The organism is Aquimarina sp. TRL1 (assembly GCF_013365535.1).
GTDB lineage: Bacteria > Bacteroidota > Bacteroidia > Flavobacteriales > Flavobacteriaceae > Aquimarina > Aquimarina hainanensis.
Genome location: NZ_CP053590.1, coordinates 3786759 through 3844429, shown reverse-complemented (window position 1 = coordinate 3844429; position 57671 = coordinate 3786759). Strand labels below are relative to the sequence as shown.

Annotated in this window: 39 protein-coding genes, 1 other RNA gene and 1 riboswitch (2 of these 41 cut by a window edge); of the genes, 23 read left to right on the top strand and 17 right to left on the bottom strand. The window is 36.3% G+C overall.

Going from position 1 to position 57671, the window contains the following annotated elements; all coding sequences use genetic code 11:
* The 3 genes from HN014_RS15775 to HN014_RS15765 form a co-directional block, all read left to right on the top strand.
* Positions 1 to 307: the end of a PQQ-binding-like beta-propeller repeat protein gene (locus HN014_RS15775; RefSeq protein WP_176029813.1), read on the top strand. Its footprint begins 1556 nt before the window's first position; 307 of the gene's 1863 nt are visible here — the last part of the coding sequence; its start codon lies off the left edge, out of view; the stop codon is at positions 305 to 307.
* 189 nt (positions 308 to 496) lie between these two features.
* Positions 497 to 1210, top strand: coding sequence for a hypothetical protein (locus HN014_RS15770; RefSeq protein ID WP_176029812.1), 714 nt, complete (start codon positions 497 to 499; stop codon positions 1208 to 1210).
* 21 nt (positions 1211 to 1231) lie between these two features.
* Positions 1232 to 1429, top strand: coding sequence for a hypothetical protein (locus HN014_RS15765; protein WP_176029811.1), 198 nt, complete (start codon positions 1232 to 1234; stop codon positions 1427 to 1429).
* 54 nt (positions 1430 to 1483) lie between these two features.
* On the opposite strand, the gene HN014_RS15760 is transcribed toward HN014_RS15765, so the two are convergent.
* Positions 1484 to 3106 carry an ABC-F family ATP-binding cassette domain-containing protein gene (locus HN014_RS15760; protein ID WP_176029810.1) on the bottom strand — a complete coding sequence of 541 codons (1623 nt, stop codon included), beginning with the start codon at positions 3104 to 3106 and terminating at the stop codon, positions 1484 to 1486.
* A gap of 159 nt (positions 3107 to 3265) precedes the next feature.
* On the opposite strand from HN014_RS15760, the gene HN014_RS15755 reads away from it, so the two are divergent.
* Positions 3266 to 4696 (top strand): hypothetical protein, encoded by a 1431-nt coding sequence (locus tag HN014_RS15755; protein ID WP_176029809.1) that lies wholly within the window; start codon positions 3266 to 3268, stop codon positions 4694 to 4696.
* A 187-nt stretch (positions 4697 to 4883) separates the two neighbouring features.
* Here the strand turns inward: HN014_RS15755 and fsa are convergent, their stop codons facing one another.
* From fsa to ffs, 3 genes are all read right to left on the bottom strand, one after another.
* Entirely contained in the window at positions 4884 to 5537 is a 654-nt protein-coding gene (gene fsa, locus HN014_RS15750; RefSeq protein WP_176029808.1) for a fructose-6-phosphate aldolase, read from the bottom strand.
* Between the two features lie 77 nt (positions 5538 to 5614).
* Entirely contained in the window at positions 5615 to 6436 is an 822-nt protein-coding gene (locus HN014_RS15745) for an SDR family oxidoreductase (protein ID WP_176029807.1), read from the bottom strand.
* Positions 6437 to 6548: 112 nt separating this feature from the next.
* An RNA gene (gene ffs / locus HN014_RS15740) (signal recognition particle sRNA small type) lies at positions 6549 to 6647 on the bottom strand.
* Between the two features lie 89 nt (positions 6648 to 6736).
* On the opposite strand from ffs, the gene HN014_RS15735 reads away from it, so the two are divergent.
* The 3 genes from HN014_RS15735 (at position 6737) to HN014_RS15725 (ending at position 10563) form a co-directional block, all read left to right on the top strand.
* Positions 6737 to 7786 carry a glutaminyl-peptide cyclotransferase gene (locus HN014_RS15735; RefSeq protein ID WP_176029806.1) on the top strand — a complete coding sequence of 350 codons (1050 nt, stop codon included), beginning with the start codon at positions 6737 to 6739 and terminating at the stop codon, positions 7784 to 7786.
* A gap of 106 nt (positions 7787 to 7892) precedes the next feature.
* Entirely contained in the window at positions 7893 to 9647 is a 1755-nt protein-coding gene (locus HN014_RS15730; RefSeq protein WP_176029805.1) for a DEAD/DEAH box helicase, read from the top strand.
* Between the two features lie 136 nt (positions 9648 to 9783).
* Positions 9784 to 10563 (top strand): carboxypeptidase-like regulatory domain-containing protein, encoded by a 780-nt coding sequence (locus HN014_RS15725; RefSeq protein WP_176029804.1) that lies wholly within the window; start codon positions 9784 to 9786, stop codon positions 10561 to 10563.
* Between the two features lie 237 nt (positions 10564 to 10800).
* Here the strand turns inward: HN014_RS15725 and HN014_RS15720 are convergent, their stop codons facing one another.
* The 8 genes from HN014_RS15720 to HN014_RS15685 form a co-directional block, all read right to left on the bottom strand.
* Positions 10801 to 11466 carry an RNA methyltransferase gene (locus HN014_RS15720; RefSeq protein WP_176029803.1) on the bottom strand — a complete coding sequence of 222 codons (666 nt, stop codon included), beginning with the start codon at positions 11464 to 11466 and terminating at the stop codon, positions 10801 to 10803.
* Positions 11467 to 11552: 86 nt separating this feature from the next.
* On the bottom strand, positions 11553 to 13517 hold the full coding sequence (locus HN014_RS15715; RefSeq protein WP_176029802.1) for an OmpA family protein: 1965 nt from the start codon (positions 13515 to 13517) through the stop codon (positions 11553 to 11555).
* Between the two features lie 11 nt (positions 13518 to 13528).
* The gene (locus tag HN014_RS15710) at positions 13529 to 14482 is read right to left on the bottom strand and encodes a type IX secretion system membrane protein PorP/SprF (protein ID WP_176029801.1); all 954 of its coding nucleotides are present in this window, start codon (positions 14480 to 14482) and stop codon (positions 13529 to 13531) included.
* A gap of 117 nt (positions 14483 to 14599) precedes the next feature.
* Entirely contained in the window at positions 14600 to 31258 is a 16659-nt protein-coding gene (locus HN014_RS15705) for a choice-of-anchor L domain-containing protein (protein ID WP_176029800.1), read from the bottom strand.
* A gap of 905 nt (positions 31259 to 32163) precedes the next feature.
* Positions 32164 to 32838, bottom strand: a complete 675-nt coding sequence (locus tag HN014_RS15700; RefSeq protein WP_176029799.1) for a response regulator — start codon at positions 32836 to 32838, stop codon at positions 32164 to 32166.
* 70 nt (positions 32839 to 32908) lie between these two features.
* A complete protein-coding gene (locus tag HN014_RS15695) occupies positions 32909 to 35017 on the bottom strand; it encodes a sensor histidine kinase (protein ID WP_176029798.1) in 2109 nt (702 codons plus the stop codon).
* A 34-nt stretch (positions 35018 to 35051) separates the two neighbouring features.
* Complete coding sequence (locus tag HN014_RS15690) at positions 35052 to 35225, bottom strand: hypothetical protein (protein WP_176029797.1); 174 nt, start codon at positions 35223 to 35225, stop codon at positions 35052 to 35054.
* A gap of 415 nt (positions 35226 to 35640) precedes the next feature.
* Positions 35641 to 36378: a LytTR family DNA-binding domain-containing protein gene (locus tag HN014_RS15685; RefSeq protein ID WP_176029796.1), complete on the bottom strand. Its 738-nt coding sequence runs from the start codon at positions 36376 to 36378 to the stop codon at positions 35641 to 35643.
* A gap of 723 nt (positions 36379 to 37101) precedes the next feature.
* On the opposite strand from HN014_RS15685, the gene HN014_RS15680 reads away from it, so the two are divergent.
* The 3 genes from HN014_RS15680 to purB all read left to right on the top strand — a co-directional run bounded on the left by HN014_RS15680 (position 37102) and on the right by purB (position 40005).
* The gene (locus tag HN014_RS15680) at positions 37102 to 37797 is read left to right on the top strand and encodes an NAD-dependent deacylase (RefSeq protein ID WP_176029795.1); all 696 of its coding nucleotides are present in this window, start codon (positions 37102 to 37104) and stop codon (positions 37795 to 37797) included.
* Between the two features lie 6 nt (positions 37798 to 37803).
* On the top strand, positions 37804 to 38358 hold the full coding sequence (locus HN014_RS15675) for an adenylosuccinate lyase (protein ID WP_176029794.1): 555 nt from the start codon (positions 37804 to 37806) through the stop codon (positions 38356 to 38358).
* 303 nt (positions 38359 to 38661) lie between these two features.
* Positions 38662 to 40005, top strand: coding sequence for an adenylosuccinate lyase (purB, locus tag HN014_RS15670; protein WP_176029793.1), 1344 nt, complete (start codon positions 38662 to 38664; stop codon positions 40003 to 40005).
* Positions 40006 to 40390: 385 nt separating this feature from the next.
* Here the strand turns inward: purB and HN014_RS15665 are convergent, their stop codons facing one another.
* The 4 genes from HN014_RS15665 to HN014_RS15650 all read right to left on the bottom strand — a co-directional run bounded on the left by HN014_RS15665 (position 40391) and on the right by HN014_RS15650 (position 42615).
* Positions 40391 to 40930 carry a DUF4252 domain-containing protein gene (locus HN014_RS15665; RefSeq protein WP_176029792.1) on the bottom strand — a complete coding sequence of 180 codons (540 nt, stop codon included), beginning with the start codon at positions 40928 to 40930 and terminating at the stop codon, positions 40391 to 40393.
* A 171-nt stretch (positions 40931 to 41101) separates the two neighbouring features.
* Positions 41102 to 41626, bottom strand: a complete 525-nt coding sequence (locus HN014_RS15660; RefSeq protein WP_176029791.1) for a DUF4252 domain-containing protein — start codon at positions 41624 to 41626, stop codon at positions 41102 to 41104.
* A gap of 43 nt (positions 41627 to 41669) precedes the next feature.
* Positions 41670 to 42119 (bottom strand): hypothetical protein, encoded by a 450-nt coding sequence (locus HN014_RS15655; protein WP_176029790.1) that lies wholly within the window; start codon positions 42117 to 42119, stop codon positions 41670 to 41672.
* Positions 42106 to 42615: an RNA polymerase sigma factor gene (locus tag HN014_RS15650; protein WP_176029789.1), complete on the bottom strand. Its 510-nt coding sequence runs from the start codon at positions 42613 to 42615 to the stop codon at positions 42106 to 42108. Before HN014_RS15650 ends, HN014_RS15655 begins: the two co-directional genes overlap by 14 nt.
* A 139-nt stretch (positions 42616 to 42754) precedes the next feature.
* Between HN014_RS15650 and HN014_RS15645 the strand changes: the two genes are divergently transcribed.
* Both HN014_RS15645 and HN014_RS15640 read left to right on the top strand, forming a co-directional pair.
* Entirely contained in the window at positions 42755 to 44146 is a 1392-nt protein-coding gene (locus HN014_RS15645) for a S41 family peptidase (RefSeq protein ID WP_176029788.1), read from the top strand.
* A gap of 57 nt (positions 44147 to 44203) precedes the next feature.
* Complete coding sequence (locus tag HN014_RS15640) at positions 44204 to 45676, top strand: S41 family peptidase (protein ID WP_176029787.1); 1473 nt, start codon at positions 44204 to 44206, stop codon at positions 45674 to 45676.
* Positions 45677 to 45773: 97 nt separating this feature from the next.
* Here HN014_RS15640 and HN014_RS15635 read toward each other — a convergent pair whose 3' ends face one another.
* Positions 45774 to 47741 (bottom strand): TonB-dependent siderophore receptor, encoded by a 1968-nt coding sequence (locus HN014_RS15635; protein WP_176029786.1) that lies wholly within the window; start codon positions 47739 to 47741, stop codon positions 45774 to 45776.
* Between the two features lie 70 nt (positions 47742 to 47811).
* A riboswitch (cobalamin riboswitch) is annotated at positions 47812 to 48061 on the bottom strand.
* Positions 48062 to 48180: 119 nt separating this feature from the next.
* On the opposite strand from HN014_RS15635, the gene HN014_RS15630 reads away from it, so the two are divergent.
* The 11 genes from HN014_RS15630 to HN014_RS15580 form a co-directional block, all read left to right on the top strand.
* On the top strand, positions 48181 to 48699 hold the full coding sequence (locus tag HN014_RS15630; RefSeq protein WP_176029785.1) for a bifunctional adenosylcobinamide kinase/adenosylcobinamide-phosphate guanylyltransferase: 519 nt from the start codon (positions 48181 to 48183) through the stop codon (positions 48697 to 48699).
* 64 nt (positions 48700 to 48763) lie between these two features.
* Positions 48764 to 49810 carry a nicotinate-nucleotide--dimethylbenzimidazole phosphoribosyltransferase gene (gene cobT / locus HN014_RS15625; RefSeq protein ID WP_176029784.1) on the top strand — a complete coding sequence of 349 codons (1047 nt, stop codon included), beginning with the start codon at positions 48764 to 48766 and terminating at the stop codon, positions 49808 to 49810.
* Positions 49811 to 49821: 11 nt separating this feature from the next.
* Positions 49822 to 50118 carry a hypothetical protein gene (locus tag HN014_RS15620; RefSeq protein ID WP_176029783.1) on the top strand — a complete coding sequence of 99 codons (297 nt, stop codon included), beginning with the start codon at positions 49822 to 49824 and terminating at the stop codon, positions 50116 to 50118.
* A 44-nt stretch (positions 50119 to 50162) separates the two neighbouring features.
* Positions 50163 to 50927, top strand: coding sequence for an adenosylcobinamide-GDP ribazoletransferase (locus HN014_RS15615; RefSeq protein WP_176029782.1), 765 nt, complete (start codon positions 50163 to 50165; stop codon positions 50925 to 50927).
* Positions 50912 to 51430: an alpha-ribazole phosphatase gene (cobC, locus tag HN014_RS15610; RefSeq protein WP_176029781.1), complete on the top strand. Its 519-nt coding sequence runs from the start codon at positions 50912 to 50914 to the stop codon at positions 51428 to 51430. Before HN014_RS15615 ends, cobC begins: the two co-directional genes overlap by 16 nt.
* On the top strand, positions 51408 to 52583 hold the full coding sequence (locus tag HN014_RS15605; RefSeq protein WP_176029780.1) for an ABC transporter substrate-binding protein: 1176 nt from the start codon (positions 51408 to 51410) through the stop codon (positions 52581 to 52583). Before cobC ends, HN014_RS15605 begins: the two co-directional genes overlap by 23 nt.
* Entirely contained in the window at positions 52580 to 53611 is a 1032-nt protein-coding gene (locus tag HN014_RS15600; RefSeq protein WP_176029779.1) for an iron ABC transporter permease, read from the top strand. The genes HN014_RS15605 and HN014_RS15600 overlap by 4 nt, the downstream gene beginning before the upstream one ends.
* Positions 53612 to 53622: 11 nt before the next feature.
* Positions 53623 to 54417 carry an ABC transporter ATP-binding protein gene (locus tag HN014_RS15595; protein ID WP_176029778.1) on the top strand — a complete coding sequence of 265 codons (795 nt, stop codon included), beginning with the start codon at positions 53623 to 53625 and terminating at the stop codon, positions 54415 to 54417.
* A gap of 160 nt (positions 54418 to 54577) precedes the next feature.
* The gene (locus HN014_RS15590) at positions 54578 to 55612 is read left to right on the top strand and encodes a hypothetical protein (protein WP_176029777.1); all 1035 of its coding nucleotides are present in this window, start codon (positions 54578 to 54580) and stop codon (positions 55610 to 55612) included.
* A gap of 114 nt (positions 55613 to 55726) precedes the next feature.
* Positions 55727 to 57124, top strand: coding sequence for a DNA recombination protein RmuC (gene rmuC / locus HN014_RS15585; RefSeq protein ID WP_176029776.1), 1398 nt, complete (start codon positions 55727 to 55729; stop codon positions 57122 to 57124).
* A 406-nt stretch (positions 57125 to 57530) separates the two neighbouring features.
* A protein-coding gene (locus tag HN014_RS15580) for a 6-phosphogluconate dehydrogenase (protein WP_176029775.1) crosses the window boundary here: on the top strand, positions 57531 to 57671 show its beginning. The gene runs 228 nt beyond the window's last position; 141 of the gene's 369 nt are visible here — the first part of the coding sequence; its start codon is at positions 57531 to 57533; its stop codon lies off the right edge, out of view.

The following is a 57671-nucleotide window of genomic DNA, read 5'->3' as shown; positions in this document are numbered from 1 at the left end:
AGAGGAATCCGTTGTTGCTGGATTATACACAGGTCCGGACAGTAGTAGTATGACCCCTGTTTTTGAAGTTACCAAAAAACGTTTTTTTAATTCTAAATCGATTCAGGGGCACAAATTTATCGTAGCAAAAATAAAATCAGAAAATGCCCCTACTAAACATCATATTTATATGATTAACAAAAAGACCGGAGCCATTGATACTCAAATAGAATTACTAGATAAAACTCCCAATTATTTTATTGATGAAATAGACAATGTTGTATTCATCAATGAGAAGAATCATTTGATATCTGCACATCAGTTTTAATATCAAACAGACAATCCAACAAACAAAAGCACTGTCTCTATAATGACAGTGCTTTTTTTAAACACTTATAGCTTCATTTCTTCTTAGCAAGAAGTTAACATTTCACCTCTTCTGGTTGTTAAAGCTTTCTTTACCCATTGATTTCCCCCTCAAAAATACGTACCTTAGTATACTATAAAGCTGCATCGTATGCTACTAAAAAGGACAAATATCCATGAAAAACTTACTCAGGTAAGAGCTCGTGAATTCAATGAAGACAGCTGGGAAGAGCAAGTAAAAGCTATTTTTGTTCGCGAAGCAAAAAGAGAAGACAGAATTGCGGCTACACTTGCTTCTACTGCCCGTGAAACCGTTTTTAACTTTGATTTACTGGATACTAATCGCATTTATCATATCGATCAAATAAAAAAAATATGCATTGACTATCGTCTTCGCTTTTTAGATACTAAATACTTTAAAGGAGCACTTCCTCCTGAAGCTATTCGTATTATAAAAACTCTAGAAAGAGAACATCAAACCACTATTGAAGGGTATAAAATTATAGCTCCTTCTAAAATGTTTAAATTAGAAAATGAAGATGATCCCCTACTGTTTACTCCTATAGGGAATGATTATTTCTACCTGATTCACAAATGGGGAAACGATCTTCATCCTGCGAGAAAACTTTTAGTATGGTCCTTCAAAAGCCTTGAGAATCTAGTATTGTTAATTTTTCTTTTAAGTGTTATAACTACTTATTTTATTCCTATAGGACTCTTTAGCAAGACTCCTTCTCATTCACAAACTGTTATCGTATTTCTATTTGTTTTTAAATGGATTGCAGCCATAGCTCTTTTTTATGGTTTTGCTCTAGGAAAAAATTTCAATCCCGCAATCTGGAATAGTAAATTCTATAATTCATAATTTGTTAGTATTTTCGTTCCTATGGAAGAAAACAATCAACAACCGAGAAAACACTGGGACTTATTAATTGGCTTTGCATTAGTCATTTTTGGAAGTTTCAGGCTGTATAACAGAATCAATAACGGAGGAGAATGGAATTTCAGAGCCTTTTTTACTGTTGCAGTAATTATCTATGGAGGGTATTCTATTGTCAAATACTTCTCTAATAAAAAACAATAAAAAAAGGCTACTGTATAAGTAGCCCTTTCATTTTCTTTCTTTTTAATTCAGGTATTACGAATACATTTTTTCTCGTAATTCTTTTACTTTGGCATCTCCCATATACTCATCAAAAGCCATGTAACGATCAATTACCCCCTTAGGTGTCAATTCAATAACACGATTTCCCACTGTCTGTGCAAATTCGTGGTCATGAGTAGTAAACAATACGGTTCCCTTAAATTTCTTTAACGCATTATTGAACGCTGTAATTGACTCTAAATCCAAGTGGTTTGTCGGTTCATCCAACATTACCACATTGGCACGGGTCATCATCATTTTTGACAGCATACAACGCACTTTTTCTCCTCCTGATAGCACATTACATTTTTTCAAAGCTTCTTCTCCGCTAAAAATCATCTTTCCTAAGAATCCCCGAATATATACTTCTTCTCTTTCTTCTTCTGTAGTTGCCCACTGACGTAACCAATCCACCAAAGAGAGATCACTTCCAAAATACTCACTGTTATCAGCCGGTAAGTATGATTGTGTAGTTGTTACTCCCCAGGCTACAGTTCCTGCATCAGCTTTTTGCTTATCATTTACAATCTGATAAAAAGCTGTTGTCGCTCTTGAGTCTTTTGAGAAAACAACTACCTTATCTCCTTTATTCAGGTTAACATCTACATCCTTAAACAACAATTCTCCATCTACACTTGCCTCCAATCCGCTAATATTCAGAATTTGATCTCCTGCTTCTCTATCTCTTTCAAAAATGATTGCTGGATATCTTCTGCTAGAAGGCTTGATATCTTCTATGTTTAATTTCTCTATCATTTTCTTACGAGAAGTCGCTTGCTTTGATTTTGCAACATTAGCACTAAAGCGTGCAATAAACTCCTGTAATTCTTTTTTCTTCTCTTCTGCTTTCTTGTTTTGCTGTGCTCGTTGTCTCGCTGCTAGCTGAGAAGACTCATACCAGAACGTGTAATTACCACTATAATGATTGATCTTTCCAAAATCAATATCTGAAATATGTGTACACACTGCATCAAGGAAATGACGGTCGTGAGACACCACAATTACCGTATTATCATAATTAGCCAAGAAGTTTTCTAACCAGGTGATCGTTTCATAATCAAGATCATTGGTAGGCTCATCCATAATCAATACATCTGGATTACCGAACAATGCCTGAGAAAGTAGAACCCGAACACGTTGTTTAGTGTCCAAATCCGCCATCTTGGTGTAGTGAAGATCTTCTTTAATCCCCAGATTGGATAACATTGATGCCGCATCACTATCTGCATTCCACCCATTCATTTCTTCGAACTGCACCTGAAGCACTCCCACTCGCTCCCCATCAGCATCACTAAAATCAGGTTTGGCATAGATCTCATCCATCTCCTTTTTGATTTTATACAACGGTTTATTACCCATGATCACCGCTTCTAATACTGTATACTCATCATATGCATAATGATCCTGTTCTAATACTGACATTCGTTTTCCCGGTTCCAGATGTACATGACCGGAAGTTGGTTCCACTTTCCCAGAAAGTATCTTTAAAAAAGTAGATTTTCCTGCTCCATTAGCACCAATAATACCATAGCAGTTACCCTGTGTAAAGGTAGTATTCACTTCATCAAACAAGACGCGTTTACCGAACTGAACAGAAAGATTAGAAACTGATAACATGTTGTATAAATTCTATTGAGTTTAATTTTTCGGCAAAAGTAGACAAATCAAACAAAACCCTAAAACATTCTGTACACAAATACAGAATTAACATATTATTAACTGCATACAATATGTATAGCTCTATTTTTGTAGGTTAGTGCACTAATTAACAAACAAATGCTCACCCTCAAAATAAGATTCTATATTTGTATATTATTTTCTCTGATACTTTATAGTTGTGGAACAGAAAAAGAAGAAATCAGAGAAAGCACCTATTTTGGAGGGGAAATTGTCAACCCTAATTCTCATTATATCATTCTTTACAGAGAATATGGAAAAGGAGATACTATATATCTGGATAAAAACAATCGATTCCTATACAAAATGGACAGCCTACAAGAAGGGGCATACCTTTTTTACCACAGCCCTGAGAATCAGATTGTACTTCTGGAAAAAGGAGATAGTACCTTGATACGTCTCAATACACTGGAGTTTGATGAATCTTTGGTCTTCACAGGAGATGGGGCAAAAAAAAATAATTTCCTGATAGACATGTTCCTTCAGAATGAAAAAGAACGAAAAAACCTAAACCGGTATTACTTTAATTTTTCCCCTGAGGATTTTCGCAAAAAACAACAATATCTACTAAAAGAGCGGTTAAACAAACACGATCAATTTGCTGCAAAAAATACACTTAGCGATCTGGCAAAAAAAATAACAAAAGCCAGCTTTACTTATGATTTTTATTCCAGGTACGAAATCTATTTCTACAAACATTACGGAATTACAAATCTGGATTCTATCACAGATTTACCCAAAGATTTCTTCAATTATCAAAAGGAAGTAGATTTTAACGATCTCGTATTATCCAATTTATATTCGTACAATCGTTTCTTAAGCAATTACCTGACTAATGCTGCCTATACCAAATATACCAAAGGAGGTCTGATAAACAGAAACTCTCTGGGAATAACCAAATATGAAATAAACCTGGTCGATAGCCTTATTGATCAACCCTATATAAAAGACAATCTACTCAGAGCCATTACCAAGCGTTTTATCTTAAATTCAGAAGATGATATTGCTTCTAATAAAGTTCTGAAGTACTTCCTGTCAAAAAGTAATAACAAAAACAACCAACGTGAGTTAAAAAAACTAGCAAAAGCCGCATACCGGTTAAGACCTAGAAGCAGTATTCCAGAACAGGACTTATTAACACATAAAGGAGAGATTATCCCGCTTACTTCCTTACTAAAAAAACCAGTTACTGTATTTTATTTTTGGTCGCTACAAGAACATAGAGACCTCTACCTAAAAGCTCATAAAAAAGCAGCTGCGTTAGAAAAACAGTTTCCTCATACTGAATTTATTGGGATCAATATTGATGAAGAATACAATAGTAACTGGAGAAGAACCATTCAGAGAAACCAATACGATCTCAATAAAGAATTTGCTTTCAGATTTCCTAAATGTTCTTCCGAAGACTTAATTATTTATTATAGAAACCAGGTCATACTTGTAGATCAGGATGGTAAAATCATTAACGCCCGATCTAACTTGTTCTCAACGCAATTAAAAGAAGAACTAAAACAACAAGGTAATTTGTAACAGTCTATCATTGATTCTTTATATCAATAAAAAAACAGCATTAAGAACAAATACAATCTTCTTCTAAAGCTTTTATCAATAAAAAACTTTTATTTGCCAATCATCACTGGATGTACAGGATCGTTTACAATATAAAAAACCTCCCTATTTCGGGAGGTTTTATTTATAATAAGAACCAGTATCTGGCTTAATTTCCTTTGTTATAATCTGCTAAAAACTTAGCCAAACCAATATCTGTCAATGGGTGTTTTAACAACCCTTCGATAGAAGATAACGGACCTGTCATAATATCTGCCCCAATTTTAGCACAGTCAATAACATGCATTGTATGACGTACTGAAGCTGCTAAAATTTGCGTATCAAAATTATAGTTATCATAAATCATTCGGATCTCAGCAATCAAATTAAGTCCATCTGTAGAGATATCATCCAAACGACCAATAAATGGCGATACATATGTAGCTCCTGCTTTAGCAGCCAATAAAGCTTGTCCTGCAGAAAATACCAATGTACAATTTGTTTTAATTCCTTTATCACTAAAATATTTAATTGCCTTTACTCCATCCTTTATCATAGGAACTTTAACAACGATCTTATCATCCAATTTTGCCAACTCTTCTCCTTCTCGAACCATTCCTTCAAAATCAGTAGAGATAACTTCTGCACTAACATCTCCGGTTACAATATCACATATTTTCTTATAGTGATTGATAATGTTTTCTTTTCCTGTAATCCCTTCTTTTGCCATTAAAGAAGGATTCGTCGTTACTCCATCTAGCACTCCTAAATCCTGTGCTTCTTTAATCTGGTCCAGATTCGCTGTATCAATAAAAAATTTCATGCTGTTGTGTTTAGATTTATAACTTTTTCTTAGACTCGGCGAATATATAAATAATCATTGTCGCACAGTCATTAAAATTACAATTTATAATGATTCATTATTAATTTTTCATATATCGTATCCGGTAATATCCGTTTAAGGACAATCGAAAACTTCTGCATAAACTCCCCTACCTTATAATGTACCCTGGGACTCGAACTATTTATAATCTTATACATTGCCTTTGCCATTTCCAGCGGATCTTTACCATTATCGACATGATCATCCATCAGTTTTAATGTATTTCCATATACTTCTTTATATGGAGAGCCATCTAATACCGGAGCGTGGTATCTTCCTGCTGCAATATTGGTCGCAAAATCTCCAGGAGCCACATTCGTCATTTGAATATTGAATTGTTTCAGCTCCATTCTCCATGCTTCGGTAGTTATTTCCAGAGCTGCTTTTGAAGCACTGTATACTCCCCTATACGGCAATCCCATATACCCGGCAATAGAGGTAACGTTTATAATCAATCCGGATCGTTGCTTCCTCATCTGGGGTAACACTGCCTTAATCACATTGACTGGCCCGAAATAGTTAGTAGTAAAATTCTTTATGATTTCTTCTTCAGGAATTTCTTCTATAGGTCCTGTAATTCCTGCTCCTGCATTATTGATCAGTACATCAACCCTCCCTTCTTGATCTACAACTGCTTTTACAGCCGATACAATGCTATCAACATCTGCCACATCCAGTCTAAGCAACTCAAAATTAGAAGTTTTCTTATAGTTATCAGGATTACGACTTGTTCCATAAACAATCATTCCTAAACTCGTAAGATAATCTCCTACCGATTTCCCTATTCCCGAAGATCCTCCGGTAATGAGTACTACTTTTTGCTTAGCCTTTTTATTCATGGCTACAAATATCAGACATTTTTTAATGCTTCTAAAGGAGAAATCAAAAGAAAATACGGGATACTAAAAAACAAGCACGAAAGAAAAGGAGATAGAAACTTTATTGCATAAAAAAAGGCAAGCTACCTACATCACACTGCTACAACCGTCTACCTTTGCTGCGTTCCCGCCCTGGAGGATTCAACAGGAGCTAGTTGTGTAGGACTTGCCGGGTGCAAATATACAACCTTTCCTATATTTTACAACCATTTTTTAAACTCAATTAAAATAAATATCTTGCTTTGCATAATATTAAACTCAATGAAAAAACGTAACCTATTAGCCCTCATAACATTAAATTTACTCCTGTTTTCTTGTGGAAGTAATCCGGACAAGAAAAAAAATTATTTTTCTTTGTCTTTAGCTCAAAAAAACTCAAAATTTAAGGCTGGAGAGACTATAAAAGGTAGTATTACGAACAAAAAAAATATTCAAATTGACTCTACCTCTTTCTTTTTAGGAGATACAAAAATAGAAAGTACCTCCAATACTTCTTTTTCTTTTAAAACTACAGATAGAAAATTAGGGAATCGTCAGTTAAAGGCGACTGTATATTTTGAAGGTACTCAACAAAGCATTACCAAAAATGTGATTATCCTAAACAAAACTGCTCCTAAATTATATTCTTATGAAATTGTAGCTACATATCCGCACGACAAAAATGCATTTGTACAAGGTTTGGAATTCTATAACGATACTTTATATGAGAGTACTGGACGCTACGGAAGCTCCTCACTCAGAAAAATAGCATATACTACTGGAGAGATCCTTGCTAAAAAAGATATCTCTAAAGAATATTTTGCCGAAGGAATTACGATTCTTAACAATAAAATCATTCAACTAACCTGGAAAAAAAGAGTTGGTTTTATCTACGACCTAGCCACACTAGAAAAAAAAGGAGATTTTGGATATAATCAAAGTAAAGAAGGTTGGGGATTATGCAATGATGGTACCCGAATCTACAAAAGTGACGGAACAGAAAAGATATGGATTCTCGATCCCGAAACACTTGCCGAAAAAGAATATATAGAAGTTACCACTAATAAAAGTGTCAAATCCAAATTCAATGAACTCGAGTGGATAGAAGGAAAAATATATGCCAATACCTGGCAGAAAGATGGAATTGCGGTGATCAATCCTTCTAATGGGGCATTGGAAGCGGTGATCGACTTATCTGGTTTACGTGCGAAGGTAAGCCAACACCCAGAGCTTGATGTACTAAACGGAATTGCCTACAATAAGAAGACCAAACAATTATTTGTAACTGGTAAAAATTGGGATAAACTATTTGAAATTAAGATTCTTAAATAGGCTTTTGAAGAAAAAGAGCCAATATTTTCATGCAACATCATAATTAATAGCTCGTTATTATTGTAGACAGAGAATAAAGCGTACCTTTGCAGCTTATTTATTTTATATGAACAAATTTGAAGCGTTAGGTCTGGATGAGTCTATTATAAAGGCTGTGAATGATATGGGGTTTGAATCTCCAAGTGAGGTACAGGAAAAGGCAATCCCTATCCTATTAGAAGAAGAGACCGATATTGTTGCCCTTGCTCAGACTGGAACAGGTAAAACTGCGGCTTTTGGTTTTCCATTAATCCAAAAGACAGACAGCAGTAGTCGAATTACTCAAGGGTTAATCTTATCTCCTACCAGAGAACTTTGTTTGCAAATAGCAAATGAATTAAAAAATTACTCTAAGTTTATTTCGGGATTACACACTGTTGCAATCTACGGTGGTGCCAGTATTACTGAACAAGCAAAGCAAATCAAACGTGGCGCACAAATTATTGTTGCTACTCCAGGGCGTATGCAGGATATGATCAACAGGAAGATGGTTGATATTTCTAATATCGGATACTGTGTATTGGATGAAGCTGACGAAATGCTTAATATGGGATTCTATGAAGATATCAACAGCATTTTATCACATACTCCACAGGATAAAAACACCTGGCTATTCTCTGCTACTATGCCTAGAGAGGTATCAACAATTGCTAAAAAATTCATGTCTAATCCGGTAGAAATTACCGTAGGTCATAAAAATACAGGGTCTAAAAATGTATCTCATGAGTATTATGTAGTAAACTCCAGAGATCGTTATAACGCCTTAAAAAGGTTAGCTGATGCCAATCCTGATATCTTTTCTGTTATTTTCTGCCGTACTAAAAGAGATACACAGAAAGTTGCAGAAAACTTAATTGAAGACGGATATAATGCAGCTGCATTACATGGAGACCTGAGTCAAAATCAGCGTGACCTTGTAATGAAAAGCTTTAGAAACAGACAAATACAAATGTTAGTAGCTACAGATGTTGCTGCTCGAGGGATTGATGTAGATGATGTAACCCACGTAATCAATTATCAGTTACCTGATGAAATAGAAACCTATACTCACAGAAGTGGTAGAACCGGAAGAGCTGGAAAAAGTGGGGTTTCTATGGTAATTGTTTCTAAAAGTGAAATACGAAAAATCAAATCCGTAGAGCGAATCATCAAAAAATCATTTGAAAAGAAAGAGATTCCCAGCGGAGAAGAAATATGTCAGGTTCAATTATTTCACCTGGCGAATGATATTAGTAAATCAGAGATCAATCATGAGATTGACAGTTACCTGCCTTCTATTAATGAAGTACTGGAAGCATTTAGTAAAGAAGAACTTATTAAAAAGTTTTTCTCTGTTGAATTTTCGCGTTTTCACAATTATTACAAAAACGCAAAAGATCTCAATACGGTTTCTGATCGCGATCATTATAATGACAGAGAGTCTTCTACCCGTTATTTTATCAACGTAGGTGAGAAAGACGGATTTGACTGGATGAAACTAAAAGATTTCCTCAAAGAAGCTTTAGATCTGGGTAGAGATGGGGTGAATCGTGTTGATGTTAAAGAAAGTTTCTCTTTCTTCAATACCGGCTCCGAATTACAGGATAAAGTATTGGAGGTTTTTGATAATTACACCTTAGAAGGAAGAAAGGTTAATGTAGAAATTTCTAAAGATTCCCGAAGAAACAGAGGAAAAAGAAGAAATGGCGGAGGGGAAGGAAAAAACTTTAAGGGTCGCAGAAGAAGTGAAGGTTTTAAAGGTCGGGACCGAAGGAGAAATGAGGATAAAAATAATGGTGGAGGTCGCAGAAGAGATCGCAGAAGACGTAATGATCGAAAGTAAGCTCTTATGAGATTACACAAGAAACGAGCTCAGGATTTGCTTATTGAGCTCCGATAAAATAACTATTGACTATTGGGAAAATCCAAAGTTACAACGTCTCACCTGGTGAGTACTTATTAAATTATTGAACAGCTGTATGAAAAAACTTTTTTACATCTTATTTCTTATATCTCATATTGGACTATATGCACAAGAGACTTCTACTGAAACTCCTGAGAATCATGAAATTCACGGAAAAGTTCTCAATGCTGCAAATGATGTAAAGTTGGAAAATGTACATATTGTCAATCTCAGCCAGGTTATTGGAACCATTACAGATGCTGATGGTGCTTTTACCATTCCCGCTAAGGTTAATGATACTTTATACTTTTCGTATATCGGATACAAACCCTTAAAAGTCAGAGTAACCAATGACTGGATTAAATTCGGAGATGTAAAAATAAAAATGACTGAACTGGGTATTGCTTTAGAAAAAGTAGTTGTTTCTAAAATACAATTAACTGGATATCTGGAGATTGACGCAAAAAAAATACCTGTATATAACAACTACCGCTATAGCATTTCCGGATTGAATTCTGGTTATGAAGGAGGTAGCAAACAACCCGGAGCGGTTAATAAAGTCCTGAGTGCCATTTTTAATCCTGCCGATTTTCTCTATAATATGTTTAGTAAACGTTCTAAAGAACTAAAGAAACTGAGAAAAATGAAAAAGGACGATGAAATTCGAAACTTATTAGAAAATAAGTTCGACAGAGAAATGCTACAGGCTTTACTACAAGTAGAACGGGTAGATATTGATGAGATCTTACGTAACTGTAATTACTCTGCGGATTTTATAAAGTTTGCCAATGACCTGCAAATTCTGGATGCTATTAGTGAGTGCTATGAAGAATACAAAACACTAAACCGGGAATAAACTGATTTCCTTAAGAAAAATAACTAAGATCGGTGCAGATTATTTAATCTGTGCCGATTTTTAATATAATGGAGTTCCTTTCCACTGTGTTTTGTAGAGATATAAAATTAACTTGACTAAAAATAAGATAATTCCAATTACTAGTCTAAATGTTTCCATGTTAGTTCCAGCACCTCTAATATTTAATTTGTTTTAAAATGACACATAATTACATATCAGGAAAGGAGTAACAACATTCTATTTCTTTTGATCTTCTTCAAATCGCTGAATAATTTGCTCATAGCTCTTGACCGTATTTTTAGCCCATTGCATTCTAAGACTACATTTTTCCTCTTCCGTTAATTGCCAGTTGATCTCTTTATTACTTCTCATTTCTCCGGATAGGTATTGTAAAATAATTGCTGCCGAAACAGAAATATTCAGGCTCTCCGTAAATCCATACATAGGGATATGCAGCATGGAGTCAGCTTTCTGGATTACTTCATCACTCAACCCTCTAAGTTCACTTCCAAAAAAAATAGCAGCGCGTTTTGTAACATCAAAATGTTGAATTGTTGCTGCATGTTCATGAGGAGTTGTCGCTACAATCTGATACCCTTGTTTTTTCAAGTTGGCAATACATTCTTTGACAGATGTATATCTATTAATATCAACCCATTTCTGAGCTCCCATAGCAATTTCTCTATCAATATTTTTCTTATTTACCTCCTCAACTACATGAATATTTTGAATCCCAAAAACATCACAGCTTCGTATTACTGCACTGGTATTATGTAACTGATATACATCTTCAACTGCTACTGTAAAATGATTTGTTCTTTTTTCTAATACTTCTTTATATAGTGCCAGCCTTCTCGGGGTTAGAAAAGATTCCAAATACTCCAGTAACTCATGATTTATCATATTACAGAATTTAAAAAAACGCCACTAATACTAGCGGCGTTATACATATATGTGTTTATTCTTCTAAATATTCACAAAAATAGGATTTATTTCTTTACAATAATAAATTCACTTCTTCTATTTAATTGATGTTTCTCTTTACTACACGGAGTTCCATTGGTACATGAATTAACTAATTCCGATTCCCCATACCCTCTACCTGTGACTCTCGATGGATCAATTCCTCCTTTTTTGATAATATAGGCGATGGTACTCTTAGCTCTTCTATTACTTAATGCCAGATTATAAGCATCATTCGCTCTACTATCCGTATGAGAACGAACATCTATTTTTAATTGAGGATATTCTTTTAGCGCTGCAATAATTTTTTGTAATTCTATCTCTGCATCTTTTCGGATTCTGGACTTATCCAAATCAAAATAAATTGGAGATAACACTAATAGTTTTGCTAAATCATCTCCTTCATTTACTTCTTTTACCTCTAATAGACTATCTCCTATTTCTAATGGTACATCGTATGAATACTCTAACACCTCTGTTGTTACCAAACTCTTTTCTGTAGGTTTATAATCTTCTTTTAAAGCTCTGACAATATAGGAAGAAGCACATTCTACATTAAACTTATATGCTCCAAATGTATCTGTTCTGGTTCTGTTTATTTCCTGGTTATTATTATCTAACAGCACCACTTCTGCATCTGCTACAATAGAACCATCTGATTTTTTTAATACTGTTCCTTTTACATATTGCTTACAACTGGTTATTAATTCATCTGTTTGTTTAAAACTATAAATATCGTCATTTCCTTTCCCTCCATTTCTATTACTGGCAAAATAGCCTATTTTCGTTTCTTCATTTAACACAAAAGAGAAATCATCTTCCGGTCCGTTAACTGGTCGACCAACATTATATGGCACAGAAAAAGCACCTTCTTCAGGAACTGATACAAAAACATCTAACCCTCCCAATCCAACATGACCATCACTGGCAAAATACAACCTACCTGAATCACTGATATAAGGAAATGTTTCGCGTCCTTCTGTATTAATCAGATCTCCTAAATTCTCTGGAGTACCATAACTTCCGTCTTCATGAACAGCAACTTTATATAGATCTGATAGGCCTTTACTTCCAGGCATATCACTAGCAAAATACAAGATTGTACCATCAGCATTTAAGGCAGGGTGTGCCACCGAGTACTCATCCCCATTAAAAGGTAATTCTTCTATATTGCTCCATTTATCTCCTTCTAACGTTCCTTTATACAACTTTAACAAAGTAGTTCCTTCTGAATTAGCTTTTAAACGTCTCTTCGTATAATTATTTCTGGTAAAATATACTGTTTTTCCATCTTTACTAAATGAAGTTGAAGATTCATGGAATTTTGTATTAATACGTCCTTTTAGCTTCTCAGGAGCCTCTAAACTGTTATCTTCTCCTATTTTGGAAGAAAATAAATCCAGAAAACGCATTTCATTCCACTCATGTAATGTCTTGGTCATCGAATTTCCAAATCGAGAAGAAGCAAATACTAAAGTCCCCTGGTTTGTAAAACTAGGTGCATAATCTGAATCCTTGGAATTGACATCCAATTTCACCAAATCAAACTTACCAGACTGTAGTTCTATAAAATTTAGATAATCTTTGGAACTCATATAGTTTGAGGCTCTGGTGTCTGCATTAGTCAATGCATTAAATTTTTCCATTACCTGATCAGATTCATCGTACCGGCGAACACTTTTTAAACTCTGTGCATAACGAAACAAATACTCAGGGTCTACTTCTTGCTCATATTCTGACAGTAAACGCTCATACCATTTTGAAGCATCTTCTAGCTCTCCATTAAAGTAGTAAGAATCCCCCAATCTCCTATATAAATCAGAAGAAGTATATCCATTTTCAGCCACCTCTAAATAGATTTTTCTGGCATCGACAAATGCATATTGCTCAAATTTTTCATCTGCTTTATGCAGTTGTTTCTCCTGAGCGGTTGATAATTGAGGAATCGTCACCAATAAACCTAAAATTAAATACGTATATAAATTCATCATCTTCCCGTTTTTTAAAAGAACCGAGGTGTTAACATTCTATTATATTTCTTAAAGAGTTCAAATCGCAGTAATACTTCATAACTCCCATCATTAAATACCGCTTTTCCTAATTCTGTGGTTTCTCGGTCATAGGCAAAACCAACCATCAAACCATCTGAAATCTGAAATCCAACCATACCACTCAATGCAGCATCCCATCTATAACCTGCTCCAAGACTTACTTTTTCGTATAGTAAAAAACTAGCTGATAAATCTACCTGTAACGGAGCTCCAAATACCAACTTAGTCAATAAGGCTGGTTTAAATTTTACATTATCGCTTAAATCAAAAGTATGTCCGGTAATTAAATAATAATTGATACGTTCTTTAGCGACAAAGGTTGAAGAGTCATCGTTTCCTACAGTAGCGCTCTCATCAAAATGCTCTGTCTCTAATAAATTTGGAGCACTTAACCCTAAATAGAAACGATTGGTATGATAGTAAAATCCGATTCCAATATTAGGGCTAAATTTGTTATCTATATTGTTTTCAAAATTAGGATCATTAATATCGAACTTACTCAATCGCTGAAAATCCACATCTAACAAATGACCTCCTGCTTTTAACCCAAAACTTAGTTTTCCCACATCAGAAGTAGGGATCGTATAGGAAAAATCAATATCAAAATAGGTTTCTTGTGTTGGTCCTATCTCATCATTAACTATCGAAATACCAAGTCCCACACGATTACTTTCCCCTACGGGGGTATTCATCGACAAGGTCTGTGAACGAGGAGCTCCGTCTAGCCCTACCCATTGGCTTCGATGAAGACCACTGATACTCATCACTCCCCGACTTCCTGCATATGCCGGGTTCACACTAATGGTATTATACATATATTGGGTATACTGGGCATCTTGCTGTGAATAAATGTGTTCGGCGGCAAAAAGCAATATGGCAATAATAATTATATATTTTTTTTTCATTTGTTTTTATTTTTTTCTAAAAAACAACGTTTTACGGTGTTAACAAGTTACATTATGTATTTTAATTATTTACAAATTCTCTTCATTTATCTGCTCAGAAAATCATTTTATATTTACCTATTTATTGATATAAATATATCCGGATCGTTGTTTATGTTCTCCACTTGGAGCAACATATTCCAAGACATAATAATATGTTCCTACAGGTAATTCTTCATCTTTTCCAATTGTAACTCTTCCGTTACTTTTTCCTTCGAAGAAGTTATCATTTCTTCCATAATTATCTGCCGAATATACTTTCACTCCCCATCTATTATAGATACTCAATGTATTGTCTACATTTTCTATCCCTAATATTCTCAATCGATCATTATATCCATCCCCATTTGGAGAAATTCCTGTAGGTATATCAATCCCATCTTCTGCTGTACCATCTAACCCGTGAGTTTCTAAATAATTAGGTATTCCATCATTATTATCGTCTAATGCATCGTCTGGATTACCATCTCCGTTCGGATCTGAGTTTTCATCAATGGTGTTTACTCCATCGCCATCATCATCTATATCTAAATGATCAGGAATCCCATCATTATCCGTATCATCCGGTATGCTTCCATCCTCATTAGCATCTATTTCGTACTCTGTATTTACTCCATCGCCATCATCATCTATATCCAAATAATCAGGGAAGCTATCTCCGTCAGAGTTTAATGTGTCTCCTGTAGAAGGGTCTCCATCATTATCCGGATTCGCTCCTTCATCAATTGTATCAATACCATCACCATCATCATCTTCATCTAAATAATCTGGTATTCCATCTGTATCTGAATCCTGATTTACCGGATCACTATCACCGTCATAATTTTCTAAAGATGTATTTACTCCATCATTGTCATCATCTATATCTCTAAAATCAACATTATCCTCATTATCTGTATTTTGTGTATCCGAAGCTCCATTGGTTAACTCATCATTTACTATAAACCCATCATTTATATCTGCTCCTTCGTACGCATCAAGAAGTCCGTCATTATCGGCATCAGTAGTTGAAACAGCTACTGTAAACCCAGCTTCCAGAGCATCTGTTACGAGATCATTATCCGAATCCAAATCCAAATAATCTGGCGTTCCATCAGTATCCGTATCTACAGCTATAATAGCAGTTCCTCCATTATCTATATCATACGCATCATCAATACCATCATTATCTGTATCTGTTCCAGTAGGAGCTACATAATCGTCTGTAGTTTGTATTTCTACATTATCAGGAATACCGTCATTATCGCTATCAATATCCAGGTAATCTGGTACTGAATCGCCATCTGTATTATTTGTTATCAAAGCAGTACCTCCATCGTTGGTACCTGCAACCGTATTATCATCCGTATCAACACTATCAGCAAATCCATCACCATCAACATCACTAAGATCATCCAAAACTCCATCTCCATCTGCATCAGTTCCTCCATTTTCTGCTATATCTGTTATACCATCATTATCACTATCTAAGTCTGCAGTATTAGGAACACCATCACCATCACTATCAGGATTCGGTAAGGCTGTACCTGTAGTAACCTCTCCTGCTCCACTACCACTGTCAATCGTATCCAGATTATCTTCTAATCCGTCACCATCTGCATCCGTCATAGACGTTGGATCCCCTGGAGTCGGGTAATCTATCGCTCCGTCTCCGTCGGTATCAACTCCTCCAGCTTCTGTAATATCTGCAACTCCATCATTATCACTATCTAAATCCAAATGATTCGCAACGCCATCGCCATCTACATCATATACATCCGGAATACCATCACCATTACTATCTGTATAATCTGTTGTACTTCCATCTCCAGCGCCTCCATCATCTGTCGCATCCTGCCAGTTAGGAATACCATCACCATCTGCATCCCCATTAGGATCATTCCCTCCTGATTCTAAAACATCTGGAACACCATCATTATCATCATCTACATCTGAAACATCATTAACACCATCCCCATCACTGTCGTGCTCTCTCCAATCCATATCTCCTACTCCTGGTAAGTCAACATCTGGGAAGTCTGTAGGCACTGAACCATTTGATGGGTTCGTACCGGAAGTAGCTCCACTTAAAACAATCGTATCATAATTATCATCCAATCCATCGCCATCACTATCACTTCCTGAAGCAACTGTATCGGCAACGCCATCGCCATCAGTATCCCAACCTTCTATAGAATCAGATTCTCCATCATTATCACTATCGGTATCTATATAATCTGCACTACCATCCATATCTGTGTCTATGGCAACTAATGCTGTTCCACCATCATCAGGATCATAACTATCATCAATACCATCACCATCGGTATCCGTACCACTTGGGACAACATAACCAACCGTTGGTTGTCCTTCTATATTATCTACAATACCATCGCCGTCACTATCAATATCCTGATAATCCAGCCCTCCTGTACCATCGGTATTGGGTAACGGTAGCATCGTTCCGCCATCTCCTGTACCTGCAACCGTATTATCATCTGTATCAACACTATCAGCAAATCCATCACCATCGACATCAACCATAGACGTTGGATCTCCCGGGGTTGGATAATCTATCGCTCCATCACCATCAGTATCTACTCCTCCAGCTTCACTGATATCTGTTAGCCCATCATTATCACTATCTAAATCCAGGCTATCTATAATACCATCATTATCACTGTCCGGTGACGGTAAATTGGTTCCGCCATCTCCTGTTCCTGCAACCGTATTATCATCCGTATCAACACTATCTGCAAATCCATCACCATCAGTATCGGTAATTCCATCTAAAACTCCATCGCCATCTGCATCAACTCCTCCGTTTTCTGTTACATCAGAAATTCCATCATTATCACTATCTAAATCCAGGCTATCTACAACTCCATCATTGTCACTATCCGGGGAAGGTAAACTTGTTCCACCATCTCCTGTACCTGCAACTGTATTATCATCCGTATCAACACTATCAGCAAATCCATCACCATCAACATCTACCATAGAGGTTGGATCTCCCGGAGTCGGGTAATCTATTGCTCCATCTCCATCGGTATCAACTCCTCCGTTCTCTACGATATCTGCAACTCCATCATTATCACTATCTAAGTCTGCAGTATTAGGAACACCATCACCATCACTATCAGGATTCGGTAAGGCTGTACCTGTGGTAACCTCTCCTGCTCCACTACCACTGTCAATCGTATCCAGACTATCTTCTAACCCGTCACCATCTGCATCCGTCATAGACGTTGGATCCCCTAGAGTCGGGTAATCTATCGCTCCGTCTCCGTCAGTATCAACTCCTCCGGCTTCTGTAATATCTGCAACTCCATCATTATCACTATCTAAATCCAAATGATTCGCAACGCCATCACCATCTACATCATATACATCCGGAATACCATCACCATTACTATCTGTATAATCTGTTGTACTTCCATCTCCAGCGCCTCCATCATCTGTCGTATCCTGCCAGTTAAGAATACCATCACCATCTGCATCCCCATTAGGATCATTCCCTCCTGATTCTAAAACATCTGGAACACCATCATTATCATCATCTACATCTGAAACATCATTAACACCATCACCATCACTGTCGTGCTCTCTCCAATCCATATCTCCTACTCCTGGTAAGTCAACATCTGGGAAGTCTGTAGGCACTGAACCATTTGATGCGTTCGTACCGGAAGTAGCTCCACTTAAAACAATCGTATCATAATTATCATCCAATCCATCACCATCACTATCACTTCCTGAAGCAACCGTATCGGCGACCCCATCGCCATCAGTATCCCAACCTTCTATAGAATCAGATTCTCCATCATTATCACTATCGGTATCTATATAATCTGCACTACTATCCATATCTGTGTCTATGGCAACTAATGCTGTTCCACCATCATCAGGGTCATAGCTATCATCAATACCATCGCCATCGGTATCTGTACCACTTGGGGCAACATAACCAACCGTCGGTTGTATTTCTATATTATCTACAATACCATCGCCGTCACTATCAATATCCTGATAATCCAGACCTCCTGTACCATCGGTATTGGGTAACGGCAGCATCGTTCCGCCATCTCCTGTTCCTGCAACCGTATTATCATCTGTATCGACACTATCTGCAAATCCATCACCATCGACATCAACCATAGAGGTTGGATCTCCCGGGGTTGGATAATCTATCGCTCCATCGCCATCAGCATCTACTCCTCCAGCTTCACTAATATCTGTTAGCCCATCATTATCACTATCTAAATCCAGGCTATCTATAATACCATCATTATCACTGTCCGGTGACGGTAAATTGGTTCCGCCATCTCCTGTTCCTGCAACTGTATTATCATCCGTATCAACACTATCTACAAATCCATCACCATCAGTATCGGTAATTCCATCTAAAACTCCATCGCCATCTGCATCAACTCCTCCGTTTTCTGTTACATCTGAAATTCCATCATTATCACTATCCAAATCCAGGCTATCTACAACTCCATCATTGTCACTATCCGGGGAAGGTAAACTTGTTCCGCCATCTCCTGTACCTGCAACTGTATTATCATCCGTATCAACACTATCTGCAAATCCATCACCATCAACATCTGCCATAGAGGTTGGATCTCCCGGAGTCGGGTAGTCTATTGCTCCATCTCCATCGGTATCAACTCCTCCGTTCTCTACGATATCTGCAACTCCATCATTATCACTATCTAAGTCTGCAGTATTAGGAACACCATCACCATCACTATCAGGATTCGGTAAGGCTGTACCTGTGGTAACCTCTCCTGCTCCACTACCACTGTCAATCGTATCCAGACTATCTTCTAATCCGTCACCATCTGCATCCGTCATAGACGTTGGATCCCCTGGAGTCGGGTAATCTATCGCTCCGTCTCCATCGGTATCAACTCCTCCGGCTTCTGTAATATCTGCAACTCCATCATTATCACTATCTAAATCCAAATGATTCGCAACGCCATCGCCATCTACATCATATACATCTGGAATACCATCGCCATTACTATCTGTATAATCTGTTGTACTTCCATCTCCGGCGCCTCCATCATCTGTCGTATCCTGCCAGTTAAGAATACCATCACCATCTGCATCCCCATTAGGGTCATTCCCTCCTGATTCTAAAACATCTGGAATACCATCATTATCATCATCGGCATCTATCATATCATCAATACCATCACCATCACTGTCATTCTCCCTGTAATCTAGATCTCCTACTCCAGGATTATCTACATCAGCTAAGATACCATCTGTTAAAGGAGCTACAGTATTATTACCTGCATTGCTTCCTGAAGTAGCTCCACTTAAAACAATCGTATCATAATTATCATCCAATCCATCACCATCACTATCACTTCCTGAAGCAACCGTATCGGCAACCCCATCACCATCAGTATCCCAACCTTCTATAGAATCAGATTCTCCATCATTATCACTATCGGTATCTATATAATCTGCACTACCATCCATATCTGTATCTATGGCAACTAATGCTGTTCCTCCATCATCAGGGTCATAGCTATCATCAATACCATCACCATCGGTATCCGTACCACTTGGGGCAACATAACCAACCGTTGGTTGTCCTTCTATATTATCTACAATACCATCACCATCACTATCAATATCCTGATAATCCAGCCCTCCTGTACCATCGGTATTGGGTAACGGTAGCATCGTTCCGCCATCTCCTGTTCCTGCAACCGTATTATCATCTGTATCGACACTATCAGCAAATCCATCACCATCGACATCAACCATAGAGGTTGGATCTCCCGGGGTTGGATAATCTATCGCTCCATCGCCATCAGCATCTACTCCTCCAGCTTCACTAATATCTGTTAGCCCATCATTATCACTATCTAAATCCAGGCTATCTATAATACCATCATTATCACTGTCCGGTGACGGTAAATTGGTTCCACCATCTCCTGTTCCTGCAACCGTATTATCATCCGTATCAACACTATCTGCAAATCCATCGCCATCAGTATCGGTAATTCCATCTAAAACTCCATCGCCATCTGCATCAACTCCTCCGTTTTCTGTTACATCTGAAATCCCGTCATTATCACTATCTAAATCCAGGCTATCTACAACTCCATCATTGTCACTATCCGGGGAAGGTAAACTTGTTCCACCATCTCCTGTACCTGCAACTGTATTATCATCCGTATCAACACTATCTGCAAATCCATCACCATCAACATCTGCCATAGAGGTTGGATCTCCCGGAGTCGGGTAGTCTATTGCTCCGTCTCCATCGGTATCAACTCCTCCGTTCTCTACGATATCTGCAACTCCATCATTATCACTATCTAAGTCTGCAGTATTAGAAACACCATCACCATCACTATCAGGATTCGGTAAGGCTGTACCTGTAGTAACCTCTCCTGCTCCACTACCACTGTCAATCGTATCCAGACTATCTTCTAACCCGTCACCATCTGCATCCGTCATAGACGTTGGATCCCCTAGAGTCGGGTAATCTATCGCTCCGTCTCCGTCGGTATCAACTCCTCCGGCTTCTGTAATATCTGCAACTCCATCATTATCACTATCTAAATCCAAATGATTCGCAACGCCATCGCCATCTACATCATATACATCTGGAATACCATCACCATTACTATCTGTATAATCTGTTGTACTTCCATCTCCAGCGCCTCCATCATCTGTCGTATCCTGCCAGTTAGGAATACCATCACCATCTGCATCCCCATTAGGATCATTCCCTCCTGATTCTAAAACATCTGGAATACCATCATTATCATCATCGGCATCTACCGCATCATCAATACCATCCCCATCACTGTCATTCTCCCTGTAATCTAGATCTCCTACTCCAGGATTATCTACATCAGCTAAGACACCATCTGTTAAAGGAGCTACAGTATTATTACCTGCATTGCTTCCTGAAGTAGCTCCACTTAAAACAATCGTATCATAATTATCATCCAATCCATCACCATCACTATCACTTCCTGAAGCAACCGTATCGGCAACCCCATCGCCATCAGTATCCCAACCTTCTATAGAATCAGATTCTCCATCATTATCACTATCGGTATCTATATAATCTGCACTACCATCCATATCTGTATCTATGGCAACTAATGCTGTTCCGCCATCATCAGGATCATAGCTATCATCAATACCATCACCATCGGTATCCGTACCACTTGGGGCAACATAACCAACTGTTGGTTGTCCTTCTATATTATCTACAATACCATCGCCGTCACTATCAATATCCTGATAATCCAGCCCTCCTGTACCATCGGTATTGGGTAACGGTAGCATCGTTCCGCCATCTCCTGTACCTGCAACCGTATTATCATCTGTATCGACACTATCTGCAAATCCATCACCATCAACATCAACCATAGAGGTTGGATCTCCCGGGGTTGGATAATCTATCGCTCCATCGCCATCAGTATCTACTCCTCCAGCTTCACTAATATCTGTTAGCCCATCATTATCACTATCTAAATCCAGGCTATCTATAATACCATCATTATCACTGTCCGGTGACGGTAAATTGGTTCCGCCATCTCCTGTTCCTGCAACCGTATTATCATCCGTATCAACACTATCTGCAAATCCATCGCCATCAGTATCGGTAATTCCATCTAAAACTCCATCGCCATCTGCATCAACTCCTCCGTTTTCTGTTACATCAGAAATCCCGTCATTATCACTATCTAAATCCAGGCTATCTACAACTCCATCATTGTCACTATCCGGGGAAGGTAAACTTGTTCCACCATCTCCTGTACCTGCAACTGTATTATCATCCGTATCAACACTATCTGCAAATCCATCACCATCAACATCTACCATAGAGGTTGGATCTCCCGGAGTCGGGTAGTCTATTGCTCCATCTCCATCGGTATCAACTCCTCCGTTCTCTACGATATCTGCAACTCCATCATTATCACTATCTAAGTCTGCAGTATTAGGAACACCATCACCATCACTATCAGGATTCGGTAAGGCTGTACCTGTGGTAACCTCTCCTGCTCCACTACCACTGTCAATCGTATCCAGACTATCTTCTAATCCGTCACCATCTGCATCCGTCATAGACGTTGGATCCCCTGGAGTCGGGTAATCTATCGCTCCGTCTCCGTCGGTATCAACTCCTCCGGCTTCTGTAATATCTGCAACTCCATCATTATCACTATCTAAATCCAAATGATTCGCAACGCCATCACCATCTACATCATATACATCCGGAATACCATCACCATTACTATCTGTATAATCTGTTGTACTTCCATCTCCAGCGCCTCCATCATCTGTCGTATCCTGCCAGTTGGGAATACCATCACCATCTGCATCCCCATTAGGATCATTCCCTCCTGATTCTAAAACATCTGGAATACCATCATTATCATCATCGGCATCTACCGCATCATCAATACCATCCCCATCACTGTCATTCTCCCTGTAATCTAGATCTCCTACTCCAGGATTATCTACATCAGCTAAGATACCATCTGTTAAAGGAGCTACAGTATTATTACCTGCATTGCTTCCTGAAGTAGCTCCACTTAAAACAATCGTATCATAATTATCATCCAATCCATCGCCATCACTATCACTTCCTGAAGCAACCGTATCGGCAACCCCATCGCCATCAGTATCCCAACCTTCTATAGAATCAGATTCTCCATCATTATCACTATCGGTATCTATATAATCTGCACTACCATCCATATCTGTATCTATGGCAACTAATACTGTTCCGCCATCATCAGGATCATAGCTATCATCAATACCATCACCATCGGTATCCGTACCACTTGGGGCAACATAACCAACCGTTGGTTGTCCTTCTATATTATCTACAATACCATCACCATCACTATCAATATCCTGATAATCCGGTCCTCCTGTACCATCGGTATTGGGTAACGGTAGCATCGTTCCGCCATCTCCTGTACCTGCAACCGTATTATCATCTGTATCCACACTATCAGCAAATCCATCACCATCGACATCAACCATAGACGTTGGATCTCCCGGGGTTGGGTAATCTATCGCTCCATCACCATCAGTATCTACTCCTCCAGCTTCAATGATATCTGTTAGCCCATCATTATCACTATCTAAATCCAGGCTATCTATAATACCGTCATTATCACTGTCCGGTGACGGTAAATTGGTTCCGCCATCTCCTGTTCCTGCAACTGTATTATCATCCGTATCAACACTATCTGCAAATCCATCACCATCAGTATCGGTAATTCCATCTAAAACTCCATCGCCATCTGCATCAACTCCTCCGTTTTCTATTGTATCTGAAATTCCATCATTATCACTATCTAAATCTAAGTAATCTACAACTCCATCATTGTCACTATCCGGGGAAGGTAAACTTGTTCCACCATCTCCTGTACCTGCAACTGTATTATCATCCGTATCAACACTATCTGCAAATCCATCACCATCAACATCTGCCATAGAGGTTGGATCTCCCGGAGTCGGGTAATCTATTGCTCCGTCTCCATCGGTATCAACTCCTCCGTTCTCTACGATATCTGCAACTCCATCATTATCACTATCTAAGTCTGCAGTATTAGGAACACCATCACCATCACTATCAGGATTCGGTAAGGCTGTACCTGTGGTAACCTCTCCTGCTCCACTACCACTGTCAATCGTATCCAGACTATCTTCTAATCCGTCACCATCTGCATCCGTCATAGACGTTGGATCCCCTGGAGTCGGGTAATCTATCGCTCCGTCTCCGTCGGTATCAACTCCTCCGGCTTCTGTAATATCTGCAACTCCATCATTATCACTATCTAAATCCAAATGATTCGCAACGCCATCACCATCTACATCATATACATCCGGAATACCATCGCCATTACTATCTGTATAATCTGTTGTACTTCCATCTCCAGCGCCTCCATCATCTGTCGTATCCTGCCAGTTAGGAATACCATCACCATCTGCATCCCCATTAGGATCATTCCCTCCTGATTCTAAAACATCTGGAATACCATCATTATCATCATCTACATCTGAAACATCATTAACACCATCACCATCACTGTCGTGCTCTCTCCAATCCATATCTCCTACTCCTGGTAAGTCAACATCTGGGAAGTCTGTAGGCACTGAACCATTTGATGGGTTCGTACCGGAAGTAGCTCCACTTAAAACAATCGTATCATAATTATCATCCAATCCATCGCCATCACTATCACTTCCTGAAGCAACCGTATCGGCAACCCCATCGCCATCAGTATCCCAGCCTTCTATAGAATCAGATTCTCCATCATTATCACTATCGGTATCTATATAATCTGCACTACCATCCATATCTGTGTCTATGGCAACTAATGCTGTTCCACCATCATCAGGGTCATAGCTATCATCAATACCATCGCCATCAGTATCCGTACCACTTGGGGCAACATAACCAACCGTTGGTTGTCCTTCTATATTATCTACAATACCATCACCATCACTATCAATATCCTGATAATCCAGCCCTCCTGTACCATCGGTATTGGGTAACGGTAGCATCGTTCCGCCATCTCCTGTTCCTGCAACCGTATTATCATCTGTATCAACACTATCAGCAAATCCATCACCATCGACATCAACCATAGAGGTTGGATCTCCCGGGGTTGGATAATCTATCGCTCCATCACCATCAGTATCTACTCCTCCAGCTTCACTGATATCTGTTAACCCATCATTATCACTATCTAAATCCAGGCTATCTATAATACCGTCATTATCACTGTCCGGTGACGGTAAATTGGTTCCGCCATCTCCTGTTCCTGCAACCGTATTATCATCCGTATCAACACTATCTGCAAATCCATCGCCATCAGTATCGGTAATTCCATCTAAAACTCCATCGCCATCTGCATCAACTCCTCCGTTTTCTATTGTATCTGAAATTCCATCATTATCACTATCTAAATCTAAGTAATCTACAACTCCATCATTATCCTGGTCTCCTACAACCAGAGCCGTTCCGCCATCTCCTGTACCTGCAACTGTATTATCATCCGTATCAACACTATCAGCAAATCCATCACCATCAACATCTGCCATAGAGGTTGGATCTCCCGGAGTCGGGTAGTCTATTGCTCCGTCTCCATCCGTATCAACTCCTCCGTTTTCTACGATATCTGCAACTCCATCATTATCACTATCTAAGTCTGCAGTATTAGGAACACCATCACCATCACTATCAGGATTCGGTAAGGCTGTACCTGTGGTAACCTCTCCTGCTCCACTACCACTGTCAATCGTATCCAGACTATCTTCTAATCCGTCACCATCTGCATCCGTCATAGACGTTGGATCCCCTGGAGTCGGGTAATCTATCGCTCCGTCTCCGTCGGTATCAACTCCTCCGGCTTCTGTAATATCTGCAACTCCATCATTATCACTATCTAAATCCAAATGATTCGCAACGCCATCACCATCTACATCATATACATCCGGAATACCATCACCATTACTATCTGTATAATCTGTTGTACTTCCATCTCCAGCGCCTCCATCATCTGTCGTATCCTGCCAGTTAGGAATACCATCACCATCTGCATCCCCATTAGGATCATTCCCTCCTGATTCTAAAACATCTGGAATACCATCATTATCATCATCTACATCTGAAACATCATTAACACCATCACCATCACTGTCGTGCTCTCTCCAATCCATATCTCCTACTCCTGGTAAGTCAACATCTGGGAAGTCTGTAGGCACTGAACCATTTGATGGGTTCGTACCGGAAGTAGCTCCACTTAAAACAATCGTATCATAATTATCATCCAATCCATCGCCATCACTATCACTTCCTGAAGCAACCGTATCGGCAACCCCATCGCCATCAGTATCCCAGCCTTCTATAGAATCAGATTCTCCATCATTATCACTATCGGTATCTATATAATCTGCACTACCATCCATATCTGTGTCTATGGCAACTAATGCTGTTCCACCATCATCAGGGTCATAGCTATCATCAATACCATCGCCATCAGTATCCGTACCACTTGGGGCAACATAACCAACCGTTGGTTGTCCTTCTATATTATCTACAATACCATCACCATCACTATCAATATCCTGATAATCCAGCCCTCCTGTACCATCGGTATTGGGTAACGGTAGCATCGTTCCGCCATCTCCTGTTCCTGCAACCGTATTATCATCTGTATCAACACTATCAGCAAATCCATCACCATCGACATCAACCATAGAGGTTGGATCTCCCGGGGTTGGATAATCTATCGCTCCATCACCATCAGTATCTACTCCTCCAGCTTCACTGATATCTGTTAACCCATCATTATCACTATCTAAATCCAGGCTATCTATAATACCGTCATTATCACTGTCCGGTGACGGTAAATTGGTTCCGCCATCTCCTGTTCCTGCAACCGTATTATCATCCGTATCAACACTATCTGCAAATCCATCGCCATCAGTATCGGTAATTCCATCTAAAACTCCATCGCCATCTGCATCAACTCCTCCGTTTTCTATTGTATCTGAAATTCCATCATTATCACTATCTAAATCTAAGTAATCTACAACTCCATCATTATCCTGGTCTCCTACAACCAGAGCCGTTCCGCCATCTCCTGTACCTGCAACTGTATTATCATCCGTATCAACACTATCAGCAAATCCATCACCATCAACATCTGCCATAGAGGTTGGATCTCCCGGAGTCGGGTAGTCTATTGCTCCGTCTCCATCCGTATCAACTCCTCCGTTTTCTACGATATCTGCAACTCCATCATTATCACTATCTAAGTCTGCAGTATTAGGAACACCATCACCATCACTATCAGGATTCGGTAAGGCTGTACCTGTGGTAACCTCTCCTGCTCCACTACCACTGTCAATCGTATCCAGACTATCTTCTAATCCGTCACCATCTGCATCCGTCATAGACGTTGGATCCCCTGGAGTCGGGTAATCTATCGCTCCGTCTCCGTCGGTATCAACTCCTCCGGCTTCTGTAATATCTGCAACTCCATCATTATCACTATCTAAATCCAAATGATTCGCAACGCCATCACCATCTACATCATATACATCCGGAATACCATCACCATTACTATCTGTATAATCTGTTGTACTTCCATCTCCAGCGCCTCCATCATCTGTCGTATCCTGCCAGTTAGGAATACCATCACCATCTGCATCCCCATTAGGATCATTCCCTCCTGATTCTAAAACATCTGGAATACCATCATTATCATCATCTACATCTGAAATATCATTAACACCATCCCCATCACTGTCGTGCTCTCTCCAATCCATATCTCCTACTCCTGGTAAGTCAACATCTGGGAAGTCTGTAGGCACTGAACCATTTGATGGGTTTGTACCGGAAGTAGCTCCACTTAAAACAATCATATCATAATTATCATCCAATCCATCGCCATCACTATCACTTCCTGAAGCAACCGTATCGGCAACCCCATCGCCATCAGTATCCCAGCCTTCTATAGAATCAGATTCTCCATCATTATCACTATCGGTATCTATATAATCTGCACTACCATCCATATCTGTATCTATGGCAACTAATGCTGTTCCGCCATCATCAGGATCATAGCTATCATCAATACCATCGCCATCAGTATCCGTACCACTTGGGGCAACATAACCAACTGTTGGTTGTATTTCTATATTATCTACAATACCATCGCCGTCACTATCAATATCCTGATAATCCAGCCCTCCTGTACCATCGGTATTGGTTAACGGTAGCATCGTTCCGCCATCTCCTGTTCCTGCAACCGTATTATCATCTGTATCAACACTATCTGCAAATCCATCACCATCAACATCTGCCATAGAGGTTGGATCTCCCGGGGTTGGATAATCTATCGCTCCATCACCATCAGTATCTACTCCTCCAGCTTCACTGATATCTGTTAGCCCATCATTATCACTATCTAAATCCAGGCTATCTACAATACCATCATTATCGCTATCAGGATTTAACAACGCTGTACCACTAGTTACTTCTCCAGCGCCACTACCACTGTCAATTGTATCTACACTATCTTCTAATCCATCTCCATCTGCATCCGTCATAGACGTTGGATCCCCTGGAGTCGGGTAATCAATCGCTCCATCACCATCGGTATCAATTCCACCTGCTTCGATTATATCTGCTATCCCATCATTATCACTATCTAAATCTAAATAGTCTGGCTTTCCATCATTATCACTATCTCTTGACACACATGTTTGTAAAGCGAACTCTATCAAATCCCCTCCAAATCCTTCTATACCTACTCCTTTCCAATTAAAGGTTACAGAAGTAAATGTCCCGTTAATTCTAACAGAACCAGAGGCTGTTCCTTCTGTCATTCCTGCCAAAGTTTCCGGAGAATTGCTCGTTATAACTACATTAGGTGCTCTCTGAATCGTTGTTCCTCCTAATACCTGAAAATCATCCGAACCACTTAATCTAGATAATGTGACTCCCGACGTTACCATCGTTAATTGTAATGAATTCGATAAAGAAAGACTTCCTGAACTACCATTTCCTCCTAATTTATCTATATGAAAAGTAGGATCTGTCACTGGCTCACTAAAAGTAAATGTTAGGGTTCCCGATCCCTGGTCATCCGATGGTAAATCTATATCTGCCCCTGAATCCGGAGTACTATCCCAATTCACATCATATATTAATGAAGGAGCTGAAGCCAGATTAGGTGTCCAAAAATTTGTTGTATTAAATGTATTATCACTAAAAGGTAAAGAATTTGCCGGGGCTGTAAAAGTAGAAGTAGTTGTCACAGTTACTCCTGCCGCATTACTGGAAAATGTAGTTCCTGACCCTGTCCAGGTTCCTGTAGAGGTTAGCGTACAAATCCCTTCATCTATATCGGATACTCCATCATTATCTGAATCTAAATCACAGCCATCAGGAACTCCGTCACCATCTGCATCAGCAGTATCACTAAACCCGGTACATACATCATTTCCATTTATTACACCATCTCCATCATCATCACAGGTGGTAGAGGTCACTGCATTATTAGTACTACTTACGTCTGCTTGTCCACCTGAAACTGCCGTGGGAACACCATTAGCATCTACTCCTCCTGTAATTCTACCGTTTGCATCTAAACTTGCTAATGTAAGACCTCCATTATCTCCTTCTAAAGCATCTGCACAACTATCATTATCTGAATCTAAATCTAATAAATCTAATATTCCATCACTATCAGTATCACAAGGTTCTTTAGCAAAAAGTGAGTATGCGACTAGGTCTCCTCCATTAATCCCCGTAGAAGTGATTGTGATACTAGAAACTAAAGCACTATTTACTCCCTTAAGTATTATTCTTTGATCATTTACAGTACCATTAAGTGTAATAAGTCCTGTATTTTCATTAAAATTCATATAGTTGCCTGCTCCAATAGATACCGATTTAAACGCTCCAACTGGTCCAGCTCCATTTACTGAAAAAGCATATGTAGAACTAACTGCTGTTCCATTTCCAATATCGACATCATCAATACTAAAAGCTATTTCTTCTGCTGGTACAGCCGGGGAGAAACTTAACGTATAACTAACATTTCCTGATTGTGCCATTCGTTGCTCTCCACCATTCTGATTAACATTAAATGCTATCTGTCCATCGTTAAAATTACTAACTACAGTTTGTGAGCTTGCTCCTGTATAGGTAGCCGTTAAAGTGGAAGTAGTCGATCCTGTCCAAGCCCCTGAAGTATTTTTTGCTAAAAAACCATTGCAAGTTTCATCAATATCTCTTAATCCATCATTATCATCATCTAAATCTACCACATCTGACAATCCATCTAAATCAGAATCTCCCAAACCAGAAATCTGACTCACAAATACTCCAGAATCTAACGAAGGATCTCCAGTATCAGCAATTGCTATAGCAAATCTATACGTATTACCCGGTGTTAACCCGGATAAATTTCCTGTTATCCTTCCTGTCAAACCATTATATTCTGTAGTCATTACAAATGGTCCTGGATTTGTATTACAAGCACCTGTCGTAGTATGTCCATTATTAATATACAGAGCACTGTTGGTTAAATCCTCTGTAGTTGTATCATCAAAACATCCGACAAATCCTGCATTAATTGTATTTACAGCTACAGGGCTGGATGTACCAGGAACTAACGCAATATTTTGAGTTCCTGTTATTCCCGGTCCGGAAACGAAAAAACCAAAAATATCATTAAATCTACTTCCTACATAATCCGGGTATTCATCCGATCCAAATTGATATTCTACCACCAACTCTCCAATATTAGGATCTAGCGTAACATCAAATTCGTATACAACCACATCATTATTAGCTGTAGGATCTATAGCAATTATTGGAGCATATGAAAAAGTAGCTCCTCCTGCGGGTCCTTCAGTTACCTGTGTTTGATTATTTGTTGTAAATGCTTCTGTAACTGTACCTGTAGTAAAAGCAATTCCCCTATCCAAAGAAAGGTTTGCTCCTCCAAGTCCATTAGAAAACAACCCTATCTGCGAGGCTCTTACTCCAGAAACTAAAGAAGGATTACTCAAGGTGACACCTTCTCCTTGTAACTGCCCAAAAATCTGAGCGTCCGTAGGACCTGTTGTCAATGTTGCTTGCGAAAAACTGACAAAAGGAAACAGAAGTAGTAAAAAAGAAAATAATAAATAGTTTTTGTGGGTATGCTTAATCAAATTAGGAGTAATTATATCCATAAGCGTTAATATATTTTGGCTGGTTGAGAATCATTTATGAAGCATTCGCCTCATCTTATTTAGAAACTTAAAGGTATTAAATCTATGTTAAGATAATCGTTAAAAAACAAAAAACATCGTTAAAAAGACGTTTTTATTCTGAATACGTGTAAAAAACAACATCGAATGCTTTTCTTCAAAACTCCTCACCTAAACATTTTTATTATTCAATTCACTTAAACAAGAGTATTATTTCTCTTATTTAGTATTAGAATTCTATACATCTTATTTAACTTCATTATCAAATTTATTAATAAAATTTTAACATTTATTACGTCTAAACCACCATATTTATACTGTTAAAAACCAAGATATTAACCTTATCTTTTATCTTATATAGATTAAACATTTTCTTATGTATCTAAAGACAGGAGCTGTCTCAGGTATTTTCAAAACCTTCTCTTTTTTAATAAAAACTGAATTTCATTCTTAATTTTTCTTATTTATTTTATCACTCATTTCTTTATCACATAGCATTAATCCATACAACTACTATGGAAAACATATACTTTTTAATGTTTCATAACTATTTTTACCCGTTAACAAGCAATTTCAAACAAAAAAGCACTACGATATAACCTGTACATCGTAGTGCTTCCTGAAGGAATCTCCTTTATTTATAAAAAAGTATCTGTTGTTATCTACTCGATAATCGAAATGTTGTACTCAGTGCTAGACCTGAAATTAATGTTCATTTCTCAAACTATCTCATATTATTACTTAATTAGGAGAGGTAGTTTAGTTATTATAACTAGAAAAGTTGTTAGCTATAAAAATTATGTAACCAAAATTAAACTTAAGTGCTATTCATTAAATAAACGTCTTATTCAATTTTAGGATATGCATAAAAACAGATCTTCATATTGTTATACAAATCCTCTTCTTCTTGCTTCTTCCAGTAGTTTTTGGTCATCTGCTTTTGCAATAGAAAACATTTCTTTTATCTGATTCTTTCTTTTTTCTATAGCACTAAGTGACAAACTCACATAGTTAGGAAGGTTTTTAGTTTTTACACCTCTGGAAAGATGATATAGTATTTTTAAATTCTTTTCATCCAAAGAAAAATTATTGGTCATCATTTTTCTAAAGTGACTATTCACTGTAGCACTATAATATGGTGTCCCGACCACTATATTATTAAATGCTAATAGCAATTCACTGGAAGTAAGGTCACTCTTAATCAAAAATCCTGAAGGATTAATACTCTTCAAAATGTTATGAATTCGATGATCTTCTCTATGCATCGTAAGGATGATAATCTTAGCTTTGGGCAGTAATTGCTTGGCATGCTTAGCCAGATCTTCTCCGGATGTAATAGATCCATCAGAGGAAGGTGGTAATTTTATATCTACAAACAACATATCATATGGTGCCGCAGATTTAGAAGACTTTACTATTTTATCGTATGCATCATCACAATTAGAAGCGATATCTATTTTAATATTATACTCTTTTTGATTCTCTCCTAATAAGGTGTTCTTATATCCCTCAATAATCATCGGGTGATCATCAATCATAAGAACTTTTAGCTTTTTTTTCATGTTTTACTAATTTCGGGTTTTAAAAGTCATATATCTATTCAGTGACATACCACTTTGGTTTTAAGATTTATTAATATGACGGAATACTAATCAAAACAGATGTTCCTCCTCCTTTATTACTCATAAAATCTACCATTCCGCTCATTTGACGAACTCTGGAAGTTATATTTTTTAATCCTATACCTTTTTTGACTTTGTTACTATTAAATCCAATTCCATCATCTAAAATAGTAAGATTTATTTTATCTTCCGAATAATCAAAACTAATTTTTATCTTTTGAGCCTGAGCGTGTTTAAAAATATTTTGTAGGGATTCCTGCAAAATCCGATAGATATTTACTTTTTTATGATTATTAACGACATCCCAATCGATGTTCTCATCATTCTCGAATTCGAATTCCATACTATGAGCTTCGCAGAGATCACTAATTAAGCTTTCTACTACATCTGCATAAGCAACATCCGGAGAAATTGAATCTGTTCCCAAATCATGTGAGATCAGTCGAATTTCTTTTTCTATGGATTTTAGTTCTTCTATATATTTATTCCGCGCATCGGTAAAACCATCATTCGCTCGTTGATTAATTCCATCGAGGCTTAATCGTACCCCAAACAATCTTCCTAATACTCCATCATGCAGTTCTTCTGACATTCGCTGTTGTTCTAACTGTCTTCCTTCTTCTAATTTGATCTGCTGATTTAGCAGCAATCGATAAATCTCCTGATTTGATTCTTGCTGCCGCTGTGCAAATAACAGTTCTTTATTGCTCTGCTTTTGTCTAAAAATGATATACCCCAATATAAACAAAGCTGATAAGCCTAATACTGCCACAATTAACCGATCGTTTTCTTTAGCAATTTGTTGGTTTTCTTCTTTGATCTGGTCGGTTTCATACTCAATCCGAGCAAATTTATCCCTAAACAAACGCTCCTCTCGCTGTAAACTGTCACTAAGCTTGATATAGGCATGAGCATATTGAACACCTTCATCACTGGGAGCTACTTCTGATAATATCTGATAGGATTTTAACAATTCTTCGTTATTATCAATTTCCAGCGAAATATCTTTGGCTCTGGTCGCATATTGTATGGCTAAACTATCTTCCCCTTTTGATTGATAATATTCCGACAAATGCAAACTATTAGAAATCAACCCTCTCTTATGATCAATACTATCTCTAATATATAATGCTTTAAAAAACAAATCAGGCAATCCTCTTTCTTCTCCTGACAAAAAATCTGCATAGGCTTTATTATCAATTAAACGTGCATATGTTTTAGGATTTCCTTTTAAATATTCTTTATATGACAAAGCTTTATCATAATATTTTTTTGCACTTTTATAATCTTTTTTTAATCGGTAACTATTCCCTATATTATTATAAGAAGCTATTGTTCTATAGATTTTTCTCTTACTATTCTTAGCATACTCAATTGCTCTTAAATGATAAGAGATTGCCTGATCATAATGCTCAAAATAATTAGAAATAATTCCTAAATTAGTGTATGCTGTAGGTAAATACCTTTCTTTTTTTGCTAATTCAAACTTTTGTATCGCATCTATAGTTAAGGCTTCACTCCCTATATTATCTTTAGTTGCTTGTAAAATTCTAGCCATACTAATTAATGTCTTCCCATGTTCATACGGATACCTATTAAGTTTTTCATATAATTTATTCGATTTAGAAAAGTAACTAAATGCTGTATCTAATTTAGTAAATTGATAATGTATCCCTAAATTCATATTGGCTTTAGCCATCCCAAAAGAATCTTTGATCTTCGTTGCCAGCCTAAGCATTTTATTATTAAGTTTCTTGCACATGTCATATTCCTTAAACTCATAATATATTGCGGACATCTGTGCTATCTTTTCTCGTTTATACACATCATCTTCCAGAGTTACATAAATCGTATAGGCTTTTTTTAAGTTTTCTCTTCTATCTTCATTATTATTATCTCTATTTTCAGCATTTTTCAGATAGGTTTCTATGATATTTGATTTTATTTCCTTTTTAGGGACTTTTTCTCTGGTTTTAGCACAAGAGATCACCAAAAGTAAAAGAGGAATTAAATAATACGGTTTTATCGAGTTGGTCATTTTTTGAATTAAAAAATAATTAATACCTAAATTAACTAAAAAGATACTAATCTTACTATAAGAAACAAAAAAAAGAGCCATAATGGCTCTTTTTTATTTATACTTAGAAGTTTGATTAATTTTTGTCACTAGCTCTCTCTTCTCCAACCGCGTCATTTTCATCTTCACCAGTCATCATTTTTTCATCCTCTAATTCTACTGATACTTCTTCATTTATTGTTTCTGCTTCACAAGCGATAAAAAAAGTACTGATAAATAAAGCTACGAATAAAGTTTTAAAAGTTTTCATAATGTTTTTCTGTTTAGTGTTTGACAATATATTTTTTGACCTGTTATCAGCATTCTTGCGACCAAGAAATACCGAGCTATTTTTAGTACATAAAAAGTAGAACCTAGTTGCGCAACTAATCAATTGATATGTTCTATATGTTTTATACTCTTTTATTAACTCACTCATTATCTTATGAGTACACTACAAATGTAGGTGGTTTGTTTCTTATTTTCTAATGTATAAGAATGCCTTTAGTAGCTGAATAGGAATCAGAAGTAGATGGGGTACTTATAAGGGTAACTGTTCTATTTTTGCAAAAACCACTTGTAAGAAATTAATTACTAACGAAATTATAACAAAAAATAGACTTTATACAAAAAAAATACGAAATAAACATTTTTTTGTCATAATTTTCACATATCTCTTATCAAATTTATACGTTCATATAGCTTCTTTTAGCCAAATTATTCTTTATTTCCTCCACATTATTTTTATATGATTTAGAAAAAGGAATCATGCATGTGCTATTCTTGATAGCAAATTTAGCCTTGCCAAAATGAATTCGGGACACGTAATTCGTATTGATAATATAGCTGTTATGTATTCTTACGAAATGATCCGGTAACAGGTTCTGAAAATGCTTTAATGTCTTAAATGCTTCTACTTTATTACCGTTGTTCATGATAAAATCTGTAGTGTTGTTATCGGCTTTGAGATATAATACCTCATCGACGTCTATAAAGCGATAATCACCATAGGACCGAAAGCATAATGTATTCGCTCCTTCTTCTACAAACTCTTTTTCAAACCGGCATAAAGCTCTGGTAAGTTGGCTTTTTCTAAGGGGTTTCAGAATATAATCCATCACACTATTACGGATTCCTTCTATAGCGTATTCTTCTGTTTTGGTAACGATAACAAACTCAGGCAACCAAGTCATGTATTTCATTAACTCATTCACGATAGAATATCGTGTCTTATCACTATTAATACCCGGAGTATCAGGTTCTAAAAAAATCAACCTGGGTTTTCGTTCCAATATCAGATCAATTGCTTCTTCTTCTGATTTTGCTACTCCTGTACATATATAATCACTATGCTCCTCCAAAGCTATTTGAATGGCATTAATGGTCTGCTGATCATTATCTATTATTATATACGGATATTTCATAGGTAAAGAATTTTAAAGATTACTACTATTTTATGATTTCGTATTGCTGATTACAATAGAACAATTACAAGGTAGGATATTCGCTTCTTTTTTTGTTACGGTAAAACCTCAATATATATACGTATACATACTATAAAATCTTTAATGCTCAGGTTTTTAATCCCAGAAAAGTGTTTATAATCGAAATAGTGCTCGTAGCTCTCTCAAAACCAGCATATATAACTTACCATATATTACTTGTGTAAAACGTTCTTAAAACTCCCCTAAACACCTCTAAAAACTTTAACAAATAAACTTTATTTATGTTAAAATATTAACACAATAACTATTAATTATACAGTATTTATTTTCCTACACGGCACTCAGCGCATGTCTTTTTCCTACAAACTCCGTTTTAACACTTATATGGGTGCTAACGGTAATTATTTTTGCACTAAAAAAAATAATATACAACTATCAACAAGAGTATTCTTCTTAGTCTTTCTTTATCAGCGAATCCCAGACAAAACATCCTATCTGAGTTTATTAGATTTTCGACACTTCTTCGTTTCTAAGAAATTAAGTGTCCTTTTATTTAACCACTAATCGTATTAAATATTTCTGGTGTTTTTATTAATTTCGAAACAAACTTCGGGTTCACTCCTGAAATAAAGATATATTATCTCGAGACAGATAATCATCTATGAATAACTCATTCAATGAGTACTTAAAAACAATGATACAATGACACAACAAAAAAGAATAGTTGTTCTCAGTGGAGCTGGTATTAGTGCAGAAAGTGGCATCAGTACTTTCAGAGATGCTAATGGTCTATGGGAAGGTCATGATATTATGGAGGTAGCTTCTCCTATAGGCTGGAAAAACAATCCGGAACTGGTATTGGATTTTTACAATAAAAGAAGAAGGCAACTACAAACTGTTGTTCCTAATTTAGCACATAAAGCGCTAGTTAACCTGGAGGAAGTTTATCAAGTGTCTATTATTACCCAGAATGTCGATGATCTTCATGAACGTGCTGGTAGTAGTGACATCATCCATCTTCACGGAGAATTACTCAAAGTACGTAGTCAATATGATGAAGCATTGGTATTAGACTGGACTTCTGATCTGGTAATGGGAGATCTATGTGAGTACCAGTCTCAATTACGTCCTCATATTGTATGGTTTGGAGAAGAAGTTCCCATGTTAGAAAAAGCAATCAAAATTACGAGTAAAGCTGATATTCTTATCATTGTCGGAACGTCTATGCAGGTATATCCTGCTGCTGGTCTTCTGGAATATGCCCCATCCCAAACTCCTATTTATTTTATAGATCCCAAACCTGCAATTTCTTCTACAAATCGGATCACTGTCTATGAAGAAAATGCTTCTACAGGTGTCCCTAAATTGGTTCAAAAATTACTAACCGATACATTATAATAGTCAATGCTCGAAGAATTCTTAACCACTATTGATCACTCCCGGGCTAAAAGGTTAGCGTTTGCACAATTTATAATTGCACACCCTCACCGCATTCCTGAGTTATTGGATATCTGTGCCAGAACAGATGCAGAAATATCATACAGAGCATGTTGGGGGCTAGAATTTATGTGTAAGGAACATATTCATTATCTGTATCCGCATTTGGACAGCTTTATTACTATTGCACCAACAGTATATCAACCCCCTGCTGTACGACCTGTTGCTAAAATATGTGAATATCTGACCATATCTTTTTATCAGAAAAAAGAACCTGACATCCAACACCAATTAACACCATCACATCGCAATGCCCTGACAGAAATATGTTTTGACTGGTTTATCAGTGACCAGAAAGTCGCTGTAAAGGCATATACTATGACCTCTTTATATTGGTTAGGAACAGAATTTTCCTGGATTCATCCCGAATTAAAAAAAATCATGGAGCAGGAATATTCTACCGGAAGTGCTGCTTATAAAGCCCGAGCCCGACAAATACTCTCTAAATTATCCCGAAAATAACAGATGTAACAGTATGTAATCAACCCCCTCATATAATCCACTAGGCATTCATAAAAAACTACTAAATAATATTTTATCTCTAGCAGCAGAGTATTTACATCCTAATTTATTGAGAAGTTATCCCAGGAACTCTCAGTATATTCCTAATCTCTTCTATTAGGTAATCTCCTTTATCAAAAAGAAAAGCTCAAGTAGCTGGAATTGATTCTACGAATTTGCCTTAAAGTAGTTTACATAATTCATATGAAAACTATTAACTACAAATATTATACATTATCTTTGCAGCTTTAAAAAATTAAACATATGTCTTTATTGCCTTTGCAAGCCATCTCTCCTATTGATGGTCGCTACGCTTCCAAAACAAAATCTCTTAGTGCCTATTTTAGTGAAGAAGCACTGATCAGATACCGAGTATTAGTAGAAATTGAGTATTTCATTGCCTTATGCGAACTTCCATTACCACAGTTACAGGATATTGACACGGCTTTGTTTTCTCAATTAAGAGAAATATACACTTCTTTTTCTACGGAAGATGCTCTAGCAATAAAGAATATTGAAGCTGTAACCAATCATGATGTAAAGGCTGTAGAATATTTCATAAAAGAAAAATTCGATGCATTAGGTTTAGAAAAATATAAAGAGTTTATCCACTTCGGGCTGACTTCTCAGGATATTAACAATACGGCAATTCCATTGAGTATTAAAGAAGCAATGGGAAATGCTTATATCCCTCTTTTTCTGGAATTATTGGAAAAACTTAAATCCTTAGTTACAGAATGGAAAGATGTACCTATGCTGGCACGTACACATGGGCAACCTGCTTCTCCTACCAGATTAGGAAAAGAATTTGATGTCTATGTTACAAGATTGGAAGCTCAGTTTGATTTAATGAAAGATATTCCTAGTGCTGCTAAGTTCGGAGGAGCTACAGGAAATTACAATGCTCACAAAGTAGCTTATCCATCTATAGACTGGAAATCATTTGGTACTGATTTTGTTCAGGAAAAGTTAGGATTACACCATTCTTTCCCTACAACGCAGATTGAGCACTATGATCATATGGCTGCTTTATTTGATGGTCTTAAGCGTATCAATACCATCATATTAGACCTAGATAGAGATATATGGACCTATATTTCTATGGACTATTTCAAACAAAAAATTAAAAAAGGAGAGGTTGGATCTTCTGCAATGCCACATAAGGTAAATCCTATTGATTTTGAAAACAGTGAAGGTAATCTGGGGATTGCTAATGCCATCTTCGAACATTTATCTGCAAAATTACCTGTTAGCAGATTACAACGCGATCTTACTGACAGTACAGTATTGAGAAATGTCGGAGTTCCTTTTGGTCATACGCTTATCGCTTTTCAGGCAACATTAAAAGGACTAAACAAGCTGTTATTGAATGAAAGTAAGTTTGCAGAAGACCTGGAACAAAATTGGGCAGTTGCTGCTGAGGCTATTCAGACTATTCTTCGTAGAGAAGCATATCCTAATCCTTATGAAGCTCTAAAAGGTCTTACCAGAACAAACGAAGCCATCACAAAAGAATCCATTGCCAATTTTATAGACTCTCTGGATGTATCTGATGCTATCAAAACAGAATTAAAAGACATTTCTCCTGCTAATTACACAGGAATCTAACAAGGTTAAGAATATACTTATTATATTTAATACATGAACAATAGAGCGATGTTTATCCTTTCTGCTATGATTTGCGCAGGGTTCATTTGTTGTGCGCTGATGGATATCTTAGATCATATCCTCCCTAAACTAATTTTAGGGAGCTTATTTTTGTTTTTTCTTCTGAATTTATTCTATGTAAACCTGAAAAAACGATAAAACTTTTTTTAGAAATATCGCATCCTTATAAGTACATCCATATAAGCGTATCTTAAGAAACTGATAATAAAAAACCAGGTGATTTTAATTAAAATCACCTGGTTTTTTATTTTTCCTTTTCAAAGTATTCGAGTACGTTTTGAATGATAATTGAAGTAAAGAACTTCTTGTATTCTGTATGTCTTGATTACATCTCCAGCATTCCACCTATTTTCTTAATTCCTGATAGGTCAATTTTTCCTTCTTTCAGGCTATTTCCTAACTTAGCAATTTTAGTAGGTTGCATCTTATCTCCTAATACCCTAAAAATAGCCAGCCCTTTCTCTTTTCCTTCTGCAAATATAATTACCTCATCTATTGCCTCTTCTGTTCCCAAATACTTAAACACGACACTTCCTCGTTCATCATTAATCTTCATTAATGTCTCGTATTTCTCAGATTGGAAAATCTTATTAATTGTAGCAACTTCTTTATTAAACCTCGGTTGATCTATATTCTTTACTGGTAATGCCAAAATATTTATCTTTCTGATGCTTTCCAGAGCTTCTTTCTCTTCTGCTGTATAATTAACCTTATTATTATTAAGAATACTTCCTGAGATATCTAATGATATAAAGTCTTTATCTTCTTGATGGTCTACAAAGTATTTTTGCAACGAAGGTTCACTATTACAACTTACCATCAGCAATGCACATAGTATGCTTGCTATTCTAATTATATAATTCATATTTCTTTTTTTGATTGATTCGTATTTATTTATACTCAGACTTCTTAATGGCGTATCAAGAAGCCTGAGTCGCATAACAAAATTATATGTAATCGCTCTTAAATGTTTTAATAGCTATAGTAACGAAGAATGAATACTTTTTTTGTTATACTATAATTCTATGCTAAGTGCTTAGCTTTTTTTTACTTTTTTCAGTTCTTTTCCTCCAGGGATATTAAGGTCATCTGCTAATTTAGAAACTTGTTTCAAATCGATATTTCCTTTTATTCTCAAAACAATTGTTTTTGGACCATCGTCTTCCACACCTTCTAAAAACATAAACAGTTCGCTTACATAATCATCATTTTTCCCTGGCTTGGAATAAAAGCGAATATTTTTCCCTTCACTATTCACTCTCATTAACTCGTCTAAAGTAGCACTTTTTAGATATTGTTCCACATCTGCTTTCATTTTTTTTCCAATATCTTCTTTTTCTGTAGCAAACACTTTAATATTCTCGATATTCTCTACCAAATCAATATATTGTTGTGTTTCTGCATCTTTACTATCAAAATCTATCTTGCTTAATAATTTGAATATTTTACTAGTCATCACCATGGATGATACCCCGTTCATATTCTCATATTTATCGAAATTACTCTGTGCACTTGCTAATATTGGCAATGCTAAGAAAGCTACTATTATTAATCTTTTCATACTCTTTTTTTTATTCTTATTCTTAAATAAGATGTTTCGTTATTTACTTTATTAATTTGTTTCTGGTGTTCTCAAATTCTTTGAGGTACACCAAATCTCTTTTGCCCTCATTCATATATTGAGAAACCAAACTGAGGACTTCTTTGGTCTTTTGCAAGGCTACTTCTGGATCCTCGAAAGTATCCACATCTACCTCATTAACTACAGGCTTATTAATGTCTGTTATAAAAATACCTGCTATTAACGCTATTGATGCTGCTACCCCACCCCATTTATACCATGTGGTACGATGTGATGTTCCTGGCAATCTAATTCCTGATGGAGCTACAACAGCCCGTTGATCAGAAAAAAATTGAAACATACTCTTATATTTTTCGAGATGAGACGGCACATTATCTCCGGTAAAATAAACCTTTAATTCTTTTTCTTCAGAAATGGTCGTTTCTCCTTCAAAATATTTTTCGAGTAATTTTTCGATTTTAGATAACTCCATAATTATGTGTATTTACTAATCTTTGTTGTATTGTTTTTCTTCCTCTTGATAATGCTACTCTAACAGCTGTTTCTTTCATATCCAACATCTCTGCTATTTCTGCATTATTATATTGTTCTATATCACGTAATTGTACGATCAACCGTTGTTGTTCCGGGAGGCTATCCATAATTTTACCTACCCAATCCAAACTGTCTCTTGCTTCAACCTGACGGTGTAAAGACGCACTTTCATCTTTATAATTACTATGGACAATCTTTAGATTATCACTTGATTTTGCTTTTAACTTATCATAGCAATAGTTTTTAGTCATAGTGACAGCAAATGCTTCTACATTTTTATATTTTTCCATTTGCTTTTTATTCTTCCACAGTTTTAGTAACACCTCTTGCGTAGCATCTTCGGCTTCCTCATTACTTACTAAGAGTCGTTTGGCCAACCTATAGAGCTTATCCTTAAACCCATTCGTTAATGCTATAAATGTCTTTTCTTTCATTTTTTGATTGATTGATATAAAACCTCTTTCGTTAGCTTTATACTTTGGAGACGACTATACTCCTAATTTGTTACAATGTTTTCATAATTTATAATAAAGTCGTTACTTTTAGCTTTATAATATTAATAATAAGGTACGAATGAAAAATCTGAAATACATTGCATTACTCACTATTTTATGCATTACTACTCATAGTTGCTTCAAAGATAATGATGACGTACCACAATCAGCGAGTACTGTAGAGATTAATAATTTTATCTGGAGAGGAATGAATTATTTTTATTTATATAAAGCTGATGTTCCTGATCTGGCAGATAACAGATTTGATTCTACCCAAGAGTTCCAGGAATTTCTGACCAGTAAAGAAACTCCAGAAGATTTCTTCGACGGGCTTCTTTCCTCCGTGGATGAATTTAGTTTTTTAGTCGATGATTATATTGCACTGGAACAAGCCTTTGATGGTATTTCTAAAAATAATGGAATGGAATTTGGTCTCGTAAGATACCCGGATACTCCCAGCAACCTTTTTGGGTATGTTCGCTATGTACTTCCGGATACTGATGCTAAAAACAAAGGAATTACCAGAGGAATGATATTTAATACGATCGACGGGGAACAATTAACCGAAAATAATTATAAAAAGCTGCTGGATCCAGATACATATACCATTGGCTTAGCAACTTATACTGATGATGTAATCACTCCTACAAATGAAACAGTTAGTTTATCCAAATCTCAATATCAGGAAAACCCAATTTTTATTGCCAAAACAATAACTGTAACCGGAAAAAAGATAGGCTACCTAATGTATAATTCATTTACCGGAGATTTTGACAATCAGTTAAACAATATCTTTAATGGTTTTAAATCCGAAGGAATTACAGACCTCGTTCTGGATCTGAGATATAACGGTGGAGGTTCTGTTACTTCGGCCATTGATTTATCCAGTATGATCACGGGACAATTTAACGGAAAAGTTTTTAGTACCGAAGAATGGAACAGTGATCGACAAGATCAATTCGGAGGGACCAATCTTTTTGACAATACTACCAGAAGTGGACAACCTATTAACTCTTTGCAATTAAATACCGTATACATTCTCACCACCCGAAGCTCTGCCTCTGCCAGTGAGCTTGTTATAAATGGTCTAAACCCATACATAAATGTTATTACCATAGGAAGTAGTACACGAGGAAAGTTTCAGGCTTCTATTACATTATACGATGCTCCTAACTTCTCCAGATCTGAAGCCAGCCCTTCTCATACCTATGCAATTCAGCCATTAGTATTAAAATCTATAAACGCCGCAGGCTTCACTGATTATTTTGATGGCTTTACTCCCACTATTGAGGTTAAAGAAAATTTTAGTAATTTAGGTAAACTGGGGGATGAGAATGAACCACTGCTTCAAGCGGCTATAAATCATATAACCGGGAAAAGAAAATTTCAGAAAAACATATATACTATACCAGAAATTATTGGCGATAGCAAAATGTTTTCCCCAAATTATCAAAGAATGTACAAAGATTAAAAATAAAATTCTATTTTACCCCTGATATAATGAATGTGTGAATTAAAACAAACTAATATGAAAAAGAAAACAAAATTTAACTTACTACTACTACTGTTGTCTTTTAATGCCTTATTGATTTCGTGTTCTGGAGATGATGACAACACTACTCCAAATACAGATAATGAAATTAACAATCCCCATCAAAATATTCACCGTTTTATATGGAAGGGAATGAATCAGGTATATTTATATAAAGAAAATGTAGCTGACTTAGCCAATAATCGTTTTAGTTCTGTAAATGATCAAAATAAATATTTTAGTACGTTTGCTACTCCTGAAGCTCTTTATGAAAAATTAAAATCTACGACCCCTAAAGACCGCTTTAGTTTTCTTACTGATGACTATATCAAGTTAGAGCAAAACTTTAGTGGAGTTTCTAAAAGTAACGGAATGGATTTTGGGTTAATTCGCGCCGCTGCAAATTCTAATGATGTGATTGGATATGTGAGATATATTCTACCTGGAACAGATGCCGAAAACAAAGGCATAAAAAGAGGAGATATTTTTGCTACAATTGATGGTGAAAAACTAACCGTTAATTCGAATTTTGGAGAAATTTTCGGGCGAGACTCATATACTGTAGGATTTGTATCCCACGGTGATCTAACTCCTACCAAATCAGTAGCTCTCACCCAGGTAGAATATGCAGAAAACCCAGTTTATATTGCTAAAACTATTGATTATAACGGGCAAAAAATCGGATATTTAATGTACAATGGTTTTACAGGAGATTATGATGAACAATTAAATGATGCTTTTGGTCAGTTCAAGACTGATGGTATTACGGATTTAGTCTTAGATTTCAGATATAATGGAGGTGGATCAGTACGAACAGCAATTGACCTATCTGCTATGATTACAGGTCAGTTCAAAGGAGAAGTTTTCTCTAAAGAAATATGGAATAGTGAATTAACCGCACATTTTCAATCAACGAATCCAGAAAGGTTGATCAACAGATTTCAGGATACTACCAGAAACGGTACACTTCTAAACTCTTTAAATCTAAGTAAGTTATACGTTCTGGCTACAGACAGAACTGCTTCAGCCAGTGAACTAGTAATGAACGGACTAGAACCCTATATCGATATCATTCATATCGGAGAAAATACAACCGGAAAACATCAGGCCTCCATTACACTTTATGATTCTCATAATTTTGGAAGAGAAGGTGCTAGTAAAGATCATACGTATGCAATCCAGCCATTGGTTTTAAAATCAGCTAATAAAAATGGAGTTACAGATTATGATAACGGGCTTACTCCTGATTTTGAATTTTCGGAGAGTCTAGCTAATTTAGGAATTTTAGGAGACGTTAATGAGCCTTTCTTAAAAAGTGCATTAGATCATATCACTAATGGTACTGTCCCTGCGAACTCTGCTAAACAAAACGCAATACATTTCTCTACAATTGGAGAAACTAAAATGTTTACCTCTTCTTATCAGAGAATGTACAAAGAAGATGTTGACCTTAATTTTATCAATGAATAAAATAAAACGTCATACACCATTATAGAAAAAGCCTGCAATTGCAGGCTTTTTCTATAATAACTCTTACGTCGTTAACAGGAGTATTCAGCTATATATATTAAAATTTGAGATTCATTCCTATTCGCACATTTCGTCCCAGCGTACTAAATCCATAAATCTCCTGATATTCTTCATTTAATATATTATCAACAGAAGCATAGACTGTCATTACATCCAGTAACTGATGATTTATAGCAGCATCTAAAACTCCATAAGAAGACAATGTCCTAGGTTCCGAAGCAAAAGTTGCCAGGTTAAAAAAGTTATCTTCTCTTCTTCCATTAAACTGATAACTTATATTAGAATATGTCTTAGGGCTTATTTGATATCCAACACCAACATTAAACTTTATTTCAGGAATTCTGGTTTGAGAAATTTCGTCATCCAGATCTGTATAAGTAAAATTCCCAGTCATTGTCAGCTGATCCTTCAGTATTCTGGTCAATACTTCTACTTCTACTCCTTGCGTATTAAAAGAATCTGCCACATTTTGATATTGAAACACAAAATTCCCAGTATCTACAAAATCTACAAATTCTTTCTCTTTTCTATTAAAATAAACGACACTAACACGCATATTTTTCTTTTTAGCCCATTCTAAACCTGCTTCTATTGTATTATTCTCTTCCGGTTTTAGTTCCCTGTTTCCATAAGAAGGAGAAAATAACTGAAATAAAGTAGGTGTAATATAAGCTGTACTATAAGAAGCCAGTGCCTTTATTGTATTTTCTTCTCCGATAGCATATGCATATGAAGGATTTATACTATATACCAGGTGTGTTCCATATTCACTATGAATATTTAACCTAGCTCCTGCATTAATTGTCATCCCAAAAGGAGAAGTATATACCAGATTTACATACGGATCTAAAATATCAAAATCAGCTGCTTCATCATTGATTATCTGTGTTAATTCAGAAAATTCATTAGCTCCCTGAAACGCTTCATAATCGTTATTGGCTCCGTTGATTCCCAAAACCGTATGAAGGTCATCGGCAAAAGTATATTTATTATACACATCAAAGGTAAAGGAACGACTATCAGAAATTCGATATCCGGAACCTGACGCAAAACTTCGTCTAAATAATGAGTAGTTACTTTCTGCTACTATATTTCCATTAGCATACTGATATTCCCAATGACTTCCTCCTCGTAATTGACGACTAAAAGAGTTATTCGCAGCATCTGCTCCTCCTCCTGCATCATAGGCATTCTTAAACTGATCTAGATTTCCAAAAACATGGAATTTAAACCGGTCATTCCATTGATACCCTATTTTACTTGCGACATTAAACCGAGAGTACGCATCTTTATCAAATGTACTCTCAGAAGTATCCTCCGGTAACTTCTCTGCTGCCGAAATTCCATCAGAAAATCGGTTGCTAAAACTCGCTATATACGACACCTTACCCACAATTCCATTAACAGAAGCCCGATTAATAAACTCTGCCACATCATATTCCTGATCTTCCTGAGATTGGTTTGTCCCTATACTGGAATCAAAATTAACGCTTATCGATTTTTTAGAAGCTGATTTTGTTGTAATATTAATTACTGCAGTGGCAGCTCCCGATCCATACAGAGTACTAGAAGCTCCCTTGAGAATTTCGATCTCTTTAATTGATTGTGTCGATAACAATCTCAAATCAAATTCTCCCGAAATCGTAGAAGGGTCACTAACTGTAACACCATCTATTCTTACAATCACCTGTCTGTTTCTTCCTCCCCGGATATAATATCCCAACACTCTTCCTCCTGCACTTCTGTTTCCATTAATCTCTACTCCTGCCACTCTATTTAGAACTGTTGCTACTGATTGCCCTTTACTGTTTTCCAGCTCCTTACTACTAATTTTAGTAATTACCTTACCACTGTGGATTCGCTTCAGTTTAAATTTAGAATCAGAAATAACCACCTCATCTAGTGTTGTTACTTTTTCTTCTCCGCTCTCTTGAGAGATTACAACACTAGTTCCCAGCACGCACAATGCAATGCTATAAAACGCTTTCTTTTTTAATGTATTCATACATAAATTAATAAAAAGGGAAAAAAAGTATGTAGTTTACCCATACCCAAACTTTTATCCCGAAAGTTTGACTTTACAAATGAATTCTGGCAGGTCTCCTGGCTTACATCTTATTATTTTCCTTCCCATTAAGAAAATTCCTAACAGTGGTTATGCAGTTATAATAATAAGTACCCTATAACTTAATTGTATAGATGGCTGAGTTTACAGTTGCGGGAACAGCTCAGGAATATTGATATGTTAAAAATCAAATCACCTGATTCCCTTTTAATTTTTAATACTTAGTATTGTATTAAAAAACCAAAAAAATCGCAGCAAATGTATCATGTTTTTCGCAATTAAACTCCTAAAAAAAAGTATTTTTTTACGAAATTCTCATCTATTTTTTAAAAAGACTAATAAATCTTAATAGATTTGTATAGCACTAAAACAATATTCAATGTTGTACTATATAACAGGAGGAGAACGATCAGGAAAAAGCAATTATGCCCTAAACCTTGCTCTAGAGCTCTCCGAATCACCTTACTATCTTGCTACATCCAGAGTCTGGGATCAAAATCATCAACAACGTATCGACAGGCATAAAAAAGAAAGAGATGACCGATGGACTTCTATCGAAGAAGAGAAAAAAATTGCTTCCGTTATTGTCGAAAAAAGTGTCGTAGTTATTGATTGTGTAACATTATGGCTGACGAACTTTTTCGTCGATCTGGATAATGATGTGGAAAAAGCACTGGAAGAAGCAAAAAAGGAATTCGACAGACTTATAGCTATAGATGCAACTATTATTATTATTTCTAATGAAATAGGAATGGGAGTTCATGCCAGTACGAAAGTAGGAAGGCAATTCACCGAACTCCAGGGATGGATGAACCAATACATAGCAAAAAAATCAGACAAGGCTATTTTAATGATTTCCGGTATTCCCGTAACAATAAAAAGTTTTTCTAATACATAAGAAAAATACAGAAACTCTGAAAAACGAATATTATATTTGAATTACATTAAACATAACCCCACAAATGAATTTTAATATAACGTCTATTTCTAATGATGAATTAGAAGGAAAATTAAAACACAAAATTGACAACAAAACAAAACCAAAAGGAGCTTTAGGAACATTAGAGTGTATTGCAAAGCAGATTGGATTAATCCAAAACACACTCGAACCATCGATCCAAAACCCAACCATGATTGTCTTTGCTGGAGATCACGGCATTGCTGCCAAAGGAGAAGTAAATCCATTCCCACAAGAAGTTACTTCTCAAATGGTTTTTAACTTTCTACAAGGAGGAGCTGCAATTAACACCTTCTGCAATCTGAATACTATGAATTTAAGTATTGTGGATGCAGGAGTAAACTTTGATTTTAAGGATGTGGAAGGTCTTATCGATGCTAAAATTGATTTTGGTACCAAAAATTATCAGGAACAACCTGCTATGACTCCTCAACAATTACATGCTGCCATCGAAAGAGGAAGTACCATCGTCAAAGAGCATCAATCAAATGATTGTAATACTATTGCTTTTGGAGAAATGGGTATTGGGAATACATCTGCTGCTTCTTTATTAATGGCATATTATACCGGAATTCCAATCGAAGATTGTATCGGTGCCGGAACCGGATTGCAAGAAGCCGCCATCCTAAATAAAATTAATATTCTTTCTAAAGTATATAACAGTTATAGCCCTAAATCCGCCATGGAAGCATTAGCCACATTTGGCGGTTTTGAAATTGCTATGATTACAGGTGCTATTTTAGAAGCAGCACAGTTAAAAATGACAATCATCATTGATGGTTTTATTGTTACTGCTGCACTATTAGCTGCACAGGCTATTCACTCCAAAGTAATTGATTACTGTATATTCGCCCATAACTCCGGGGAGCAAGGACATCAGAAAATGCTTCGGTTTTTAGATAAGGTCCCCCTTCTTAATCTTGGTTTACGCCTGGGAGAAGGAACCGGGGCTGCAATTGCTTTACCAATCATTCAATCTGCCGTTTCATTTTTAAACCAAATGGCTAGTTTTGAAGATGCTGCTGTCAGTGATGAAGTGGTAAAACGATAAAACAATAATAAATGACAAGAGGAGTACTTTCTGTTTTAATAGCTTGTTGTGGTTTTTATCTTATACATTATGTAAACTACGAAACGTACCAAGCTGCTACGACAGAAAGTACAGCTCCTGAGTCTCCTCCTCTTGTCACGATCTTTTATAATGTCTATAAAATCCTCACTTTTTCTATGGGTCTTCTCAGTCTGTATATGGGCATTATTTCTTATAAACAACAATACAAATACAGTTATCTAGGAATTGTAATGGGGATATTCTTATTAATAATTACTTTTGTTCCTTTCTGGAAATTTTTCTTGTAATTAAAACTTACTATTTTTATTTCCTTATAACGTATCCCTAAAAAATGATAAAAAAGGAGATTCATATTTTTCTAACTGCTATTATGTTTTTTACAAGAATCCCTTGCCCTTCCTGGGTACATCATCAAAAGGAATATCAGAAAAAAAGCATCCGATACTTCTCATTAATCGGGGGAATTATCGGAGGATTAAGTGCTGCCGTTTTCTATGCTTCTTCTTTTGTTTTTTCAAAAGAAATCTCTATCATACTAGCTATGATTACATCAATCTACAGTACAGGAGCATTTCATGAAGACGGTTTTGCCGATGTATGTGATGGCTTGGGAGGTGGATGGAATAAAAAGAAAATTCTGGAAATCATGAAAGATTCCCGAATAGGTACATATGGAAGCATCGGAATTGTCTCTATTTTAGCACTTAAGTTTTATGCCTTACACGCTATTGATATCGCATATATCCCACTGGTATTGGTTAGTGGGCATATGCTCAGCCGGTTTATTGCTACTACACTTATCTATACTCTCCCTTATGCCAGAGAAGAAGAGAGTAGTAAAGTAAAAACTACCGCTACTGATATAAGTACTTCTTCTCTATTAATCAATGGATTTATAGGAATTTTCCCATTATTTTTATTTCAAAATTTATGGCTTTTCATCAGTATATTGACTATGTACATTTCTAAAATGTACCTCGCTAAAAAATTCAAAAAATGGATTGGAGGTCAAACAGGTGATTGTGCCGGAGCTGTGCAGCAAGTAAGTGAGGTTATATATTACCTAACAATAATCAGCATATGGAAATTTATGTAATTAGACATACTACCCCTGATATAGCAAAAGGAATATGCTATGGACAGAGTGATATAGGAGTTGTTGATACTTTCGACCAGGAGAAAGAAAATATACACCGTCAACTTCCCTTATCTGAAATCACAACTGTATATTCCAGTCCATTACTTCGCTGTAAACTATTAGCAGAAACATTCCAGAAACCAGTTGTATATGATGAACGGTTAAAAGAATTAAATTTTGGGGATTGGGAATTACAATCATGGGACGCCATAGATCAAAAAGAGTTAAAACCGTGGATGGATGATTTTGTGACAACTCCGGTACCAAATGGCGAATCCTACATAGCGCTACAGAAACGAGTGGTTTCTTTCTATCAATCCCTCCCCCATTCCAGCTCACAAAAAATAATTATCGTATCACATGCAGGTAGTTTACGAGCTTTACTCTCTTATTTACAAAATATATCGCTAAAAGATTCTTTCAACATAAAAATAGCTTATGGAGATGTTATTCAGTTATAAAACCTTCAAAACCTCCTTATATCTAATCATATGTCTTACTGTACTTTCCTGCAAAAAAAAGACACCTGATACAGCAGACACTTCTTCTGAAACACCAATAGTGTCAGAAGTAACTATCGAATATGCACAGGGATTTTCTATTAAGAAAACCAAAACATATCAGGAAATTACCGTTTCTTCTCCCTGGCCCGGTACTACAGCTACCTATACCTACATTACATATCCCAAAAACCAAAAAAAACCAGTACATAATAACCCAAATGCTATTTTTATCCCAGTACCTGTTGAACGTCTCATTGCAACCTCAACTACTGACATCCCTAAAATAGAGGCTTTGAGTTCAGAAGACAAAATAGTTGGTTTTCCTCATACGGATTATATCTCTTCTCCTAAAACCAGAATGCGAATTGAAGAAAAAAAAATATCCGATATTGGCAATGAGAGTGCTATCAATACCGAACTCGCAATGGAATTATCTCCTGATCTTATTATCGGATTTTCCGCTACAGGAGATACAAAAGCATATGATCTATTAGAAACTTTAGGAATCCCTGTTATCTATAATGGTTCCTGGATGGAGCAACACCCTTTAGGAAGATCAGAATGGATTAAATTTATAGCTGCTTTCCTCGATAAAGAAAATGAAGCTTCTCTCATTTTCGAGAACATCAAAAAAGAATACCTCTTGGCAAAAAAAAAGGCAGCACAAGCAACCAATAGCCCTTTTGTTCTTTATGGCAGTATGTATAAAGACATATGGTACGCTCCTGGAGGAAATAGTTATAAAGCACAACTCCTAAAAGATGCAAATACTACCTATATCTGGGCTGATGATTCTACATCCGGAAGCCTGCAATTGAGTTTTGAAACTGCACTTGAAAAAGGAATGAATGCTGATATATGGGTAGGTCCTCTTCATGCTCCTACACTTACAGATTTATCACATAAAAACGATAAATACACTCTTTTTCATGCATTTAAAAATGAATCCGTATATTCATCTTCCTTAATCAAAGGAAAAACAGGAGGTACCATTTTTTATGAACTAGGGTCTTTACAACCAGATTTAATACTAAAAGATTTAATAAAAATTGCGCATCCTCAGTTATTAGAAAATTATGAATTAACTTTCTTTAAAAAACTTGACAATTGACCCCAAATACATCATATCGTCTCGCATTTACTATTATTTCTGTAGTAGCTATATTGTGTTTTATTACTAATATTAGTCTAGGTTCTTCAGTGATCCCATGGGAAGATACATTACAAAGTTTGCTTGGTGGAACCATCGAAAAAGAATCCTGGAGACATATTATTATTTCATATCGACTACCCAAAGCATTTACTGCGGTTATTGTCGGAAGTGGTCTGGGAGTTTCCGGACTTCTGATGCAGACACTCTTCAGGAACCCTCTAGCTGGTCCTTATGTATTAGGACTGAGCTCAGGAGCTAGCTTAGGTGTTGCCATACTGGTATTGGGTATTCACCTTTCCGGGATTGCAACAATTACTTTCTTTGTTTCTAAATGGAGTACAATTCTAGCTTCCAGTATAGGAAGTATTCTCGTTTTATTATCGGTAATTGCTATCTCTAATAAAGTAAGAGATACCATGGCGATTCTGATTATCGGATTGATGTTTAGCAGTATTACAGGTGGCATCGTCAGTGTATTGTCTTATTTTACCCCCGCAGAGCAATTACAACAATATACCTTTTGGAAATTAGGAAGTCTGGGGAATTTATCCTGGTATGACTTAGGGATATTAAGTAGCATGTTTATCGTAGGTATTATATTAACCATTTTAGCTATCAAACCGCTAAACTCTTTGCTACTTGGTGAAAACTATGCTCGTAGTTTAGGTGTAAATATAAAAAAAACACGTTTTTTAGTTATTGTCGCTACAGGTTTACTAGCCGGTAGCATTACAGCTTTTGCTGGACCTATTGCTTTTATAGGACTAGCTGTTCCCCATCTAACCAGGCAACTATTTCATAGCTCTGATCATAAAATATTACTCCCAGCAGTTATCTTACTGGGAAGTATTATTATGCTTTGCTGTGATACTGTGGCACAATTACCTGCAATGGAGATCACATTGCCAATCAATGCAGTTACCTCCTTAATTGGTGCTCCTGTGGTGATATGGCTACTCATTCGCAAAAGAAAAATGTTATTTTAAGATTAAACAAATTGAGTCAGGAAAATCAACATATCGTTATCCAAACCGAAAACTTATCTATCGGTTATCGTCAGCATAAAAAGCTTATGGTAGTTGCTGCTGATATTAACTTAAAACTTTATGAAGGAGAGCTTATCGGACTCGTAGGAGCTAATGGAATTGGAAAATCTACCCTCTTGAAAACGATCGCTAAAGTACATCCTTTATTACATGGGTCTATTTTTCTATCCGACAAAGAAATCAGAAAGTACACCCCACAGGAACTTGCTACCCAATTAAGTGTCGTCCTTACAGAGCGTATTTCTTCTAAAAATCTAACCGTAAAAGAACTTGTTGCACTGGGAAGACATCCATATACCAACTGGGTAGGAAAATTGACTGAAGAAGATATTAATATTGTCAAAAAAGCGATCGATATCACTCATATTAATGAATTAACAGAAAAAAGATGCTTTGAACTCAGTGACGGACAATTGCAAAAGGTACTCATCGCCAGAGCCATTGCTCAGGATACTCCTATCATCCTTCTGGATGAGCCTACAACTCATCTCGACATCTATCACAAAGCATATATCTTAAAACTGCTAAAACGTCTCGCTTTTGAAACGAAAAAAACCATCTTATTTTCTACTCATGAAATTGATTTCGCTATTCAATTATGTGACAAAATGATTGTCATGAATACAGATGGGTTTGAGTTTGGACGACCAAAAGAACTGATTCAATGTAGAAGCTTTTCTTCACTATTCCCTCAGGATCTCATCATTTTTGACAGTGAAACCGGCACTTATAAAGTGAGAAACTAGCTTTTCTCAGCCCTATAAAAGAGATCTTATACTTGTAAAAATGCATTTCATCGGTTTATTTTACCGATTATGGAAAAACTATACAATTTCAGTGCGAAACACTCATACACTTTCTAGCAAAACAGCCTACCTTTGTTTTTGAATTAAAACCATTTCAAAAATGAACAAAATTTTCAAATTCAAAGCTGTATTAGTATTAATTATCGCTGCTGGCTTATCTTTTAGCTGTAGTAAAGATGATAACGATGATTTAGTTATCACGGATCCTACTTCAGAGTTTGACGCAGAATTGATTGTTACAGAAGATAATGTTGGCAACAAAAGAGAAGTTTCTGTAAACGCTGATAGTAATACTGGATCTACCATTAAAGCTAAAGTAAAGTTCTCCTCTACTACTAAATCTATGAGACGTTTATACATTACACAAGATATTGGTGGTGTCGGAGAAGAACCTTTTGTATTTACATCACAGGAAGTTGATGAAAAACCAGATGGTTCATTAGACCTGGTTGGAGACGACAAAAAAGATTTTGAATTTCAAATCAACTTAGACGCTCCTGCTAACCTAACCAACGGAACAGTTGTATATAAATTCTGGGCAACTACAGGTCGTGGAGACTTTAGGGATATTACCAAAAGAAATGCCTTAGGTGATGATGTAATTGGTACGATTACGATTAAGTATGGTAATGGTAACAATAGTAATTCAGGAATTCACGTATATGAAGGAATTCAATTATTTGCTCCGTTAGCAGATGGATCTTCTAGTACTTTCCTCTCTTTATACAATAACTCTGTATACAAAATTAATCAAGGAGAAGAATATGCTGCTCTTTGGGATTTCGGATATTACTATGGAGCATCAGGAAAAGCTTCTTTATCTTCTACTGATGATTATCCTTCTAATATTATTAACATTGCTACTGTAGCAAATACACCTGCTGATGAGGTGTTCAACAAAGCATATTTTAGTCTTTCTGCTAAGACAACTGCCGAGTTTGATGCAATAAGCAATGCTACTGATTTAGATTTTGTAACACAGTCAACTAATCAGACGATTAACTCTCTTTCTGCAGGGGACGTTGTTGAATTCGTAGATAACTACGGAAAGAAAGGGCTTATCAAAGTAACAGAAGTATCAGGAACTTTTGGAACCGGAGATTTTATCAAAATAGATATCAAAGTACAACTATAGTACACATTTTATAACGATACCAAAGGCTAATTCGTAAAAGAATTAGCCTTTTTTATTTTATCCAATATTATAGAAATACCAACTAATCTTTATCTTTGGTCTAAAAAAATAAGCATGTCAGAATACATCTTACTTATTGTAGCCGTAATCGCTATCTTACTTGGTTTTTTTATAGGAAAATATGTTGCTGGTCTAAAGAATAAGAACCAACAAAACACCTTGGAAGAAAAATCGAATCGCATTCAGTTACAATACGATGAATTCAAAAAAAATGCAGTTCAGCAATCCGAATTATCCAAACAACAATATCAGGAGTATAAAAACACAGTAGAAAAACAACTCTCCGATATCATAAAAGAAAGAGAGGATATACGAAGGGAAAAAGATTTTCTCAATACAGAGCTCACACGAAGAAATACAGAGTTTGAAAATTTGTTACTCAAAAACAAAGAACAAAAGGAAGAGGTTGATAAGCTACAGGAAAAATTCACAAAAGAGTTTGAAAATCTAGCAAATAAGATCCTAGATGAAAAATCTAATAAATTTACCGAACAAAATAAAGAGAATATAAAAAACATCCTTTCTCCACTGCAGGAAAAAATTGTCAATTTCGAAAAAAAAGTGGATCAAACTCATAAGGAAAGTATTGATTATCACGCTGCTTTGCGACAGCAAATTTTAGGTCTAAAAGACCTTAATGAGCAGATGAGTAAAGAAGCAACAAATCTAACTAAAGCACTCAAAGGAGATAGCAAAATCCAAGGAAACTGGGGAGAATTAGTCCTAGAAAGAGTTTTAGAAAAATCCGGATTAGAAAAAGACAGAGAATACTTCGTACAGCAAAGTTTCACAACAGAGGATGGGCAACGTATTTTGCCTGATGTAGTGATCTATCTTCCTGATAATAAAAAAATGATCGTAGATTCCAAAGTTTCTCTTACTGCTTATGAACGTTTTATCAATGAAGATGACGAACAACAAAAAACGAGTTATCTCAAGGAGCATGTTACTTCATTAAAAAGACATGTAGATCAATTATCTTCCAAAAATTATCAGGATATATACGATATAGAATCCCCGGATTTTGTATTGCTTTTTGTTCCTATAGAACCTGCTTTTGCGTTAGCCATTAATGAAGATAATAAGCTGTATAATCAAGCCTTTGAAAAAAACATTGTTATTGTTACTCCCTCGACCTTATTAGCCACATTGAGAACTATTGATACTATGTGGAACAATGAGAAACAGCAACGAAATGCTTTAGAGATTGCCAGACAAGCTGGTGCCTTATACGATAAATTTGAAGGACTGGTAAAAGACCTGACTGGAGTAGGAAAAAAAATAGACGACGCCAAAAAAGATTATTCCTCTGCTATGAACAAATTAGTAGAAGGACGCGGAAATCTTATAACAAGTGTCGAAAAATTAAAAAAGATGGGAGCAAAAGCAAAAAAATCACTTCCTGATGCAATCATTAAACGAGCAAATCAAGATAACGATTTAATAAATTGATATCTATTTAATGGATCCAGAAAGGCTTTTTATACACGTTTTTACAACTCTGCTATACAACATCTCAGTTATTTTATTGATTTGTACTACACTTTATTATCTTTTCAAAACTGAAAATAAGCACAAAAGGAATTTTTATCCTTACCGGATCATCAGTCTCTTTTTTAACTTCTTTACTACCCTCTGTATTAATGTATTTTTCCTCAGAAGCGGGATTTGATTGATTTAAGATTTATTACCAGATCAGTTATGGGATCTCATTTTTAGGAAGGATTGTATTTGCTATTGGTTTCTTCATTCTTTTTCAAAAACTAATAAAATTAAAAAAGGCTACTGAATAAGATATCACTTCCCTGTTTTACTTTTTTATTTTTAAGTACCTTAGCCTTCTTTATTGATATAGATTATGAAAAAAATATTAGCAATTATTATTGCATCTATCATACTATCATTCGCAGCATACTTTGCTTTTATATATTATTCCAGTTTTAGCGAAGGAGTTCGAAGTGGAGAACTTATTAAGTTTAGTAAAAAAGGAATTGTATTT

Excerpts from the sequence above, each read along its gene's own strand:
- HN014_RS15770 (WP_176029812.1), top strand. The coding sequence starts at position 497 with ATGCTACTAAAAAGGACAAATATCCATGAAAAACTTACTCAGGTAAGA.
- HN014_RS15765 (WP_176029811.1), top strand. The coding sequence starts at position 1,232 with ATGGAAGAAAACAATCAACAACCGAGAAAACACTGGGACTTATTAATT.
- HN014_RS15760 (WP_176029810.1), bottom strand. The coding sequence starts at position 3,106 with ATGTTATCAGTTTCTAATCTTTCTGTTCAGTTCGGTAAACGCGTCTTG.
- HN014_RS15755 (WP_176029809.1), top strand. The coding sequence starts at position 3,266 with ATGCTCACCCTCAAAATAAGATTCTATATTTGTATATTATTTTCTCTG.
- fsa (WP_176029808.1), bottom strand. The coding sequence starts at position 5,537 with ATGAAATTTTTTATTGATACAGCGAATCTGGACCAGATTAAAGAAGCA.
- HN014_RS15745 (WP_176029807.1), bottom strand. The coding sequence starts at position 6,436 with ATGAATAAAAAGGCTAAGCAAAAAGTAGTACTCATTACCGGAGGATCT.
- HN014_RS15735 (WP_176029806.1), top strand. The coding sequence starts at position 6,737 with ATGAAAAAACGTAACCTATTAGCCCTCATAACATTAAATTTACTCCTG.
- HN014_RS15730 (WP_176029805.1), top strand. The coding sequence starts at position 7,893 with ATGAACAAATTTGAAGCGTTAGGTCTGGATGAGTCTATTATAAAGGCT.
- HN014_RS15725 (WP_176029804.1), top strand. The coding sequence starts at position 9,784 with ATGAAAAAACTTTTTTACATCTTATTTCTTATATCTCATATTGGACTA.
- HN014_RS15720 (WP_176029803.1), bottom strand. The coding sequence starts at position 11,466 with ATGATAAATCATGAGTTACTGGAGTATTTGGAATCTTTTCTAACCCCG.
- HN014_RS15715 (WP_176029802.1), bottom strand. The coding sequence starts at position 13,517 with ATGATGAATTTATATACGTATTTAATTTTAGGTTTATTGGTGACGATT.
- HN014_RS15710 (WP_176029801.1), bottom strand. The coding sequence starts at position 14,482 with ATGAAAAAAAAATATATAATTATTATTGCCATATTGCTTTTTGCCGCC.
- HN014_RS15705 (WP_176029800.1), bottom strand. The coding sequence starts at position 31,258 with ATGGATATAATTACTCCTAATTTGATTAAGCATACCCACAAAAACTAT.
- HN014_RS15700 (WP_176029799.1), bottom strand. The coding sequence starts at position 32,838 with ATGAAAAAAAAGCTAAAAGTTCTTATGATTGATGATCACCCGATGATT.
- HN014_RS15695 (WP_176029798.1), bottom strand. The coding sequence starts at position 35,017 with ATGGCTCTTTTTTTTGTTTCTTATAGTAAGATTAGTATCTTTTTAGTT.
- HN014_RS15690 (WP_176029797.1), bottom strand. The coding sequence starts at position 35,225 with ATGAAAACTTTTAAAACTTTATTCGTAGCTTTATTTATCAGTACTTTT.
- HN014_RS15685 (WP_176029796.1), bottom strand. The coding sequence starts at position 36,378 with ATGAAATATCCGTATATAATAATAGATAATGATCAGCAGACCATTAAT.
- HN014_RS15680 (WP_176029795.1), top strand. The coding sequence starts at position 37,102 with ATGACACAACAAAAAAGAATAGTTGTTCTCAGTGGAGCTGGTATTAGT.
- HN014_RS15675 (WP_176029794.1), top strand. The coding sequence starts at position 37,804 with ATGCTCGAAGAATTCTTAACCACTATTGATCACTCCCGGGCTAAAAGG.
- purB (WP_176029793.1), top strand. The coding sequence starts at position 38,662 with ATGTCTTTATTGCCTTTGCAAGCCATCTCTCCTATTGATGGTCGCTAC.
- HN014_RS15665 (WP_176029792.1), bottom strand. The coding sequence starts at position 40,930 with ATGAATTATATAATTAGAATAGCAAGCATACTATGTGCATTGCTGATG.
- HN014_RS15660 (WP_176029791.1), bottom strand. The coding sequence starts at position 41,626 with ATGAAAAGATTAATAATAGTAGCTTTCTTAGCATTGCCAATATTAGCA.
- HN014_RS15655 (WP_176029790.1), bottom strand. The coding sequence starts at position 42,119 with ATGGAGTTATCTAAAATCGAAAAATTACTCGAAAAATATTTTGAAGGA.
- HN014_RS15650 (WP_176029789.1), bottom strand. The coding sequence starts at position 42,615 with ATGAAAGAAAAGACATTTATAGCATTAACGAATGGGTTTAAGGATAAG.
- HN014_RS15645 (WP_176029788.1), top strand. The coding sequence starts at position 42,755 with ATGAAAAATCTGAAATACATTGCATTACTCACTATTTTATGCATTACT.
- HN014_RS15640 (WP_176029787.1), top strand. The coding sequence starts at position 44,204 with ATGAAAAAGAAAACAAAATTTAACTTACTACTACTACTGTTGTCTTTT.
- HN014_RS15635 (WP_176029786.1), bottom strand. The coding sequence starts at position 47,741 with ATGAATACATTAAAAAAGAAAGCGTTTTATAGCATTGCATTGTGCGTG.
- HN014_RS15630 (WP_176029785.1), top strand. The coding sequence starts at position 48,181 with ATGTTGTACTATATAACAGGAGGAGAACGATCAGGAAAAAGCAATTAT.
- cobT (WP_176029784.1), top strand. The coding sequence starts at position 48,764 with ATGAATTTTAATATAACGTCTATTTCTAATGATGAATTAGAAGGAAAA.
- HN014_RS15620 (WP_176029783.1), top strand. The coding sequence starts at position 49,822 with ATGACAAGAGGAGTACTTTCTGTTTTAATAGCTTGTTGTGGTTTTTAT.
- HN014_RS15615 (WP_176029782.1), top strand. The coding sequence starts at position 50,163 with ATGATAAAAAAGGAGATTCATATTTTTCTAACTGCTATTATGTTTTTT.
- cobC (WP_176029781.1), top strand. The coding sequence starts at position 50,912 with ATGGAAATTTATGTAATTAGACATACTACCCCTGATATAGCAAAAGGA.
- HN014_RS15605 (WP_176029780.1), top strand. The coding sequence starts at position 51,408 with ATGGAGATGTTATTCAGTTATAAAACCTTCAAAACCTCCTTATATCTA.
- HN014_RS15590 (WP_176029777.1), top strand. The coding sequence starts at position 54,578 with ATGAACAAAATTTTCAAATTCAAAGCTGTATTAGTATTAATTATCGCT.
- rmuC (WP_176029776.1), top strand. The coding sequence starts at position 55,727 with ATGTCAGAATACATCTTACTTATTGTAGCCGTAATCGCTATCTTACTT.